Here is a 54,957-nt window from a genome sequence, read left to right as displayed (position 1 = left end):
ATGCGCGGCGCGACCTGTTCGAGGCCATGGTGCAGATCGCCGAAACCGGCCAAGGTCCGCGGGATCAGGTTCCGTCGATGGGCTGCTCGATCAAATGGAGAGCATGAATGAACGTCTGCTTTGCACCCTGTCCGGTGGTCTTCGACCTTGACGGCACGCTGATCGACAGCGCCCCGGACATCCATGCCAGCGTCAATGCGGTGCTGCGGCTACGCGGCGTGCGGCCGCTGACGCTGGACCAGGTGCGCGGCTTCATCGGCGGCGGCGTCGATCTGCTGTGGCGGCGCGTGATCGGCGCGACCGCGCTGCCGGTCGAGGCGCATCGCGACCTAGTGGCCTCGTTCATGACCCGCTATCACGAGGCGACCGGCCTGACCCGGCTTTACCCCAATGCGGTCGAGGCCTTGGGCATCCTCGCCGACCGCGGCTATCCGCTGGGCCTTTGCACCAACAAACCCATGGCGCCGACGCGCGCGGTACTGGAGCATTTCGGCATCGCCGGCCTGTTCGGCGTGGTGATCGGCGGCGATTCCCTGCCGCAGCGCAAGCCCGACCCGGCACCGCTGCGCGCCGCCTTCCTGGCCTTGGGCGCCGACCCCGAGACGCCGCGCGGCCTCTATGTCGGCGACAGCGAATTCGACGAGGAATGCGCCCGCAATGCCGGCATTCCCTTCCTGCTCTACACCCGCGGCTATCGCAAGCTGCCGGTCGACCGGATGCTGCATCGCGCCAGCTTCGACGATTTCGCCCGGCTGCCGCTGCTGGTCGAAGAAGCGGCGGCGGTGGGCTGAGCGCCGCGAAGCCGCGCTTGACAGCCGTACGAAACCGGAGGAATCGTCGCCACGCCGCCCGCCGGGCGCAGCGAAGCCCCAAGGAGATCCGCATGAACCTGCGCCAACTGACCCCCGATCTGGCCGTCGCGCCGCAGATCCTGCCCGAGGACCTGCCTGCCCTCGCCGAAGCCGGTTTTCGCGTGCTGATCAACAACCGTCCCGACGATGAGGTGGGCCCCGAGGCCGATGACGCCGCCATGCGCGCCGCCGCCGAGGCCGCCGGCATGACTTATGTCTTCAACCCCTTTACCCCGGGCCGGATCACGCCCGAGATGATCTCACTGCAGGCCGAGGCCCTGGCCGCAAGCGGACCGAAACTGGCTTATTGCCGCTCGGGCAACCGCTCGACCGTGCTCTGGGCCCTGGCGCAAGCGGGCAAGGAACCAGTGGCGGACCTGATCGGCACCGCGGCGAAGGCCGGCTACGACATTTCGGGTGTGCGACCCCTGATCGAATCGCTGGCGGCGCAGGCGGACTGAGGCGCAACTCGCGCGGAACCCCGGGCGGCCCGGCCGTGTTGACCCGCAGATCGCCCGGCCGCGTGACGGCGGCAGACCAAGCGGCAAACCAACCGGAGGAAATGCGGTGAACTCGATCATCTACCTAGTCGGCCTCGTCGTCGTCGTGCTCTTCATCCTGGGGATGCTGGGCCTGCGCTGACCTTGCGCGATTGCGCTGGCCTTTTGCGCCCCTCTGCGCTACCGGGGGCGCAAATTCTGATAAAGGCCCCCTATGGACATCCGCAATATCGCGATCATCGCCCACGTCGACCACGGCAAGACCACGCTGGTCGACCAGCTGCTGAAGCAATCGGGCAGCTTCCGCGAGAACCAGGCCGTGGCCGAGCGGGTGATGGACAGCAACGACATCGAGCGCGAGCGCGGCATCACCATCCTGGCCAAGGCCACCTCGGTCGAGTGGAAAGGCTCCCGCATCAACATCGTCGACACCCCCGGCCACGCCGATTTCGGCGGCGAGGTCGAGCGCATCCTGTCGATGGTGGACGGCGTCTGCCTGCTGGTCGATGCGGCCGAAGGTCCCATGCCGCAGACCAAGTTCGTGACCTCCAAGGCCCTGGCGCTTGGGCTGAAGCCCATCGTGGTGCTGAACAAGGTCGACAAGCCCGCCGCCGACCCGGACAACGCGCTGAACGAGGTGTTCGACCTGTTCGCCAACCTCGGCGCCAGTGACGAACAGCTCGATTTCCCGCATCTTTACGCGTCTGGCATCGGCGGCTGGGCCGACGAGACCCTGGATGGTCCGCGTCAGGACATGTCGGCGCTGTTCGACATGGTTCTGCGCCATGTCGAGCCGCCGAAACAGGTCGCCCGCCAAGACGAGCCGTTCCAGATGCTCGCTACCACGCTGGGCGCCGATCCGTTCATCGGCCGCATCCTGACCGGCCGCGTCGAGGCCGGCCGCGCCAAGGCCGGCGACACGATCAAGGCGCTGTCGCGCGACGGCGAACGCATCGAGCAGTTCCGCATCTCGAAGGTTCTAGCCTTTCGCGGCCTGACCCAAGCCCCGATCGACGAAGCCGTCGCCGGCGACATCGTCACCATCGCCGGCATGTCCAAGGCGACCGTGGCCGACACGCTTTGCGCGCTGGATGTGGAAACCGCCCTGCCCGCCCAGCCCATCGATCCGCCGACCATCAGCGTCACCTTCGGCATCAACGACAGCCCGCTGGCCGGCCGCGACGGCAACAAGGTGCAGTCCCGCGTCATCCGCGAGCGGTTGATGAAAGAGGCCGAGACCAATGTCGCCATCAAGGTCGAGGATACGCCCGGCGGCGACGCCTTCGTGGTCTCGGGCCGCGGCGAATTGCAGATGGGCGTGCTGATCGAGAACATGCGCCGCGAAGGCTTCGAGCTCTCGATCTCGCGCCCGCGCGTCATCTTCCAGGACATCGACGGCGTGCGTCACGAGCCGATCGAGGAAGCCATCATCGACGTCGATGACGAATATACCGGCGCGGTGATCGACAAGCTGACCGGCGCCCGCAAGGGCGACCTGGTCGAGATGAAACCCGCCGGCCACGGCAAGACCCGCATCGTCGCCCATGTCCCCTCGCGCGGGCTGATCGGCTATCAGGGCGAATTCATGACCGACACGCGCGGCAACGGCGTGCTGAACCGCATCTTCCACAGCTGGGCACCCTACAAGGGCCCGATCCAGGGCCGCCGCCAGGGCGTGCTGATCTCGATGGAGGACGGCGTCTCCGTGGCCTATGCGCTGTGGAACCTGGAAGAGCGCGGCAAGATGTTCATCGGCGCGCAGGAACAGGTCTATCAGGGCATGATCATCGGCGAGCATTCGCGCGACAACGACCTGGAAGTGAACCCGCTGAAGGGCAAGAAGCTGACCAACGTGCGCGCCTCGGGCACGGACGAGGCGGTGCGGCTGACGCCGCCGGTCCGCATGTCGCTGGAAGAAGCCATCGCCTATATCGACGACGACGAGCTGGTCGAGGTCACGCCGAAAAGCATCCGCCTGCGCAAGCGCCACCTCGATCCGCATGAACGCAAGCGACAGTCGCGCGCCGATGGCTGAACATGCGCGACGCGACGATTACAGACTTCCGCAATTGCGGAAGTCTGCTAAGTTAGCCTGAAGATCTGTCAGGAGCGGCTGATGGAAATCCAAGGGAATCTGTACCAGAACCTGATCTTCGCGGCCCAGGAGTATCTGGACCGGACCGGGCACCTGCCCCAGGACCTGAGCGAATTCGCCAGAGACATCGGCATGGCCGAGGATGAGATCCGCACCTTGTTCAGTTCGGTCGAGGAATTGCACGAGGGACTGATCTATCACGCCGTGACGCTGCTCAACGATGCCCTGCGCCAGGGCGCGATCGCGGCCAATGCCGCCGATCCCATCGCGCAGCTGCATGCCATCGCCGACAGCTATCTCGCCTGGGCCGAGGGCAACCCGCCGCTGTTCCGGCTGCTGGTCACCGGGCTGAACGGGCCGATCAAGCCCGACAGCGCCCTGCACCGCTATACCAGCTCGATGCGCGATCTCTACCATCGCAAACTGCTCGAGGCCAAGCGCCTCGGCATCCTGGACGAAAGCACCGACATCGAGGTCGCCGCCATGATGCTGCATTGCATCGTCAAGGGCGGCAACATGATCTTCCTGACCCGCTCGACCGATCCCTGGTTCGACGGCGAGACCCGCTCGACCGTCGATCTGGCGAAAAGCATCTTCTCGCAATTCATGGACAACATGGTCCGCGCCAACGCGCCGCGGGGCAGGAAACTGCCGGAAAACGTCTGACGCCGGCGGCGTCAGATCTGCCGCTCGGGAAAACGTCTGACGCCGGCGGCGTCAGATCTGCCGCTCGGGCAGGTTCACCACCAACCCGTCCAGTTCCGGCGTGACCTTGATCTGGCAGGTCAGGCGCGAACGCTCGGGATCGGGCTGCCAGGCGAAATCCAGCATGTCCTCCTCCATCGGGTCCTTGGGCGGCAGCCGGTCCACCCATTCCGTGGCCACATAGACATGGCAGGTGGAACAGGCGCAGGCGCCGCCGCAATCCGCCTCGATCCCGGGCACGCCATTGTCGCGCGCACCTTCCATCACGGTCATGCCAGGCTTTACGTCGATCTCATGGGCGGTGCCGTTGTGCTCGATATAGGTAATCTTCGCCATGGGTGCCTTCCTTCGCTTCACCCTCGCAGATAGGCCATCGCGCCGCGGCTGAAAAGCCCCGGACCCGCCGCGCTCCCGGCTTCTTTTGTGGAAAAATATCCCGGGGGTAAGGCGCGCAGGCGCCGAAGGGGGCAGCGCCCCCTCCCCGCCTCAGGCCTTGCGCAGCGCGATCACCGCGTTCAGCCCGCCGAAGGCGAAGGCGTTCGACAGCACCGCCTCGACCCGCGCCTCGCGCGCCTCGTTCGGAACCACGTCCAGCGCGCATTCCGGATCCGGCTCCTCATAGCCGATGGTCGGCGCGATCACCCCCTCGCGCAGCGCCATGATGCAGGCCAAAAGCTCGACCGCCCCGGTGCCCCCGATCAGGTGCCCATGCATCGACTTGGTGGATGAGATCATCAGCCGGTCGGCATGATGGCCGAAGGCATGGGCCACGGCGGCGCATTCGGTCTTGTCGTTCGCGGCCGTGCCGGTGCCATGGGCATTGATATAGCCGACCTCTTCCGGCCGCATATGCGCATCCAGCATGGCCCCCGTAATCGCCCGCTCGGCGCCGATAGCCGAGGGCATGACAATGTCCTGGGCATCGGCCGACATGGAAAACCCCACCACCTCGGCCAGGATGTCGGCGCCGCGCGCGACCGCGTGCTCCCAGTCCTCGAAGACGAAGACGCCGGCGCCCTCGCCCTGCACCATGCCGTTGCGGTTGGCCGAGAACGGCCGGCAGGCGTCCTTGGACATGACGCGCAGGCCCTCCCAGGCCTTGACGCCGCCAAAGCACAGCATCGCCTCGGACCCGCCGGTCAGCATCACCGTGGCCGCGCCCGAGCGCACCATGTTGAAGGCCATGCCCATGGCATGGTTGGAACTGGCGCAGGCCGTCGCCACGGTGAAACTGGGTCCCAGCAGCCCGTATTCCATGCTCAGATGCGAACAGGCCGCATTGTTCATCAGCCTGGGCACGACGAAGGGATGGACGCGGTTCTTGCCCTCTTCATAGACGGTGCGGTAATTCTCGTCCCAGGTGTTCATGCCGCCGGCGGCGGTGCCCAGAACGACGCCCGAGCGCAGGCCCAGCTCGCCCTCGAAGACCAGGCCGGACTGTTCCACCGCCTCGCGCGCGGCCAGCAGCGTGAACTGGGTGAACTTGTCGTAAAGGACGATCTGCTGGCGGTTGAAATAGGTCTCCGGCTCCCAGTCGCGGACCTGGCCGCCGATCTTGATCGCTAGGCGTTCGACGTCGCGGAACGCCAACGGGCCGATGCCGCAGCGCCCCTCGCGCATCGCCGCGAAGGTCGCGGGCACGTCGCGCCCCAGCGCGTTGATCGTGCCCATGCCGGTGATGGCGACGCGGCGCATGCCGTTGGCGTGGCGGCCCATGATGACCCGGCCCAGCATCGTGCGCGCGGCCTTGGTGGCGGATTTGACCTTGCCCTTGACCTTGCCGGGCTTGCGTTCGGATTTGGGCGGCTTCTCGCCCTTCAGCTTCTTGGCGTTCATGCCTTTTCAGCGACCAGCTTCTCGACGGCCGAGACAATGGCGCCCAGGCTGGAGATGTCGAAATCCGACTTCTCCGGCTCGTTGGCGTTGAAGGGCACCGAAATGTCGAAAGCCTCCTCGATGGCGAAGATCGACTCGACCAGGCCCAGGCTGTCGATGCCGATCTCTTGCGGCGTCATCTCGAGTTTCACTTCCGAAGGATCCAGCATCGCCTGTTCGGCGACGATCTGGATGATGCGGTCGCGGACTTCTGTCATCTCGGCCTCCGTTCTGCCCTTGCGCGGGCGGTCTCGCTGCGGGGAATGCTATGCCCCGCCGTCCTTGTCGAGCAGTTTCTTAACAGTTTCGCGAAGCTCGGCCACCTGCGCATAAAGCCGCGGCAGGCGGCGAATGTTCTTCTGCGCCTCGACATGGGTCTCCATCTTGACCGCCGGGCTGCCCAGCAGCACCCGGCCGGCGGGCGCGTTGGTGAAGATCTTGGTGGCACCGCCGGCAATCACGTCGTCGCCGACGAAGATGTTGTCCGAAACGCCGACCTGCCCGCCCAGCACCACCCGGTTGCCGATCCGGGCCGAACCGGCGACCCCGACCAGCCCGCAGAGCAGGCTGTCCTCGCCCACGACGCAATTGTGGCCGATCTGCACGAGGTTGTCGATCTTGGTGCCCCGGCCGATGCGGGTGGCGCGAATGGTGCCGCGGTCGATGGTCGAATTGGCGCCGACCTCGACATCGTCGCCGATCTCGACGCCGCCCAGCGAATGGATGCGGGTCCAGTGCTGCTGGCGGATCTCGGCGCGCTCGCCCAGAGTATGGCGGATTTCCTCGACGCCGGATTTCTCGGGCGTGACGAAGGAGAAGCCGTCGCCGCCGATCGAGACGCCGGGATTCAGGATCACCCGGTCGCCGATGGTCACGCCATGGGCGATGCGCACGCCGGGATGAAACAGCGCGTCCCGGCCGATCACCGTGTCGCGCCCGATCGAGACATGGGCGGCAATGCGCGCCCCCGCCCCGATCCGCACCCGCGCGCCGATCACCACGAAGGGACCGATGGCGGCGCCTTCGGCGATCTCGGCGCTGGGATCGACGACGGCGGTCGGATGGATGCCCGGAGCGATCTCGGGGCCGGGATCGAAGCTGCGCGTCAGCCCCGCCATGGCCAGGCGCGGCCGTGCGACCAGAATGGCGGCCTTCAGCCCCAGTGCCTCGGGGTCCGCGCCGTCCGCCAGCAGCGCCATGCCGCCCGGCGCCAGTTTCTCGGCATAGGCGGGCGTGGTCGCCAGCGCGATCTGCCCCGGACCCGCCTGCCCCGCCTCGGCCGCGCCGGTAACGGCAAGACTGCCGTCGCCCCACAGACGGGCATCCAGGGCCCGGGCCAGTTCGGCAATGGTCAAGGTCATGTCGCTTCCCCCATCGTTCGGGAAGGTATCTATTCACCCGGAGCGACAGAATCCAGCCCGGCCTTGACCAGCGCCGCATGGACCAGCGCATCGCGGCCATAGATGTCGGGGAAACGCCGGATCTGCCCGGTCTCGTCGGGGAAGGCGGTGAAATAGACCAGATGCACCGGCACCGGCGGGCGCAGGTTCAGATAGGTCTCGCGCCCCGAGGCCAGCGCCTTGGAAAACACCGCATCGGGGTTCGCGACCTGCGGCCGCAGCAGTTCATGCGCCAAGTCGATGGGCCGGCCGATGCGGATGCAGCCATGCGAATAGGCGCGGCTCGACTGGTTGAACAGGTGCTTGGTCGGGGTGTCGTGCAGATAGATGTTCCAGGGGTTCGGGAACATGAACTTGACCTGCCCCAGGGCATTGTCGTCGCTGGGTTTCTGCCGCATCCGGTAAGGGAAGGTCTTGGCCGAATACTTGCGGAAGTCGATGCGGTCGCGCGCGATCACGTTGCCGGCGCCGTCGACCACGTCCAGATGGCTGACCGCGTTGCGATTGGCCTGCAGCCGCGGCAGGTATTCCTTGACGGTGATCGAGCGCGGCACGTTCCAGCGCGGGTTCACCACCATGTATTTCATGGTCTCGCTGAACTCGGGGGTCTCGAATTCCTGGTTGGCCTTGCCGATGACGACGCGGGTCTCGAAGATTTCGCGGCCGCCGTCATAGATGCGGGCGTTGAACTCGGGCAGGTTGACCCAGACATGGCGGGCGTTCAGGTCGTGGCCGTTCATCCAGCGCATGCGCTCCAGCGCCACCAGGATGGCGTCGGCCTCGGGGCCGGTGCCGCGGTTAAGCCGCGCCACGGTGCGCGGGCCGGCGACGCCGTCGGCCGGCAGGCCCACCGCCTGCTGGAAACCCGCGACCGCTTCCGCCAGGGGTGCATCGAAAAGCAGCGGGCTGCCGGTCGGCGCCGCCGCAAAGCCGATGGTCGCCAGCCGCAGGCGCAACGCGGCCACGGCGGGATCGCTGGCGCCCTCGCGCCACAGCCCCTCGGTCACCAGCGGCATGTCCGCCGGAACCACGAACCGCGCCTGCCGGGCGAGCGCGTCGCGCAGCGCCTGATAGCGCGGATCGCGCGAAGGCAGGTCCGCCAGCACCGCCGCCGGATCGGCCGCGGCCGCGAAACGGCGCAGCAGATCGCCGGTGCGCGGGCGCTGCACCTCGCGCCGGATGCCGGATTCGACCTTGCGCGGATCCAGGACGCCGCCGGTGATGTCGTGGCTCCAATCGGCGAAGACGCGGGCGAATTGCAGTTCCTCGTCGATGGAATCGGCACCGGTGCCGTCCATCCCCCGCAGCGCCGCCTGCCGATAGCGTGCCGCCGGCAGCCCGTACGAGCCCGCCTGCCCCACCGCCTCGATCAGCGCCGCGCGCCGGGCCTCGCCCTCGGCGCCCAGAAAGATCGGCCGCAACCCGTTGGTGCCATAGAAATCCGCCAGCGCCGGATGCGCGGCCACCTTTCGCGCCAGTTGCATCTCGGGTTCGGAAAAGGACAGCCGCGGCGCCGGCAGGGCCGCGACCGGCACCGCCTCCAGCGCCTGAGCGGCCGCAGGCCAAGGCATGGCGGCCAAGAGGCCGGAAACAACCAAGGCGCGAATCAGTCTTGCGGCATACACTCTTTTATCTTCCTTGACCGGTGGCGGAAATCTTCGCATCCGTGGCATTTGGGGTCCAGCAGGGCACCGTTTTTTCTTGCATCACTGATGCGGCCCGATCACGCCCTCGCAAAAATCGTTTGCCGGGTTCCGAATCGGCTTCTGCATCGGCGGAAACTCGCCGAGAATGGCGGAACTTCGCCGTGCGCGGAATCAAATGCTTCCCTCCGCTCGCGCGGCGGTGACATATTCTTAAGCAGTTCCGGCTAAACCGGGACGGGTCGCCCCATCATGGGCGGCGACACAACGAAGCAGGACAGGCGATCTGACATGACGTTTGAGACCATTTCGCGTCGGGGCATCTTTGGTGTCTTCGCCGCGACGACAGTGGCAGCCGCGCCGGTTATGGCCAATGCCTTCGGACTGATGCGGGGTGCGGGCGACATCCGTCGCATCCGCATGTATTCAGGGCGCACGGGTGAAAGCATCGACACCGTCTATTGGGTCGATGGCAAGTATATCCGCGACGCGCTGAATGAAATCAACGTGTTCATGCGCGACTGGCGCACGGGCCAGGTGATCGGGATCGACCCGCGCACCATCGACATCGCCGCAGCCTCGCACCGGCTGCTGCAGACCAACGAACCCTACATGATGCTGTCGGGCTATCGCTCGCCCAAGACCAACGCCATGCTGCGTTCGCGGTCCTCGGGCGTGGCCCGGAACTCGCTGCACATGGTGGGCAAGGCGGCCGACCTGCGCCTGAAATCGCGCTCGGTCGGACAGATGTACAGCGCGGCGTCCGCTTGCCAGGCTGGCGGTGTCGGCAAATATTCGCGGTCGAATTTCGTCCACATGGACTGCGGCCCCGTCCGCCATTGGGGCGCCTGACTCGCGACAGATCACGATCTCATGATCACGCAAAGACCCGCCCCTTGGGGCGGGTTTTCGTTTGCGCTCAGCGCAGCCGCGGCGGCGCCTTGGGATCGCGCAGGACTGGCGCGGGCGGGGCCGGCGGCGGCGGAGGCTCCAGCACCAGCGCCCCAGCGGGCAGGTTCGGCGCATCGAAGCCGATGTCGACGCCGCCCGGAAGCGCGGGCAGGAAGGCCAGCAGCTCGGCCAGGGCCTTGGCGATGGCGGGCTGATGCGCCGGATCGACTCCGTCGAGCAGCAGCGCGTGACCGCGGCGGCCGTCGGCCCATTCGGCTAGGACCAGCGCCGATCGCCCGACCAACCCGGACATGTCGCCCAACCGCTGCGCCAGCGGCGCGGCCAGCAGCGCGACCGCGCCGTGTTCCGGCGCATGCAGGCACCGTGCCGCCTCGGACACCATGCCGGGCCGGGCCTCAAGTGCGCGGACCAGCCAGGCCAGCACCTCCGGATCCAGCATCAGTTGCGACGCATGGCCGGGATTGACCAGCAGCCCCTGCCCTTCCTTTGCCAGCGCCGCGGCCAGGACCCGGCCCGGCAGGGCGAGATGGGCGACGGGTCCGCCAACGAAGCCCGCCAGCCGGTCCTCGCGGTCGCAGGCCAGCGCGAAACGGCCCTCGGGCAGGTCGAAAAGGCGCAGGTCCGCCTTGTCGGCAACCGGTTCGGCCAGCAAGGCGACGAAAAGCTCGGTATCGGCCAGGCGGGACAGGATGCGCGCGCGCGCCGGCGCCTCCGCCTCGTGGAACGGCACCTGGCAAAGCTCATCCAAGGGCGTCATCGGTCTCTCCCAGCAAAGCGGACACGGCGCCGCGCAGGTCCGGCAGAAGCTCGGCCTCGAACCAGGGATTGCGCCGCAGCCAAGCGGTATTGCGCCAGGACGGATGAGGCAAGGGAAAGATCCGCGGCGCATGATCGCGCCAGCCCGCCACCGTGGCGGTGACGCCGCCTTTCGCTGCCGCGCCCAGGTGCCAGCGCTGCGCATGGCCGCCGACCAGCAGCGTCAGCCGCGGCCGCAGCAGCGCCATCACCCGTTCGCGCCAGGTCACGGCGCACAGCGGCGGCGGCGGCAGGTCCGAGCCCTTGGCGTCATAGCCCGGAAAGCAGAAGGCCATCGGCACGATGGCGATGCGGCTGCGGTCGTAGAAGACCTCTTCGGACAGTCCCATCCAATCGCGCAGCCGGTCGCCCGAGCGGTCGGCAAACGGCCGGCCGGCCTCGTGCACGCGCATGCCCGGCGCCTGGCCGACGATCAGGATGCGCGCCCCGGGTCGGAACCAGACCACCGGGCGCGGCGCGTGCCGAGTCGCGGTGGCCGCGAAACGCGGGGCGCACAGCCGGCAGGCGGCGATGTCGCGGACCAGTTGGGACGAGGAAGCCATGCCGCGCAGATATGCGCGCAATGCGCGATAAAAAAGGGGTTGGCTTTCACGATGTATCAAGCATTCATCGGCCATGGTGGACAGGGCGGGCCGCTGCGCATAAGGTCCGGCCAAATCCGCCGGGCACCGGCTCGGACGGGGGTGTCTCAATATGCCATCCGCAAGGCTGCGGATCAGGACGGGCTGATGATCGAATTCGACGATGTCTCCAAGTCGTTCTGGACCGGGACGCAGCGCAAGGTGATCCTCGACCGCGCCTCGTTCCGAATCGAACTGGGGCAGTCCATGGGCATCCTGGCCCCGAACGGCACCGGCAAGACCACGATCATCAACATGATGTGCGGGCTGGAGAAACCCGACGAGGGCACGATCCGCAGCGATTGCCGGATCTCGTTTCCGCTGGGCTTCATGGGCGGCATCACCGCGACGATGAGCGCGAATGAAAACGCCCGCTTCATCGCCCGCATCTACGGCCTCGACCCCGACTATGTCGAGGCGTTCTGCCGCTGGCTGACCGACATCGACGAATATTTCGACATGCCCGTCGGCACCTACAGCGCCGGCATGCGCTCGCGCTTCACCTTCTCGCTGATGCTGGCGCTGGAATTCGACGTCTACCTGATCGACGAGGGCATGCCGACGACGACCGACGCGGAATTCAACCGCAAGGCCGGTTCGGTGCTCTACGACCGGCTGAAATCGGCGACGGTGGTGGTGGTGTCGCACCAGGCGCAGACCATCGAGAAATTCTGCAGTTCGGCCGCCGTGCTGCGCGACGGCAAGCTTTATCAGTTTGAAACCCTCGAAGAGGCAAAGCAATATTATGACTACACCGCCTAAGGCCCGCGCCTATCGCATCCGCCGCGAGGAATCGGTCCTGGCGGTCAGCCGCTCGAACGCGGTCGAGACGGCGCGCAAGGTCCAGATCTCGGTCCAGAAGCGCGAGGCGGGCGCGCCGCCCGGCCTGGCGCCGCCGGACCAGCTTTTCGCCGCGGCCTCCGGCGACGACGGTTTCGGCGACATGCGCTTTCCCGGCGCGGCGGCCGCAAAGCCCGCGCCGCAAGAGCAGGCCTCGATGCAGGAACGCATCGCCGCCGTCCGGGCCGAGAACCTGACCGACCGCCAACTGCGCATGGCCCGGCGCATCGCCGCCATGCACGAGATCGACGCGGAATCGGACCATGAGGCCGTGGTTCTGCTGCGCGACCGCGGCATCGACCCGTTCCATCGCGCCGCCGTCGGCAAGATCCTGTCGGACGAGGGTGCGCGGGCCCAGGCTCAGGCCGCGCCCGCCAGCACCATGCCGGTGCCGACCCGCAAGGACACGCCCGCCCGCCACGGCCGCGGCACCGAGATCGTGCCGCTGCCCCCGGGCCAGACCAAGCTGCCCTCGCGCGAGGCATTGACCGAGGACCGCCGCGCGGCCGAGATCATCCGCATCCAGCAGGACATCGCGCGGCGCCGGCGCCGGAGGCTGCTGATGCTTGCGGCGCGGCTCGTCGCCTTCGTCGGCCTGCCGACGCTGATCGCTGGCTGGTATTACACCTTCGTGGCGACGCCGCTTTATGCCACCGTCTCGCAGTTCCAGATCCAGCAGGCCGAGAAATCCAGTTCGGGCAGCCTGGGCGGCCTGTTCAGCGGCACCCAGCTGGCGACGAACACCGACTCGGTCTCGGTGCAAAGCTACCTGACTTCGCGCGATGCCATGCTGCGTCTGAACAAGGACCTGGGCTTCAAGCAGGCCTTCCAGAGTCCGGCCATCGACGCCCTCTTGCGCCTGCCGCCCGAGGCCACGAACGAACAGGCCTACAAGCTTTACCAGAATTCGGTGAAGATCGGCTATGATCCGACCGAGGGCGTGGTCAACATGGAGGTGATCGCCCCCGATCCCAAACTGAGCCAGGATTTCTCGCTGGCACTGATCAAATATGCCGAGGGCCAGGTCGACCAGATGACCGCCCGCCTGCGCGAGGACCAGATGAAGGGCGCGGTCGAAAGCTATCAGGACGCCGAGACCAAGGTGCTCGAGGCGCAGCGCCGCGTGCAGGAGCTGCAGCAGAAGCTGGGCGTGCTGGATCCGGTGGCCGAGGGCTCGGTCATCATGGGCCGCATCGCCGAGCTTGAGCGGCAGCTGGCCGAGAAGAAGCTGGAACTGGGCCAGCTGCAGTCCAATGCCAGCCCGAACCAGAGCCGCGTCGCCGGTGTCCGCGGCGACATCAGCCGCCTGCAGGAAATGCTGGCCGATACCCGCGGCCAGTTGACCGAAGGCAACAATGCCCGCGGCTCGCTCGCCACCATCTCGGGCGAGATCCGCATCGCGGAATCCGATCTCGCCACCCGCCAGGAACTGCTTGCCACCGCTGCCGCGCAAATGGAAAACGCCCGGATCGAGGCGAACAAGCAGGTCCGCTATCTGTCCCTCTCGGTCGCGCCGGTGCCGCCGGACGAGGCGACGTATCCCAAGGCTTTCCAGAACACGATCGTGGCTTTCCTGATCTTCTCGGGCATCTATCTGATGCTCTCGCTGACGGCCTCGATCCTGCGCGAACAGGTGTCCTCATGAACCATGTCCAGATCGGCAACGTTACCTTCGGCAACGACCTGCCGCTGGTGCTGATCGCCGGCCCCTGCCAGCTGGAAACGCTGGACCATGCGATGATGATCGCCGAAACCATGGCCGAGGCCTGCAATCGGGCCGGCGCAGGCTATGTGTTCAAGGCCAGTTACGACAAGGCCAACCGCACCTCCCTGAAGGGACGCCGCGGCATCGGCATCGACGAAGGGCTGCGCATGCTCGACGAGGTCCGCCAGCGCATCGGCTGCCCGGTCCTGACCGATGTCCACGACATCGAACAGGCGCGGGCCGCCGGCGCGGTGGCGGACGTGATCCAGATCCCCGCCTTCCTGTCGCGACAGACCGATCTGCTGCTGGCGGCAGGCGAGACCGGCGCGGCCATCAATATCAAGAAGGGCCAGTTCCTGGCCCCTTGGGACATGCCCAACGTCGCCGACAAGGTCGCCTCGACCGGCAACCGGCGCATCATGCTGACCGAGCGCGGGGTCAGCTTCGGCTACAACACCTTGGTCGCCGACATGCGCAGCCTGCCGATCATGGCACGCACCGGCTGGCCGGTGATCATGGACGCGACCCATTCCGTGCAGCAGCCGGGCGGCCAGGGCGGCTCGTCCGGGGGGCAGCGCGAATTCGCACCGGTGATGGCGCGGGCCGCGGTCTCGCTGGGTGTGGCCGGGGTCTTCATCGAGACGCACCAGGATCCCGACAACGCGCCCTCGGACGGACCGAACATGATTCCGCTTGAGCGGATGCCGGCGCTGATCGCTTCGCTGATGCGCTTCGACGCGCTGGCGAAATCCGATCCGGTGATGGGCTGATCAACGGACAGCGATCGCCTGGGCTGCGGCATGGGCCGAGGCCCAGGCCCACTGGAAGTTGTAGCCGCCCAACCAGCCGGTCACGTCCACCACCTCGCCAATGAAATAAAGGCCGGGGACCGCCTTCGCCTGCATGCTGCGCGATTCCAGTCCGCGGGTATCGACCCCGCCGACCGTCACCTCTGCCGTGCGCCAGCCCTCCGTCCCGACAGGACGCAGAACCCAGCCCTGGACCCGCCGCGCCAGCCGATCCAGGGCCGCATTGCTCTGATCGGCCAGCCGCGCGCCGGCAAGATTCAGGTCGGTGCAGATCGCCTCGGCCAGTCGTCCCGGCAGCCAGCGTGCCAGCGCCGAAGCCACGCTGATGCGCCCGCCCTGCCCGCGCAAGTCCCGCAAACCGGCGGCCAGATCGGAGTCGGGTGCCAGGTCGATGCCGATCTCCTCTCCAGGCCGCCAGAAACTGGATATCTGCAGGATGGCCGGCCCCGACAATCCGCGGTGGGTAAAAAGCAGCCCGTCGCGGAATTGGGCTCTCTGTCGCCGGGCGCCATGTCCGACCTCGGCGGCAACCGACAGGCCCGCCAGCGGCCGGCACAGGTCCAGATCCTGCTGGGCAAAGGTCAACGGCACCAGTCCGGGCCGCGGTTCGACCAGATCCAGGCCGAAACGGGCAGCGATCTCGTATCCGATGCCGGTCGCGCCCATCTTGGGGATCGACTTGCCGCCCGTCGCCACCACCACCTGCCGCGCCGACAGGTCGCCGCGTGAGGTCCGTAGGCAGAACCCCTCGCCCACCGACTCCACCGAATCGACCCGGGTCTCAAGCCGCAGTTCGGTTCCGCGCATCCGATGCAGCAGCATATCGATGACCTGCCGAGCGCTGCCGTCGCAGAAGAGCTGCCCCAGCGTCTTCTCATGCCAAGCGATGCCCGCCCGGTCCACTAACGCGACGAAATCCCCGGGCCCGAACCCAGCGAGGGCCGAGGCACAGAATCGTGGATTACCCGACAGGAAGCGGTCCGGTGCGGCGGAGAGATTGGTAAAATTACACCGCCCGCCGCCCGAAATGCGGATCTTCTCGCCGGGAGCCTTGGCGTGGTCAAGGATAGCGATACGCTGCGATTTTCCATGCGGCAACGCGCTGAGGATCGAGCCTGCGCAGAAGAGACCGGCCGCACCGGCGCCAAGAATGGCCGTGTCGAATTGTTCCATGGCGGGCGCTTACCTGCCCGCGAATCCGTCCACAAGAAAATTCGGAATTGCCCCTTGCACCATCCTGTCGCCTTGGATAGATACCCCTCCACAGAGTTGGGGCGTGGCCAAGTGGTAAGGCAACGGTTTTTGGTACCGTGTACCGTAGGTTCGAATCCTACCGCCCCAGCCAAGATTTCCTGAACGTTGATAGAGCGTTAGGCTGCAGCCAGTGATCGGAGGTTATTCCAGCGCGATCATCAGCTTGGCATGCCGCAAGGTCGCTGACATCGGCCTTGGCCTGTGAGGGGTAAAGCCTCAAGTGCCCCAAGAGATGCCCCAGGAGTTGTCCTTCTTCGGTTCGGTAGAGCGAACCTCAGCCGAATAGCCTGCCACAGAGGCTGCTGATCGCCGTACGCGTACCGTTGACCAAACGCACGATGATGACGGACGCCCCGAGAGACATGCAAAACACCATTACCAATGGTTACGGGGTCAATGATCTCACCCGCAAGAAGCGCGCCTATGCCGCCGGCTGTGCCGCCTCCCACAACCCCTCCAAACAAGGCACCGAGGCTGTTAACGGCAATAGCTGGGATCCCGTTACCGGTGCCCATTGCGACGACCCCCACACCGCCAACGAGCCAACCCGCGAATCCGCCAGAGCCGCTCCACTTGCTGCGTCGCCTATTATCCACCCTCCGGACCCTTGTTTCACCAAGGCGGCATCCGCCATGAGGGAAAAGATCAGAAAGGTCAGCACGAGAACCAGATGACGGCGGGTGAAGAGCAGGCCCGTCATGAATAGGTGTTTGAACATAGATCTACCTTATGAGGCCGACAAAAGCCTGGGCCTCAGGTTGCAGGAGGAGGCTGATCTGGGGGAGTAACGCTGTTAATCATGCTTCGATTCAATCGCCGAAGCAGCAAGGCAACGATTGCAAATACGATCGCGCCAAACAGATCTCCGTCTAGTGCAGCCTTGGCGGTGAAGAGGGCAAGGAGTACAATCAAGGCAAGCAGGAGGTAGTACAGGAACAGCACAAAGACGGGAGCACCATCCAGCTTGGCCCTGAATATCGCGTCATCTACGGCTTCCTCATCATCTACGGCTTCCTCATTGGCAGGCAGGTCATTGATATCGGGGCATTCCTCCTCTGCTTCGTTGGTGTTTTCCTTGCTCTGGGGTCCCCGCACCCCCCAAGCCCGCATTTCTGCTTGCTTTTCTTCGAGTTCTCGTTCGCGCCTTCGCGCAGCGATCTTCTGTTGCAGATTCATAGCTCTGGTCTCTCTCAAGTGTCGCTATCGCCAAGTCCGCTCAACGCACCCAGTAAACCAACACCGGCAACCGCCGCTGCCGTCCCGACTGCAGCCCTACGACCTTGGCGTTTAGAGTGTCAATCGGCATTCAAACGGGCCCCCTGATCGGCGTCCAAAAGTGACCCCTTTGGCGCGCGGGTGAGCAGGCCCGTGGCGGCGTAGCTTTCCAGCTGGCGCAGCCGACGCGGGCCTGCGTTTTGGAGGGTGTTCAGGCTCGGGTTTTGATGCGCCAGCTGTCGTTGCCGGTCTCGACGATGTCGCAGTGGTGGGTGAGCCGGTCGAGCAGCGCGGTGGTCATCTTTGCGTCTCCGAAGACGGTCGGCCACTCCCCGAATGCGAGGTTGGTGGTGACGATGACGGAAGTCTGCTCATAGAGCTTGCTGATCAGATGGAACAGCAGCTGGCCGCCGGACTGCGCGAATGGCAGGTATCCGAGTTCATCGAGGATGACGAAGTCGAGCCGCATCAGATGTTCTGCAAGCCGGCCTGCCCGTCCGGCACGGGCCTCGGCCTCCAGCCTGTTCACCAGATCGACGACATTGAAGAACCTGCCCCGGGCACCATTGCGGATGACCGCGCGCGCTATGGCCACAGAGATATGGGTCTTGCCGGTCCCGGTGCCGCCAACCAGCACGACATTGCGCTGTTGGCTGAGGAACTCCCCGCTGGCCAGATCTCGCACCAGGGTCTCGTTGATTGGGGTGTCATCGAAGGTGAACTCCTCGATCTCCCGGGCATAGGGCAGCTTGGCGGTGGTGATCTGGTATTTGACCGACCGCGCTTTCTTCTCGTTGATCTCGGCGGCCAGAAGATCTCCAACGATCTGGCGGGGTTCGTGCTGGCGGCGCACAGCCACCGCCATGAGTTCGTCATAAGCGGCGCGCATCCCGTAGAGCTTCAACTCGCCCATTGCAGCCATGATGTCAGCACGATCCATCAGCAGGCCCTCCGCAGCAGATCATAACGGGCGCAGTCCGCCACAGGCTCATGGGTCAACTGCAAGGCCGGAGAGGTCAGCAGAAGCGGTGGTGGTTCCGGATCTCGCCTGCGGGATAGAATATTGAGGATTACATCGGCAGAATGGACGCCTTGCGAGAGAGCTTCGGCACATGCCTTTTGAACCACAGGCATCCCTTCCGTCAGCACAGCGCCGAGGACCTTCACCATCTGGCGGTCGCCATCTGAGGAGCCCTGCAGCTTGCGGCGGATCTGTTCAAGAGCTCCGGGAAGAACCCAGTCCTTGAACGGTGCGCCGTTACGCAGCGCCCCGGGTTTGCGAAGCAGAACAGGCACATAATGCCAGGGATTGTAAACCGTTCGGTCCCGGCCGAAGTGACGCGGGTGGTCTCCGACCAGTCGGCCCTCCTGCCGGATCTCGATCCGCTCAGCATAGGCCCTGATCTCGACCTGCCGCCCGACAGCCGTTGCCGCGACGGAGTATTTGTTGTTGTCGAAGCGCACGAGACAGGTCTTTGACACCGCCGCAGGCAGTGAATGGAATCCGTCGAAGCGCCCGGCATAGGGGACAAGGTGCGGGCGCTCTTCCTGGAAGACCTGCCAGACGGTTTTGTCCGTCAGCTCCGGATGCTTGCTGGTTCTGGCCGAGGCGATGCACTTGTCCAGCAGCCAGGCATTCAGTTCCTCGTAGCTCTTGACCCTGACGCGGGGCGCGAAAAACCGCTGACGGACAGTGCCGACCTGGCTCTCCACCTGGCCTTTCTCCCAACCCGCAGCAGGGGTGCAGGCAACGGGTTCGACCAGATAATGGCTGGCCATCTGCAGGAACCGACGATTGTAGAGGCGTTCCTTGCCGGTGAAGATGGTCTCCACCGCCGTCTTCATGTTGTCGTAGATCCCGCGGGTGCAGGTGCCCTTGAAGAAGGCGAAAGCCCTGTCGTGGGCATCGAACACCATCTCCTGCGTCTCGCGCGGATAGGCCCGCACAAAGAACATCCGGCTGTGGCACAGGCGAACATGGGCCACTTTGATGGTGGTGGTCGCCCCATCGATCACCACAACCTCGTGGCTCCAGTCGAACTGATAGGCTTCACCGGGCGCAAAGCTCAGGGGCACGAAGGCGGCAGAAGCGCCTGAACTCTGAGTGCGTGCCCAGTTCGAGGCGTAGCGGCGCACCGCGTCATACCCACCTTCATAACCGAGACCGCTCAGTTCTTCGTAGATCTGTATCAGAGACTGACGTTCCCGGCTGGACCGCGCGGCGTTGACCTCCAGCAGCCGGTTGAGTTCCCCCAGCCAGGCACCCAGCTTCGGGCGCGGCTGCACCGTCCGGGTATAGGTGAACTCGGTAATCCCGGTGCGGATCACCTTCCGCACCACCTTCTTCGACAGCTTCAGGTCACGGCAGATCGTCTTGATCCCCTTGCCCTCGGTGAAATGTAGCCGCCTGATTTTTGCGATTGTCTCCACGATCAGCATCCCGTGCTCGGCCTCCGATAATCATCGAAGGCACAATGGACCCAACCCCCGGTCGGTGGGGTCCATTTTGGACGCCGATCACCCCAGAAGCGGGGTCCTTATTGCAAGCCGTTCAACATCTCAGACCGTTCCAGTCCTCGGGGCGGCCAGGTTCATAACTCTTGGCGGCCGTCGCCCAGTAGACGGGTGGCTGCATGGGATGTGCGCCGGTGGTCGTGAACAGCCAGTGGAACCATACCCCCAGCGGCACTCCAGTCATTTCGAACAGCACGACGAAGCCAGGTGCTGCCGCCTTTTCGGACCCTATCGCTCGGACCAGCATCTCATTCGAGAGCGTGGCGTCCGTCATCGCTATCTCAGTCGCCCCAAGCACTAGTGCGGCCTCGAATGCCCGACGCGCATTCCACTGGAACTGTTGCAATCGGACAGCTTCGCTTGCGCGGGGGACGAAAGCCTCGAGATCCGCGCGCACCAGATTCTCAAGAAAGGCTCGCGCCGCTCCACGTTCGCGGCGGAGCAGGTCAGGCTGAGAGAGGGCAACGCTGGCAGTTAGAACATATCGAGCGAGGGCGTGTAACGCCATCGCTCCCAGATACGACTGCAGGAACTTGTGATCGTCGTCGGCGTGGTCGTCCATCCAGCGGCGCATGCGATCAAAACCATTGTGTCCGGTCACCCGGCAGTAATCGAGCAAACGCGTGAAAAGCCTGACCTTGTCAGGATGGGTGGCAAAAGCCTCGAAGAGCAGCCCGAAATGACGCTTTACGAGTGCAGCCCAGCTTTCTTGCTCAGTTTTTCGAGTTCAGCGATGCGGTCAAGAAATGGCTTGACCATAGCGGGATCCAGATCTGCGGGTGCCTTGCCACGGGTGAGCGCCTTGAGCCGGCGATGTTCGAGCAGAAGCTCCTCGTTTGGACGAAACAAGGCGGGCGTGAGGTTGGCTATCCGCGCGGCGGCGAAGGCCATGCGCGTATCGCCGCGAATTTCGTTGTCCGGGATATTGGCGAGCAATAGCCATTCGAGTTGCTCAAGCCGCTGACTACGGCCAGCGTCGGTCAGTAAGTCAAAATCGGTCGCTGCCAACATCGAAACCTGCGCTAAGGTCCGCGTCATAAGCTGGGTGGGCTTGCGACCATCAACAGACGCGGCAGCGATCGCGACGGATCGAAGCTCCGATAGTTTCTTAGGCTCGACTGTCTCGTCGGGGTGAAGCAGCCATTTTAATTCCGCCGGACTGTATTTCTCGCGCTCGATCTCTACACCGATGCCGTGTCGTGCGAGCAGATGGGCGTATTCGGTCATCCACTCTAGGAGCCGGTCGAAATCGTATGCGAGGAACTCATGGTCGTCGACGAAGCGAAAATGAGCAATGTTGCGGTGTTGCAGCAGCAGCTTCTCGACCTCACGATCGATTGGGAGCATGGCGACGTTCGCGAGGAAGCCACCGACGAACAAGCCTGTCGGGATGCCATCGAACGATCCGACGGGCGCAATAGGATCGACTTTGGCCTTGAGAGCTTGGTCGAGGCCTCCGTCGTCGACCTCAAACCGAAGCATTGCAGCGAGAAGTGCTGAGAGGCGGAGTTCGTCAGAAAACCCTTCTACCAGAGTATCGAAGCCTCGCTGGATCGCCGAAACCTGCACCGACGGGTAGAATTTACTCAGGTCCAGCGATGCAGCATAGAGCGTATTGTCACCTGACGCTGGACGATTCCAGAACGTTGGGTGGAAGTAGGCAAGTTCGTCGCCCTGCTCGAGGGCCAAGCGTTCGCCGGTATCAAGATCGTCTTCCTCAATGCTTTTACCGACCATCTTGCGAGCGGTGATTGAGATGTGGCGCCGGAAGAGCGGCCAGCTATGTTTGAAATGTCGGTAAAGATAACCTGCTGAGTGTCGATAGGGCCCAATATTTAGCTTGGAGTTTTGCCCTTCAGCGGTTTCCTCCTCATACCATGCAGCACGATACAGTCGATTTCCGTAGCTCCACGCCGGCATCTTCTGATCCAATTCCGGCCCCAGAACATTGACGAGAGCGATCCAAGCGACTTGATCGCGAACGGCGATATCAAAGTATTGTCTTAGCCGTGGCTTTCCCTCCTTGTCCGGCTTTTTCGGTTGGGGAACCAACCTGATTGGCCTGTTTCTCCAGTTCCCTGTCTCGAAGTCGTGTCGAATAGCGGTCAGTTCGGCTTCGAGATTCAGTTCGAAGGCCGCAATCTCAGCCTGATCAAAAAGTCCGTCTGCCATACGATAGCAGCGTCGCGCCTTGCGCCATGCCCAGAGCAAGTTTTCTGGCATGAGGAGAAGATTGAACCAGGTCATGCTATGCCTCGCCGCGATCGGAGATAATCGTTCAGATCATTGACCTCTGGTGGCAACTGCTTGGTAACTACCGTAATACCGCGCGCAGCAAGCCGGTCGCTAAGCCTCTTGGCCAGACTACGGGCACTGTTGCACAAATCCTGTCATGGATTCATCTGATAAAACCCGTACGGTAGCTGGTCTGCATGAGCCGACCCGCATCCCCGACATACAGAACCCGGAACTGGCCAGCCTACAATGAAGCGCTCAAGCGCCGGGGTTCGCTGACGATCTGGTTCGACCCCGAGATGAGCTGGGATGCCGCGCCGACAGGCAGGCGTGGCCGCCAGCAGACCTACAGCGATGCCGCCATTCAGACGTGTCTTTCGATGAAGGTGCTCTTCGGCATGGCGCTCAGGCAGACGACTGGTTTCGTCGAGAGCCTGCTGCAGTTGGTTGGTCTCGACTGGACGGTGCCTGACTTCAGCACCCTGTCCCGTCGCCAGAAGACCCTGGCTGTGAACATACCGTATCGCGGGTCCAAGGGGCCGCTGCACCTGCTGATCGACAGCACTGGCATCAAGGTCGAGGGCGAAGGCGAGTGGCACGCCCGCAAGCATGGCGGCCCGAAACGGCGCGTCTGGCGCAAGATCCATCTGGGGATTGATGAGGAAACGCTGGAGGTTCGGGCGGTGGAGATCACAGGGAGCCACATCGGCGATGCGCCGGTGTTACCCGACCTGCTCAAACAGATCCCGGCGCACGAGCAGATCGGCCGCGTCACAGCAGACGGCGCCTACGACACCCGCAAATGCCACGATGCCATCGCTGACCGCGGCGCCGACGCTGTCATTCCGCCCCGCAAGAACGCCAAACCCTGGAAGACAGTCGCCGCCGGCGCGGGCGCACGAAACGAGGCTCTGCGGGCATCGAAATACCTCGGTCGTGCCCTCTGGCGACGATGGAGTGGATACCACCCCCGAAGCCGCGTCGAGACGAAGATGCACTGTGTGAAACTGCTGGGTCAGCGCCTCATGGCACGGGACTTTGACCGACAGGTCGCCGAGCTTCAGGTCCGTATCGCTATTCTGAACCGTTACACCGCGCTTGGCACCCCCGTCACAGAGGCCGTGGGATAGATCTGTCCGGGGAAAGGGGAAATCCGGCCATCAACTCTTTGGTGCAACAGAGTCGGGTTGGCCTACCGTTTTCGGGTGGCGGGAAATGTGGTGGGAATGAAAATCGGCAAAATTTCTAGACTCCTGATTTTACTAGTAAAATTTGGTGATCTGGTGGGGCGGGAGGGGATCGAACCCCCGACCAACACGGTGTAAACGTGTCGCTCTACCGCTGAGCTACCGCCCCCGATAGGGAACACGGCTTGCAAGTTTGGGAGCAAGCCATGTTTTTCCCTTTATTTCCGAAGGGTGCCGGCCAAAGCGCCCGATGTGAACGAGACGCTCCACCAGCTGGGCCAACCATCCCCGCCCGGCTGATAGCCCGAGCCGCCCGCGCTTGGCAAGCCGCCTTACCGGCGCAGCCGCGCGATCAGCGACGAGGTGTCCCAGCGTCCGCCGCCCATGCTCTGCACCTCCTTGTAGAACTGGTCCACCAGCGCGGTCACCGGCAGCGTGGCGCCGGTCTCGTCCGCGGTGGCCAGGCAGATGCCCAGGTCCTTGCGCATCCAGTCAACCGCGAAGCCGAAGTCGAAGCGGTTCTCGGCCATGGTCTGGTAACGGTTCGCCATCTGCCAGCTGCCGGCCGCGCCCTGGCTGATCACCTCAACCACCGATGCGATCGAAAGCCCCGCCTTTTCGGCGAAATGCAGCGATTCCGACAGGCCCTGCACCAGCCCGGCGATGGCGATCTGGTTGCACATCTTGGTCAGTTGCCCCGCGCCGGACGGCCCCATCAGCTTGCAGATCTTGGCATAGGCGGCGATCATCGGCGCAGCGCGGTCGTAATCGGCCTGCGCACCGCCGCACATCACCGAAAGCTGGCCGCTCTCGGCCCCCGCCTGCCCGCCCGAGACCGGCGCGTCGACGAAGCCGATCTCCGCGCCCGCCGCCACCCCGGCCAGTTCGCGCGTGACCGCAGCGGAAACCGTGGTGTGATCGACGAAGACCGCGCCTGCCGCCATGCCGGCAAAGGCCCCGGCCTCGCCCAGGCAAACCTGCCGCAGGTCATCGTCATTGCCGACGCAGGCCATGACGAATTCGGCGCCCTGGGCGGCATCGCGCGCGGTGGCGGCGGTGCGGCCGGCATGGCGCGCGGCCCAGGCACTGGCCTTGGCGTGGCTGCGATTCCAAACCGTTACCTCGTGGCCCGCGGCCGCCAGATGACCCGCCATGGGAAAGCCCATCACCCCAAGTCCCAGAAATGCCACGCGCGCCATCACATTCTCTCCCTATACGCGAAAGGCGCGTTGATCCGGCCCGCGCCCTGCCCTATTCACCCCGATGAATTCCACCACCCGGCGCGAGGGTCAACCTCTGCGCCCAAGTTCGGGGCCGCGCCGCGCCATGGTAACGATTTTCCGCTGGCTTGTGCGCCTGACGGTCGGGCTGATCGGGCTGGCGCTGGCCCTGGTCCTGCTGGCCTGGTATTTTGCCATCCGCTCGCTGCCCGACTACGACGACCGATACGAGGTCGCCGGCATCTCGGCCCCGGTCGAGATCGTGCGCACCACCGAGGACGTGCCGCATATCTTCGGCAAGACCGACCGCGACGTGTTTTTCGCCCTGGGCCTCGCCCATGCCCAGGACCGGCTGTTCCAGATGACCGTGCTGCGCCGCGCCGCCCAGGGCCGGCTGGCAGAGATATATGGTCCCGGCGCGATCCGGGCCGACGACCTGGCGCGACGGCTGGGGCTTTACCGCAACGCCCGCGCCTCGCTCGAGGCGCAGGACCCGCAGGCACGCGCGGCGCTGCAAGCCTATGCCGAGGGCGTGAACGCCTGGATCGGGCAGGTGAACCTGGGCGCGCGGGGACGCGGCGCGCCCGAGTTCTTTCTCTACCCCGAGGACATCGCCTATTGGGAGCCGGCGGACTCGCTGGCGGTGCTGAAGCTGCTGGCGGCCTCATCGACCGTGCAGATGCGGCGCGAGGTGCTGCGGGCGCGGCTGTCGCTGGCCGACCCCGCGCGCGGCCAGGACCTGGTCGCGCGACCGGGCGAGCCGTCGATGCCGGGCTATGCCGCGCTGTTTCCCGGCGCCCGCTTCGCCGCGCCCGAACGCGGCGCCGGGCCGCAGGACTGGACGGCGACGCTGGCGGGCTATCTTGCGCCCTCGGCCGGGGCCACGGCCAACGGCTTCGCCGCGGCCAAGGCGCGCACCGCGGCGGGCGGCGCGCTGCTGGCCAACGACCCGCAATTCGCGCTGACCGCGCCGGGCCTCTGGTATCTGGCCCGGATCGAGCTGGCCTCGGGCGGGGTGATCGGCGGCACCATCCCGGGCATGCCCCTGGTTCTGTCGGGGCGCAACACCCGGCTGGCCTGGGGCGTCACGCCGGCGCAGATCGACGACCAGGACCTTTACGTTGAGGAAGTCCAGCCCGGCGACCCGAACCGCTATCGCGGCGCCGAGGGCTGGACCGCCTTCGCCACCCGGCGCGAGACCCTGCGCATCCGCGGCGCCGAGCCGCAGACCATCACCCTGCGCGAGACCGAGAACGGCCCGATCATCCCCGGCGCGCAGCTGGACCTTGCCACCGTGCTGCCCGCCGGCCATGTCGCGGCGCTGTCCTGGACCGGAGGCTTCGGCAACGACCGCAGCATGTCCGCGCTGCTGGCCCTGATGCAGGCGCCCGACCGAGGGGCGGCGGCGCAGGCCCTGGGCGACCTGATCGCGCCCGCCATGATCGTCACCCTGGCCGATGGCGCGGGCGTGGGCCAGTTGCTGGCCGGCGCCGTGCCGCGCCGATCGCCGAGCCACCAGACCGCCGGGCGGATGCCGGCGCCGGGCTGGATCGCGGCGAACCGCTGGCAGGGGCTGGACGCCGCGCCGGCCGCGGCGACCGACCTGGACCCGGAAAGCGGCATCACCGCCGCCACCGGCGCCGCGCTGCCCGGCGTGCCGGGACTGGGCCACGACGGGGACAGCGGCTATCGCCAGGCCCGGCTGCGCCACCTGATCGACTCGCGCGAGGTCCATTCCCGCGACAGCTTCATCGCCGCGCAGAACGACATCGTCAGCCCGGTGGCCCGCGCCCTGTTGCCGCTCGTCGGCGCAGACCTGTGGTTCACCGATGAGCCCGCCGCGCAGGGCACGCCCGAGAGGCTGCGCCAGGACGCGCTGGCGCTGCTGGCGAATTGGGACGGCGCGATGAGCGAACACCTGCCCGAGCCGCTGATCTATGCCGCCTGGATGCGAGCGCTGCAGGACCGGCTGGTGCGCGACGACCTCGGGCCGCTGGCCGACGACCTGACCGAGCTCTATCCCGGCTTCATCGACCGGGTGTTCCGCGACACCGGCGGGGCCTCGGCCTGGTGCGACATCCGCCAGTCCGCCCCGGTCGAGACCTGCACCCAGATCGCCCGGCAGGCGCTGGACGCGGCGCTGCTGGACCTGACGGCGCGCTTCGGCCCCGACCTGGCAAGCTGGCGCTGGGGCGACCTGCATCGCGCCCGCCATGTCCATCCGGCACTGGGGGACATGCGCGGCCTCTCCTATATCGTGAACCTGATCCAGCCGACCTCGGGCGGCGACGCGACCATCGCGCGGGCGGGGATGCTGGGCCATGGCCGCAATCCCTGGCTGAACGTCACCGGCGCGGCCTATCGCGGCGTCTACGACCTGGCCGACCCGGACAGTTCGGTCTTCATCATCTCGACCGGGCAGTCCGGCCATCCGCTGTCGCGCCATTACGACGACATGGCCGAGCTGTGGCGGCGCGGGGAATATGTCGGCATGTCGCTGGATCCGGACCTGGCGCGGGCTGCGGCGGCCGGCGTCACCCGGCTGGAACCGGCTGCGAACTAACCTCTTGCATCCAATGCGATCAAAGGCTTCCTTCGCCGTGAACCAGCCGCAGGAGACAGATTCGTGGCCCGCAAGATCATCATCGACACCGACCCGGGCCAGGACGACGCCGTCGCCATCCTGCTGGCGCTGGCCAGCCCCGAGCTCGAGGTGCTGGGCCTGACCGTGGTCGCCGGCAACGTGCCGCTGCCCCACACCGAGCGCAATGCCCGGATGCTGTGCGAACTGGCCGGCCGGCCCGACCTGCCGGTTTATGCCGGCGCCGACGCGCCCCTGTCGCGCAAGCTGGTCACGGCCGAGCATGTGCATGGCAAGACCGGGCTCGACGGCGTCACCCTGCCGCCGCCGACCATGTCGATCGCCCCCGGCCATGCCGTCGATTTCCTGATCGAGACCCTGCGCCGCGAACCCGCCGGCTCGGTCACGCTGGTGCCGATCGGACCGCTGACCAATATCGCCTTGGCCTTCCAGCGCGCCCCCGACATCATCACGCGCGTGCAGGAGATCGTGCTGATGGGCGGCGCCTATTTCGAGGTGGGCAACGTCACCCCCACCGCCGAGTTCAACATCTATGTCGATCCCGAGGCCGCGAAGCTGGTCTTCGCCGCCGGTGCGCCGATCACGGTGATGCCGCTCGACGTGACCCACAAGGCGCTGACCAGCCGCGCCTGGGTCGAAGAGATGCGCGCCATGGGCCGCGTGGGCCAGGCCATCGCGAGTTGGACCGATTTCTTCGAGCGCTACGACCGCGAGAAATACGGCAGTCACGGCGCGCCCCTGCACGACCCCTGCACCATCGCCTGGCTGCTGGAGCCCCGGCTCTTCACCGGCCGCTACATCAATGTCGAGATCGAGACCCAGGGCGAATACACCCTGGGCATGACCGTCGCCGACTGGTGGCGGGTCAGCGGTCGCCCGGCGAACGCCACCTTCATCCGCGAGGTGGATGCAGAAGGCTTCTTCGCGCTGCTGACCCGGCGCATCGGCACCCTGGACCGGCAGGTCGGCTGACCGGCGTCGGTCGGCCGGCTGCGGCGCGACGTCCTCGGTATCGCCCTGCTCCCGGCTGATATCCTGCGCGACAGCATGGGCGGGATCCCGGGCCAAGGCCGCATCCGCGAGGGGGGATGCCGAGGAACGCCTCGTGCCGCCGATCCGGCGCATCCGGCCACTGCACCGGCGGCTGGCCTGACCCGTGTCAGTCGGCCGGCTGCGGTGCGGCTTTCCCGGCGTCCCTCGGGTTCGGGGCGGCATCGGCGGCACCCGGCTCCGCATCCGGTGCATCCGGGGCAGGCGCCTCTTCCTCCAGCGGGCCGGCGCCGATCTCCTCGTCCATGCGCGCGATCAGCGCATCGGTCACGTCGATGGACTGCGAGGCCACGAAGATCGCGCGCTGATCCAGCACCACCACCGCGCCGCGTTCCCGCATCATCGCCGCCAGCAGCGGAAGGGCGGCGCGGAAAAAGGCCTGCTGTTCGGCGGCGTCGCGGTTGTGCAGCTCTTTCGCGGCGGCGTCGAAGGAACGGCGCACCTCGACCACGCGCTTGTCGAACTCATCGGCGCGCTTGCGGAACTCCTCGGCCGAGAGCGTCTGGCGCAGCAGGGTCAGTGAGCGCTCCTCGGCGGCGAATTCGCTGGTCAGCCGGTCGTTCTCGGCCTCCATCTCGCGCTGGCGCTGTTCCAGTTCGGCCTGCACCCGCTGGCCCCATTGCGAGCGCGCGTAAAGCGCCGCCTGGTCCAGCGTCATCACCGGCAGCACGCCCTCGCCCTGCGGCGTCGGCGTATCGACCACGATGGGCGCCGAGCCTTGCCGGCCGCCAGCCCCCTCCAGCGGCGAGGGCCCGACAGGCTGGGCCGGCGCGGCGGCCGGGGCGGCCAGCAGCGCCGCCAGACCCCAGGCTGCGATGCCCCGGCCCGCGCGCATCAGAACTTGGTCGAGATGGTCAGGTCGAAGGCCTGTTCCTCGTCATAGTCCTCTTTCTTGAGAGCCTTGGCGAAGTTGAAGCGCAGCGGGCCGATCGGCGTGGTCCAGAACAGCGAGGCCCCGATCGAGGCGCGGATATGCATGCCGTCGTCGACCGGCGTGTCGAAGGCGCCCATGTTGTTGTCCAGACCCCAGACCGAACCGGCATCGGCAAAGAGGCCGCCCTTGATGCCGTATTCCTCGGGCAGGCCCAGCGGGAACTGCAGCTCGGTGCGCAGGGCCCAGAAATAGTTGCCCCCCAGCGCGTCCTCGTTCGGCGCCGCCAGGTCGCGCGGACCCATGCCGTTCGGCTCGAAGCCGCGGATCTTGCCGTTGCCGGTGAAGCGGTTCATGAAGCGGCTGTTCTGGTCGCTGAGCATATGCACCGCGCCCGCCTCGAACTCGGCCAGCATGGTGACGCTTTCGCGCCAGGCGCGGCTTTCGACGCCGGCGTAGAGCGTGCTGGTGACCGATTTCACGTCGCCGCCGACGCCGGCGAAATCCTGGCTGAAGCGCAGGCGATAGCTGGTCAGCGGGTCCAGCCCGACGATGCGGCTGTCATAGCTGTAGGAGTAACCCAGCGCCGAGGTGAAGAAACCGCCCTGCTCGTTGTAGAGGATCGGCGACGAGCCGACCAGCCGGCCGCTTTCCGCATCGACATGCAGCTGCTCCACGTCATAGAGCGTGTCCTTGCTGAGCTTGTAGCGCATCTCTAGCCGGCCGTTTTCCGAGATCGGGAATTCCATCCCGGTCTGGAAGCCGACGGTGCGGGTGTTGTAGTCCGAGTTCAGCCGGTCGGTGGTGTTGTACCAGGTGCGGAAGCTGGCCTTCAGGTTGCGGCCCAGGAAATAGGGCTCGACGAAGGTGAAGCCCGAGCTTTTCGTGCCCGAGCCGGTGGCGAAGGACAGGTCGACCTGCTGGCCCCGGCCCAGGAAGTTGTTTTCCGACAGCGAGGCGTTGAAGCCGACGCCGGTCGAGACGCCGTAGCTGACGCCGAAGCTCAGGCTGCCGGTCGGCTGCTCTTCGACGTTCACGTCCACGATGACCTGCTCGGGCGAGGTGCCCTGCCGGCTTTCGGCCTGCACGTCCGAGAAATACCCCAGCGCCCGCAGCCGCTCGGCCGAGTTCCGGATCTCGCGTGGGTTGAAGGGGTCGCCCTCGACGGTGGTGAATTGGCGGCGGATCACCTCGTCCAGGGTGGTGGTGTTGCCCTCGATGTCGATGCGCTCGACAAAGACGCGCTGGCCGCGGGTCAGGGCGAATGTCAGGTCCAGGGTCTGGTTGCGCTCGTTGCGGGTGATGCGCGGCTCGATATTGACGAAGTCGAGCCCCTTGCGCAGCGCCAGCGCCTCCATGCGGCGGATGCTGGTGTCGATGATGGTCGGGTTGTAGACCGCGCCGCGCTTGACCCGGTTCTGCGCCGCGAAGTCGGCGGCATCGACGCCGGGGATCTCGCTGACGGTGTTGACGGTGCCGAAAGTATAGCGCGGCCCTTCCTGGATCTGGAAGGTGATGTAGAAGGCATCGCGTTCGCGGGCCAGTTCGGGCGCCACCGCCTGGACCTTGAAATCGGCATAGCCGCGCGAGCGATAGAAATCGGTCAGCAGCTTTTCATCGACCGGCAGGCGGTCGGGCGCGAAAGTGTCGCGCTTGATGAAGGTGCGCAGGATGCCGGCCTGCTTGGTCTGCAAGACGTTGCGCAGCCGCTTGTCGGAAAAGGCGCGGTTGCCGACGAAGCCGATGCGCTCGATTTCCGTGACCTTGCCCTCGGCCACCTCGAAGACCAGATCGACCTGGTTGTTGCCGCGGCGGATGATGCGCGGATCGACGCGGGCCGCCAGCCGCCCTTCCGAGGCATAGACCTGGCTGATCGCGGCGGCATCGGCCTCGGCCTGGCTGGGCGAATAGACGCGGCGGGCCTTGGACTTGACGATCTCGGCCAGGTTTTCGTCCTTGAGCCGCTTGTTGCCTTCGAAGGCGATGGCGTTGATGGTGGGATATTCCGCCACCTTGACCACCAGCGTCCCACCCGAGGGCACCAGTTCCACCGTCTCGAACAGGCCCGAGTTCTGCAGCCGCTGCATGGCGTCGTTCAGCGCGCCGGGCGACACGTCCTGGCCGCGCGGCAGGTCCAGATAGGACAGGATCGTCGCCGGTTCGATCCGCTGGTTGCCCTCGATGCGGACATTGCCGAAGACATAGGCCGAGGCCGCGGTCGCCGCCAAGCCGACGGGCGCGGCCACAGCCAGCGCCGAGATCAGCGCCAGCGCGCCCTTGCCGAGTTTCCCGTCCGTCATCGCCGCCCCTCGCGAATAATGCGTTGCCCGGCGGGTTGGCCCCGCCGGATTTGCCCCGATGGATACCGCGAAGCGGGCGGGACTGTCAAAAGGTCAGGGCCGTTCAGGGGCAGAAAAGATCGTTGGTGAGGCCGAAGACCATCAGCGACAGCACCGCGGCAAGCCCGAGCGCGGACAGGATGTCGACCACCCGCCGGGACGGGCGCCGCCCGGCGACCGCCTCGTAGAGGTAGAACATCAGGTGGCCGCCATCCAGCACCGGCACCGGCAGCAGGTTCAGAAAGCCGATGGCCGCGGACAGCACCGCGATCCACCAGATGAAATTGCCGCCGCCGGCCGAGGCCGCCTGCCCCGTCGTCTCGGCGATGGAAATCGCGCCGCCCAGGTTGCAGCTGCCGATCTGGCCGGTGACCATGGCCCAAAGCCCCGAGACCGACGAGGCGATGATGTCCCAGGTCCGCGCCGCGCCCAGGCCCAGCGACTCGAACAGCCCGGCCGGCCGGATCGCCGGGTCGAAATAGCTGCCGCCGCCGGTGATGCCGATCAGCCAGCGCCGCTCATAGCCGGTCTCGGTCGGCAGGTCCTGCTCGCGCGGGATCAGCGTGTAATCGGCCTCGCCCTGGCCCGGACGCCAGACCCGAAGCAGCACCGGCTTGCCGGCGGCGCCGGTGACATGGCCGCGCAATTCGTCGAAGCGCGCCACCGGCTGGCCGTCCACCGCCAGGATCACGTCGCCCGGCGCCAGACCCGCGGCGACCGCCGGGCTGCGCGGCGCCACGCCGCCGATCAGCGGCGGCATCGGATCGGGACCGGGCACGGTGATCTCGGCCCCGTCGCGCTGGACCGTCCAGTCGTGGCTGGGGCGCGCCGGCAGGGTCTCGGCCAGCTTGCCCAGGGCCCGCCAGTCGGCAACCGGCTGGCCGTCCACCGCCAGGATCCGGTCGCCGGTCTGCAGCCGCATCTCGACCCCGGGCGGCGTCGGGTGCAGCTTGCCCACCTGCGGCGCCTCGACCGGCAGGCCCTGCCACAGCGCCATGCCGGCAAAGACCAGGATCGACAGGACGAAGTTGAACACCGGCCCCGCCGCCACCGTCGCGAAACGCGCCCAAAGCGGCGCTCCGGTCAGGCTTTGCCGCGCGCGGGCCGGATCGACCGGGACCGAGCCGGCGCTGGCCGCATCGGCATCGCCCAGGAAGCGGACATAGCCGCCCAGTGGGATCGCCGCCACCTGCCAGACCGTGCCGTGCCGGTCGCGGCGCGAGACCAGGCGCGGGCCGAAGCCCAGCGAAAATGCCTCGGCCTTGATGCCCGACAGCCGGCCGACGATGTAGTGGCCGTATTCATGCACGGTGACGATGATCGACAGCGCCACGACAAAGGCGGCGGCGGTCCACAGGAAGCCGCCCATGGCGTCCAGAATCCCGGTCATGCCGCGCCCCGTCCCTGCGCCGCCGCGCGGCGGGCGAAACGGTCCCAGGCCAGCACGGCGTCGAGGTCGCCCGGGCTTTGCGCGAATCCCGGCTCGCGCGCGGCCAGATCCAGCGCCCGTTCAACCGCGGGGGCCATATCGGTGAAACGGATATGCCCGGCGATGAAATCGTCCAGCGCCTGTTCCTTGGCGGCATTCAGCACCGCGCCGGACGCACCGCCCGCCAGCATCGCCTCGCGCGCAAGACGCAGGGCGGGCCAACGCGCCTCATCCGGAGCCGAGAAGGTCAGGCTGCCGAGCGCAGCCAGGTCCAGCTTCGCCACCGGCAGTTCGGCCCGCGCCGGCCAGTTCAGCGCATAGCCGATGGCATGGCGCATGTCGGGCGCGCCAAGATGGGCGATGCTGCCGCCGTCGCGATGCGTGACCATGGCGTGGATGATCGACTGCGGATGCACCAGCACGCGGATGCGCTCCGGCTGCAGGCCAAAGAACTCATGCGCTTCGATGACTTCCAGCGCCTTGTTGAACATGCTGGCGCTGTCGATGGTGATGCGCTGGCCCATGGCCCAATTCGGATGCCGGCTGGCCTCGGCCACGGTCGCCAGCGCCAGCCGCTCCAGCGGCCAGTCGCGGAAGGCGCCGCCCGAGGCGGTGATGGTGACATGCTCGACGGAATCGAGATCTTCACCCTGAAGCGATTGAAAGATCGCGGAATGCTCGGAATCGACCGGCAGGATGCGGGCGCCGGTGTCCCGGGCGCGGGACATGACCAGCGGCCCGGCGGCGACCAGGGTTTCCTTGTTCGCGAGCGCCAGCGTGCCGCCCCGATTCAGCACCTCCAGCCCCGGCGGCAGGCCGGCGGCGCCGACGATGGCCGAAAGCGTCCAGTCGGCGGGGCGCGCAGCAGCCTCGGCCACGGCGGCGCTGCCGGCGGCGGCCTCGGTGCCGCTACCGGCCAGCAGGCTGCGCAGTTCCGTCAGCTTCTCGGGCCATGCCGTCACGGCGATTTCCGCCCGCAACGCGCGCGCCATGCCGGCCAGCCGGGCGACATTGGCGCCGCCGGTCAGCGCGACGGTCCGAAAGGCCGCCGGCCCGCCGGCCCGCATCAACAGGTCGAATGCGCTTTCGCCGACCGATCCGGTCGCGCCCAGTACCGATACGCTGCGCATGGTCTCAGCCTCCGATCACCGGCAAGAGGTTCGCCATCAGCAGGGCCAGCGCCAGCAGCAGCGCCCCCGCCATGGCGTCGAAACGGTCCATCACCCCGCCATGGCCCGGGATCAGATCCGAACTGTCCTTGGCCCCGACGCGGCGCTTGAGCCAGCTTTCGGCGATATCGCCGAATTGCCCCGCCAGCGCCAGCAGCGGCCCGACGAGCAGAACAGCCCAGCCGGCCTGTCCCGCCAGGACCAGCACCAGCGCCAGCACCAGCGCGCCGACCCAGCCGGCGACGGTGCCGCTCCAGGTCTTTTTCGGGCTGATCGAGGGCCAGAAACGCGGCCCGCCCAGCCTGCGGCCGACGAAATAGCCCAGGATGTCCGCAGCCACCACGGTGCCCACCACCCAAAGCAGCGTCGGCAGGCCCATGGCCTCGCGGATCACCACCAGCGCGTAGCCGGCGCCCAGGATCGCCAGCGTGAGCAGCAGATAGGCCGGGCGCTCGTGCTCATGCGTGCCGGGCCAGCCGGCGATCATCGGCACTAGCGCCAGCGCCATCGGCCAGTCGCCCGGCAGCACCAGCATGGCCAGCATGACCAGCCCGGCCAGGATGCCGATCAGCACCGGGTGGCGCGGGCTGTGGAACTCGGCATGGCGCCAGCCGGTCAGCCGGGCCAGTTCCCACATCATCAGCCCGATCACCGCCGAGACGCCAAGGCGCAGCCAAAGCCCCGAGGACAGCAGCAGCGCCAGCCCCAGCACCACCAGAACGGCGCCCGATATCACTCGCGGCCGCAGATCCGCCCATTTGTCGCGGCCGCGTTGCAGCGCACCCCGCAACCGGTCGCGCTTTGAGCCCTCGCCCGTCATGCGCCGCCGAAGCGCCGTTCGCGCAGCCCGAAACGGTCGAGGATCTCGGCCAGGTGCTCGGGCGTGAAATCCGGCCACAGCACCTTGGTGAATTCATATTCGGAATAGGCCGCCTGGAAGGGCAGGAAATTCGAGGTCCGCGTCTCGCCCGAGGTGCGGATCACCAGATCCGGGTCGGGATGGCCGGCGGTGTCCAGGCAGGCGGCCAGGTCGGCCTCGGCCGGCTCGGCGATCTCGCCCCGGGCCATGCGCGCGGCCAGCCGCGCCGCCGCCCGCACCAGCTCGTCGCGGCCGCCGTAATTGATCGCCACGGTCAGGTTCAGCCGGGTATTGCCGGCGGTGCGCGCCTCGATGCCGGCCATCAGCCGCTGCAGCTTGCGGTCCAGCCGCTCGCGCCCGCCGATGAAGCGCATGCGCACGCCCTCGGCGGCCAGCCCGTCGGCCTCGCGCTCGATATAGCGGGCGAAGATGCCCATCAGGCCCAGCACCTCTTCGGTCGAGCGCTTCCAGTTCTCGGTCGAGAAGGCATAGACCGTCAGCCAGTTCACCCCCATGTCGGGGCAGGCGCGCACGATCTGCTTGACGCGCTCGGCGCCGCGCCGGTGGCCGACGAGACGCGGCCAGCCCTTGTTCTTGGCCCAGCGGCCGTTTCCATCCATGATGATGGCGATGTGACGGGGGCGCTGGTCCCCACCGCCGGAATTGCTCAGGCTGGCTGCGGTTTCGGCCATCCGGGTCAGACCTGCATGATTTCGGCTTGCTTGCTTTCCAGGGCCTGGTCGACCGCGGCGATCATCTTGTCGGTCAGCTCCTGCACCGCGCTTTCCCAGAACTTCTGGTCGTCCTCGGACATGCCGGCGCCCTTGGCCTTCTTGATCTGATCCATGCCGTCGCGGCGCACGTTGCGGATGGCGACGCGGGCATGTTCGGCATATTGCGCGGCGACGCGGGTCAGGTCGCGGCGGCGCTCCTCGTTCAGTTCGGGGATCGGCAGCATGATGATGGTGCCGTTCAACTGAGGGTTGATCCCCAGGCCCGAATCGCGGATCGCCTTCTCGGCCTTGCCGACCAGCGCCTTGTCCCAGATGTTGATCGTCACCATCCGCGGCTCGGGCACGTTCACGGTGCCGATCTGGTTGATCGGCGTCGGCGAACCATAGGCATCGACCATGATCGGCTCGACCATGCTGGCCGAGGCCCGGCCGGTGCGCAGCGACGCGAATTCATGGCGCAGCGCCTCCATGGCGCCCTTCATGCGCCGCTCCAGGTCGTCGGTGTCGATCTCGATTTGCTCTGCCATTGGGACTGCCTGTGGATAGGGTTTTGCCGTTTGTAACCGCAACGGTTGAACTTGGCAAAGCCCCCGAGAACAAATCCGCACATATGCCGCCACGGTGCTTTGGCCGCGATCCGCGCGCCGGCGGCCTTTCGCCAGGCGCCCGCGCGGGCCGGCGGAACCGCGCCCCGGCCGAGCCCGGCGCCAAGACACCGGGTCAGGCGCCGCGGCGGGGCATGCCGAAGACCTCGCCTTGGGCCTGCGTCCTATCCGTGCACCCGCGTATAGGTCCCCGTTCCGGCCAGAATCCCCCGGAACCCGCCCGGCTCGTCCAGCGAGAACACGATGATCGGCAGGTCGTTGTCCCGCGCCAGCGCGATGGCCGAGGCGTCCATCACCCCCAGATGCTTCTGCAGCACCTCGTCATAGGTCACGTCGTCGTAGCGCTTGGCATCCGGGAACTTCTTCGGATCCTTGTCATAGACGCCGTCGACCTTGGTGCCCTTGAAGATCGCCTCGCAATTCATCTCGTTGGCGCGCAGGGTCGCGGCGGTGTCGGTGGTGAAATAGGGGTTGCCGGTGCCGGCGGCGAAGATGCAGACGCGCTTCTTCTCCAGGTGGCGGACGGCGCGGCGGCGGATATAGGGCTCGGCCACCTCGTCCATGCGGATGGCCGAGATCACGCGGGTGTGGATCCTTTCCGCCTCCAGCGCCGCCTGCATCGCCAGCGCGTTCATCACCGTGGCCAGCATGCCCATATAGTCGGCGGTCGCGCGCTCCATGCCCTGGGCGCTGCCCTGCAAGCCGCGGAAGATGTTGCCGCCGCCGATGACCATGCAGATTTCCACGCCCATGTCGTGGACGGATTTCACCTCGGCCGCGATGCGGGCGACGGTCGGCGGGTGCAGGCCGTAGCCCTGGTCCCCCATCAGCGCCTCCCCCGAAATCTTCAGCATGACGCGAGAGTATTTTCCGGGGTTCTGGGGGGCGCTGTCCGACATGGCTCTACCTTTTCGCGGCGGTTTCATTGCCGCGCAAAATGTCGCAAACAGGCCCCATGTTCAACAGCCCGCGTCCCCTGCCCGCATGAACCGCCTGATCGCCACGCTCGACCCCGGCCGCCATGTGCTGATCGCCGGTCCCACCGCCAGCGGCAAGTCCGCGCTGGCGCTGCAGATCGCCGAGGCGCAGGGCGGCACCGTGGTCAATGCCGATGCCTTGCAGGTCTGGTCCTGCTGGCGCGTGCTGACCGCCCGTCCCGACCCGGCCGAAACGACGCGGGCGCCGCATGCGCTCTATGGTCATGTCGCGCCGGGCCGGAGCTACTCGGTGGGCGAGTGGCTGGCCGAGGTGGCGGCGCTGCCCGGCCGGCTGATCGTCACCGGCGGCACCGGGCTTTACCTCAACGCCCTGACCCGCGGGCTGGCGGCGATTCCGCCAACCCCGCCCGAGATCCGCGCCCAGGCCGATCTCTTGAACCGCAGCCCCGAGGGGCTGGCCCGCATGATCGCCGAACTCGACCCGCGCAGCCGGTCGCGGATCGACCTGAAGAACCCGGTGCGGGTGCAGCGCGCCTGGGAGGTGCTGACCGCCACCGGCCGCGGCATCGCCGACTGGCAGGCCGAGACGCCGCCGCCGCTGATCGCCCCCGGCGCGGCGCATCGGCTGGTCCTGAACCCCGACCGCGACCGGCTGGCCGACCGCATCGCCCTGCGCTTTCAGGCGATGATGGACCAAGGCGCGCTGGACGAGGTGCGGAGGATGCTGCCGCAATGGGATCCGGGCGCGCTCTGGGCCAAGGCCATCGGCGCGCCCGAACTGGTCGCGCATCTGCGGGGCGCGCGCAGCCTGGAACAGGCCGTCCAGCAGGCCATCGTCGCCACCCGGCAATATGCCAAGGCGCAGCGCAGTTTCTTTCGCGGCCGCATGCGCGACTGGGACTGGATCGAAGCGGCACCCGGCGCAGTCACCTAAAAGTGACATATTAAACATTTCGCAACTACAAGCTGTATAGGCTCTTCTGGAACTCCGGTTGGAAGTTTACGTTATCCTTATGGATTTGCTGGAAACCGTGCCAGATGAACGAAGCAATTCGCGCCTTTCACAGGATCGATTCGGACCCGTCCACACAACGGCTGCGGGTGGCGGGCGTCAACGCGCCGGGAATCATGGAGCCGGCAGGCGCTGATCCCCGCCTGCCCCCCGAACCCGCGATGGAGGCTGCCGAGGCATCAACCTCGGTGCCGTCGCCCGCCCTGCCCCAAGGCAGCGTATCGCCGCCTTGCGCACTGCCGCGCGGCCGGCCGGGCGATGGGCTGCGGCTGATCCCGCTGGCCGGATTCCACTGGGGCGGACCGGTCCGCGGACGCATGGCACCGCCCAGCCCGCGGGTGCGCGGCGACCACGTGTTGATTCGCCCGGTCGCGGGCGCGATCAGCATCGAATTTCCACGCTTCAGCCATGCGCTCACCGCCGGACGTGTCGCCTTCATCCCCGCCGGCACCGCCTTTTCCCTGAAGCCGCCGCCCGAGGCCGAGGGCCAGGCGCTGCTGATCCCGCCGGGCTGGGTGCGGGGCCAGCCGATGCCCAGCGGCTTCCGCAGTGGCCTGCCGGCGGCCGAGGATGCCGGGCTGCTCGATCCCGCCATCCTGGCGCTGGCCGAGGGTGCGGCCCGCGACCCCGGCGGCGACGGCGCCACCCCTCACCAACTCGGGCTGATCGCGGTGGCGCTGTCACGACTGGACGACCGGCCGCAGCCGACCGAGATGCAGCGCGGGACCCTGGCCGAGGCGCGTCCGCTGACCCAGCGCTTCCTGGAACTGGCGCGGCACGAGATGGGCGCCAGCCGCACCATCGCGGAAATGGCGCGCGACCTTGGCTGTTCGCAAGCGCAACTGGACCGCGCCTGCCGGCAAAGCCGCGGACGCAGCGCGCTGGACCTGCTCTATGACCTGCGGCTGGAACTGGCGACCGAGGCGCTGCGCGAAACCGCCCGCCCCATCCCCGAGATCGCCGAGGAACTGGGCTATGCCGGCCTGGGCCATTTCATGCGCGCCTTCCTGGCCGCCACCGGCCGCACGCCCGAGACCTATCGCGATTTCATGAAGAACCAGCACCCGGCCGCACCGGGGGACTGATCCCCGAAGCCGCCCGGACTGCGCCGCCCCTGTCCGCCGCCGCGCCGGCGGATCAGGGGCGCTGCTCTTCTCCGTCCTCGTCCAGGGTCGCGGCCCCGTCGCGGCCGCGGAATCCCTGCGCCACGACGAATTTCTCGGAGGAATCCGAGCGGCTTGCCGGCGGCTTCACATTCGCCACCTTGCGGAAATTGCGCTTGAGCATCGCCTGCATCTCGGTTTCCGCGCCCCCCGCCAGCACCTTGGCGACGAAGGTGCCGCCCGGTTCCAGCACGTCGAAGGCGAATTGCGCCGCCGCCTCGACCAGCGCCACGATGCGCAGGTGGTCGGTCCCCTTGTGCCCGGAGGACGCCGCCGCCATGTCCGACATCACCACATCCGCGTTGCCGCCCAGCCAGGCCTTGACCTGTTCGTCGGCACCCTCGGCCAGAAAGTCCAGCTGGTGGATCTCGGCCCCGGCGATGGGATCGACTTCCTGCAGGTCCACGCCCAGCACCGTCCCGACCTTCTTGCCGGATTTCTCGCCCAGGGCGTTCACCCGGGCCACCGCCACCTGGCACCAGCCGCCGGGCGCGCAGCCCAGGTCGACCACCCGCGCCCCGGGGACCAGGAAACGATATTTGTCGTCCAGTTCCAGGATCTTGAAGGCGGCGCGGCCGCGATAGCCCTCGCGCCGGGCGCGGGCGACATAGGGGTCGTTCAGCTGCCGCTCCAGCCACAGCGTGCTCGACAGCTTGCGCCCCTTGGCTGTCTTGACCCGCACCCGCAGGTCGCGCTGGCCGCGCCCCGAGCTTTTCTTCGCACCGCCCGGCTTCTTGTCGTCGCTCATCTCACGCCACCCCGTTCATTCCATCCGGGGCCAGCACCCCGTCCTTGACCATCTGCGCATAAAGCAGCCCCTCGCGCAGGCCGCGATCCGCCACCGACAGCCGCGTCGTCGGCCAGACCCGCATCAGCGTCTGCAGGATCGCCGCGCCCGACATGATCAGCGCATGCCGCTCGCGCCCGATGCGCGGATCGGCGCGGCGGCCCTCGGGTCCCAGCGCCAGATAGTCGCGGATCACCCGGTCGATCTGGGCCGAGGTCATGGTCAGACCGTCCACTTTGGTCCGGTCGTAACGGCGCAGCCCCAGGTGGCTTGCCGCCACCGTAGTCACGGTGCCCGAAGTGCCGATGATCTGGAAATTCTCGTCGGGGGCGCTGGTCAGCGAATAGGGCGCGAAATCCGACAGCATCTCCTCGAAATGCCAGGACATCAGCGCGAAACGGCCCTGGTCGTCCTCGACATCCTCGAACTGGTCGCGCAGCGTGGCCACGCCCAGCGGCACCGAGATCCAGTCCACCACCCGCGCGCCGCCGGGCTGCGGATCTCGAAAGCCGTCCGCCAGCCGCATGATGGCCCGCGAGCGTTCCTTGGGATCCACCTCCTCGAGGTCGATCCAGACGAGTTCGGTCGAGCCGCCGCCGATGTCGACGACCAGCAATTGCTCGGTGCGCTGGCTGACCAGCGGCGCGCAAGAGATCACGGCCAGCCGCGCCTCTTCCTCGGCGTCGATGATCTCGACCGGCAGCCCGGTCTCGCGCCGGATCATGCGCAGGAAGTCGCGGCTGTTGCGCGCCCGCCGGCAGGCCTCGGTCGCGACCAGCCGCATATGCACGACATTATGCGCCTCGAGCTTGCGCCGGCACACCTGCAAGGCATGCACCGTCCGCGCCATGGAAGGACGCGACAGCCTGCCTGATGCCTCGAGACCATGGCCCAGCTGGACCGGCTTCGAGAAACTGTCCACCACCTGGAACTGGCTGCCCGCAGGGCGGGCAATCAGCATCCGGCAGCTGTTGGTGCCAAGATCCAAGGCCGCGTAGAGCGACCCGTCCTCGGCCGGGCGGGTGACGAAGGGCTCGACCGTTTTTCTCGGGAACGCGTCCGCACCCGCGGGACGCCTGGGCGCCATGGTCACGCCCTCCGATTACTAAGTTGAAACGAACGTAACCCGCGCCCCGCTGGCGTTCAAGGGGGCTGCCCCTCGACAGGGGCGGCGGGCGGGGCTATGCCCTTGGCCATGATCGTGATCGCCGCCTTCCTTCTTGGCGCAGCGATCGGCTGGGCACGCGCGGCAAAGGCCGGCGGCGGCACCGCCGACAAGCTGCAATATGCCGCCGCCCACGCCCTGGCGCTGACCGTGCTGGCGCTGTTCCTGTCCATAGTGCTGACCAGGATGGGCTGATGTTCCGGCCCTTTCTCGACAGCCTGCGCCGGCACGGGGTCCCGGTCAGCCTGCGGGAATACCTGGACCTGCTGGCGGGGCTCGATGCGGGCCTGTCGGACTGGCGTCCCGAGGGATTCTATCACCTGGCCCGCGCCACGTTGGTCAAGAACGAAAGCCACATCGACCGATTCGACCGTGCCTTTGCCGAAGCCTTCGCCGGCCTGGACGAGATTCCCATCGAAACGCTGGTCGATCAGGTCTCGATTCCCCGCGAATGGCTGGAGAAGCTGGCCGAGAAGCTACTGACGCCCGAGGAACGCGCCGCCATCCAGGGTCGGGGCAGCTTCGATGAGCTGATGAAGCGGCTGCGCGAGCGCCTGGCCGAGCAGCAGGGTCGGCACCAGGGCGGCAGCAAGTGGATCGGCACCGCCGGCACCTCGCCCTTCGGCGCCTATGGCTACAACCCCGAGGGCGTGCGGATCGGGCAAGCCGAAAGCCGCCATCGCCGCGCGGTCAAGGTCTGGGACAAGCGCGAGTTCCGCGACTTCGACGATTCGGTGGAACTGGGCACCCGCAACATCAAGGTGGCGCTGAAGCGGCTGCGGCAATGGGCCCGCCACGGCGCGCTGGAAGAGCTGGACCTGCCCGGAACTATCCGCGCCAGCGCCGAGCACGGCTATATCGACGTGCAGACACGGCCCGAGCGCCACAATGCCGTGAAGGTGCTGCTGTTTCTCGACGCCGGCGGCAGCATGGACGACCATTCGCGGCTGGTGGACGAGCTGTTCTCGGCCGCCCGCGCCGAGTTCAAGCACCTGGAGCATTTCTATTTCCACAACTGCGTCTATGAGGCGCTGTGGAAGGACAACCGCCGCCGCTGGACCGAAACCACCCCGACCTGGGAGGCGATCAACCGCTTCGGCCGCGACTACAAGACGATCTTCGTCGGCGATGCCTCGATGTCGCCCTACGAGATCGCCGTGCCCGGCGGCGCCAACGAGCACTGGAACCCCGAATCGGGCGAGACCTGGCTCAAGCGCCTGCGCGAGACCTGGCCCGACCATGTCTGGCTGAACCCGGTGCCGCGCACGCATTGGGGCCATACCCGTTCCATCGCCATGGTCCGCGAGATCTTCGAGGATCGCATGCAGCCCCTGACGCTCGAAGGACTGACCCAGGCCATGCGCCTGCTCGGCTAGGCGCGTCACCATGCCGGCGCTTGGCGGACCGTCCGCGCGACGACACCTTGGCTTGGCGAACCGCCAAAGCGAGCCCATATTGGGGCCATGCTGCGCTATACCCCGATCCTGCTCATCATCCTTTACATGGCCGCGATGTGGTTCTTTTCCATGTGGCGGCTCAAGGCCGAGCTCAACACCCGCTCGACCCCGCTGACCCATCCGCGTCTGACGCCGATGCTCGCGCGGCTGGGCCGCGCCATGGACCTGCCGCCGATCCGCGCCCATGTCTATGAAGTGGCGCCGGTGAACGGCATGGCGGTGCCGGACGGGCGCATCTTTCTGACCCGCGGTTTCCTCGACAAGCTGGACGAAGGCCGCGTGACCGAGGCCGAGCTTGCCTCGGTGATCGCGCATGAGCTGGGGCATGTCTCGCTGGGTCATTCCCGACGCCGGATGATCGACTTCGCCGGCCAGAATGCCATCCGCATGGCGCTGGCGGGCGTGCTGGGCCGCTTCCTGCCCGGCATCGGCGGCTGGATCGCCAATCTGGTCGCCGCAGCCGTCGCCGCCCGGCTGTCGCGCCAGGACGAGTTCGAGGCCGACGCCTTCGCCAGCGCCCTGATGGTCAAGGCGGGACTGGGCACCGACCCGCAGAAAAGCCTGTTCCGCAAGCTCGACGGGCTGGCCGGCGGCCGCGGCACGGCACCGGCCTGGCTGCTCTCGCACCCCCCGACCGCCGCCCGCATCGCCGCCATCGAGAAGCTGGAGCGCCGCTGGGGCGTGGCTTGACTTGACGGCTCGCGACTTGCCCGCTCGCCCGGATGGGTTATGCTGCACCGGCAAAACAACCGCCGTGACATGACCCGCCCCTTTCGCCGCCGCATCCTCTACATCCCCGGCTATGACCCGATCCCGCCGCGCCGCTACCGCGAGCTTTACAAGCGCGAGGGGGCCGAGCAGGCACGGATCTCGGGCTATCGGCTGGGTTTCGGCCCGCGCCGCGACCGCAAGGGCTTCGGCTGGGGCGTCAGCGGCGATTTCGACGGCGCGCGGGCCGAGGCCGAGTTCGAGGTGCTGGTCTGGGCCGACATCGTGCAGGGCTCGATGGGGCAAAGCATCGCCGCGACCTATGGCCAGCTTTGCCGCACCGCCTGGGCCTATATCGGCTCGGGGGCGCTGTTCCGGCTGATGCGCCTGCGCCGCGGCCCGGTAATCGCGGCGCTCTACCCGGTGGTGGTGCTGCTGGCGCAACTGGCCGTGGTGCTGCTGGCCGGCGCGGGTCTGGGCTGGCTCGTCGGCCGGCTGACCGGCGTGATGGGGCTGGCGCTGCCGGTCACGCTGGCGGTGGTCTGGGCCGGGCTGCACCTGTGGCGGCGGCTGGACGGCAAGATCTTCGCCTATTACCTGATGCACGACTACGCCTTTACGGCCCAGGGCGGCGGCGCCTATCCCCCAGCGCTCGAAGCGCGGCTGACGCAATTTGCCGACCGCATCGCCGAGGTGCTGGCAGGTGATTGGGACGAGGTGTTGGTCATCGGCCACAGCTCCGGCGCCTATCTGGGGGTCTCGGTGCTGGCGGACCTGATCCGCTCGGGCCGGGTGCCGACGGGCGCGCGGCTCTCCTACCTGTCGCTGGGCCATGTCGTGCCGATGGCGTCGTTCCTGCCGCGCGCGAACCGGCTGCGGGCCGACCTGCGCTATCTGTCAGCGCGGCCCGAACTGGACTGGATCGACGTGACCGCACCGGGCGACGCCTGCTGCTTCGGGCTCTGCGACCCGGTCGCGGTCTCGGGGGTCGAGCCGCCGGGCCGCCGGCAGCCGCTGGTGCTCTCGGCCGCCTTCACCCAGACGCTCTCGCCGCAAAAGCGCCGCAGCCTGCGCGGGCGCTGGTTCCGGCTGCATTTCCAGTATCTCTGCGCCTTCGACCGCCCCCGCGACTACGACTATTTCGCCATCACCGCCGGGCCGCTGCCGCTTGGCGCGCGCTTCACCGGACGCGACCATTCGCCGGGCCGCATCGCCCGGCCGGTCAACGGGTTCACCGCGACATGATCCCGCCGAAACCCGCCTCGCGTCCGGGCAAGCCCTCGCTCTGGCGCTTCCTGCGCGATTTCCGCCAGGACATTCTCTCGGCGCAGTCCGACCGGCTTTATCGCGCCTGGATGGCCGAGTTCCGCGCCCCCTTCATCCGCAGCTTCACCTGCAACGACCCCAAGCTGATCGACCTGATCCTGAAGCAGCGGCCGATGGATTTCCCGAAATCGCCGCGCATGGCGGCGGGGCTGCAACCGCTCTTGGGCAATTCCAGCTTCATCTCGAACGGGGCGACCTGGCAGCACCAGCGCCGCATCATCGACCAGGCCTTCGAGGGCGGCAGGCTGCGCGAATCCTTCGCCGCCATGTGGGACGCCGCGCAATCCGGCGCGGCGCGGCTGGCGCCGCTGGCCGACGGCGCGGATGTGGACATCGAGCCGCAGACCAGCCACATCGCCGCCGACGTGATCTTCCGCACCCTGTTCTCGATCCCGATCGAGGACCGCATCGCCGCCGGCGTGTTCCAGTCCTTCCGCGACCATCAGGACGCGCAGCCGATGGTGAATCTCGGGGGCCTGCTGCCGCTGCCGCGCTGGGCACGGCTGCACAGCCGGCGCACCCGCGCCAGCGCCCGCCGCATCCGCGACCTGATCCGGCAGCTGGTGTCAGATCGCGCCGCGCTGATCGCCCAAGGCGTCGCGCCCGCCGACCTGGCGACCCGGATCATGACCACGACAGATCCTCAGACCGGCGCGGTCTTTTCCGCCGCCGAGATGGTCGACGAGGTCGCGACCTTCTTCCTGGCCGGCCATGAAACCGGCGCCTCGGCGCTGGCCTGGGCGCTCTATCTGCTGGCCGAGCATCCCGACTGGCAAGACCGGCTGGCCGAGGAAGCACACCGGACCCTCGCCCCCGATTTCGCCGCCATCAAGGCCCTGCCGCTGTCCCGCGCCGTCTTCCGCGAGGCGCTGCGGCTTTATCCTCCGGTCGCGATGACGGTGCGGCAATGCGCCCATGCCGAGACCCTGCGCGACCGCAAGGCCCCCAAGGGCGCTCAACTGGTGCTGTCGCCCTGGCACCTGCACCGCCATGAACGGCTCTGGGACAATCCCGACGGTTTCGACCCCGGCCGCTGGGAGACCGAGAACGGCAAGACCTGCATGCGCGACGCCTATATCCCCTTCTCGGCCGGCGCCCGCGCCTGCCCCGGCGCCGGCTTCGCGATGATCGAGGGACCGCTGATCCTCTCGGTCCTGCTCCGCGCCTACCGGCTGGAACCCGGAACCGAAAGGCCCGTCCCGATCATGCGCCTGACTCTACGGGGCAAGAATGGCATCCACCTGCGCCTGCGGAACCGTTGAATGAGTATTTGAGGAACGAAGAAGCCCAAGGCACCGCGCTGGGCTTCTCTGTTCCATAAATACTCGAACCGGCGCTCAAAGCCGATAGATGCCCGAGAATTTCTCTTCCAGGTAGTCGAGCAGCGGCGCCTCGCTGATCTCGGCGCCGGTGGCGCGCTCGATCAAGTCTCGCGGCGGATAAAGGCCGCCATGGCGCTGCATGTTCTCGCGCAGCCATTCCACCGCCGGGTCGGCCTCGCCCCACGCCAGCGCCTTGTCCAGATCCGGCACGGCGGCGCGCATGGCCGCGTTCAGGCAGCCGGCATAGACGTTCCCCAGCGCATAGGTCGGGAAATAGCCGAAAAGCCCGACCGCCCAATGCACGTCCTGCAGGACACCATTGGCGGGTCGGTCCACGGCCACGCCGAAATCGTTGAGGAAGCGCGCGTTCCAGGCCTCGACCAGGTCGCGGGTATCCAGCCGGCCGGCGATCAGGTCGCGCTCCAGGTCGAATCGCAGCATGATGTGCAGGTTGTATTGCACCTCGTCGGATTCGGTGCGGATGAAGCCAGGCGTCACCCGATTGACCGTCGCATAGAAGGCGTCCGCATCGGGCAGCGACAAGCCGCCGAAGGCATCCGACATGCGTTGATAGAGCCAGCCGGTGAAGGCGCGGCCGCGGCCGATCTGGTTCTCGTAGATCCGGCTCTGGCTTTCGTGGGCGCCCATCGAGACGCCGCGCCCCAGCGGCGTGAAGGCATAGTCGGGATCGATGCCCAGCTCATAGCTGGAATGGCCGACCTCGTGGATGGTGGAATAAAGGCAGTTGAACGGGTCGGTCTCGACCACCCGCGTGGTGATGCGGCTGTCCTGCCAGCGCCCCGAGCTGAAGGGATGCACGGCGATGTCCATGCGGCCTCGGGTCCAGTCGTAGCCGAATGCGGTGGCGCAGGTCCGCGCCAGGCGCAGCTGGGTTTCCTGCGGGAAATGCCCGCTCAGCGGCTCGGGCTGATAGTCGGCGCCCAGCACGTCCTCGCGCAGCGCGACCAGGCGCGGGCGCATGGCGTCGAACAGCCTCGCGATCTGGGCCTGGGTGGCGCCGGGTTCGTAATCGTCCAAAAGCGCGTCGTAGAGGTCGCCGCCATCGGCCAGCGCCGCCGCCTCCTCGCGCTTCAGCATCAGGATGTCGCCCAGCACCGGCAGGAACTCCTCGGGCGCGTCCTTGGCCCGGGCCTCGGCCCAGACGCCCTGCGCCAGCGAGGTCTGCCGCGCCAGTTCCGTCGCCAGCCGCGCCGGAATGCGCGAGGCGCGGCGGAAATCGCGGGCGATCAGTTCGATGATGCGGGCGTCCTCACCGTCCTCGGGCACCGCCTGGTCCAGCCATTCGCCGATGCGCGGATCGGTGCGCCGCTCGTGCAGCACCGATTCCATCGCCGCCATCTCTTCGCTGCGCTGCTCGGTCGCGCCGCGCGGCATCACGGTTTCCTGGTCCCAGCCCAGCCGTTCGGCGACCGAGGACAGCGCCTCGGTCTGGCGCTGGAAGGCGAGAAGATCGTCGAAGGCGCTCATCGGATGGTTCCCCTGACCGAGGTTTCATAAGGATAGCGCGCATTGTGGCGCGCGCGCAGGATCAGGGTGAACAGTGCCACGGCCATGACCTGATGCGCCAGCGCCAAGGGCAGCGGCGCGGCATGGATCACGTTCATGATGCCCAGAAGCACCTGCACCGCCACCGCCGCGATCATCGCGAGATAGGCGCCGCGCGTCTGCGGATGCGGCGAGCGCCGGGCGCGCAGGAACACCACCAGGGCAAAGATCGCCAGCAGATAGCCCACCATGCGATGGATGAACTGCACCAAGGCCGGGGTCTCGAAGAAGTTGCGCCAGCCGAGCGTGGCATCCCAGATCTCGGCCGGGATCCACTCGCCGCCCATGGTGGGCCAGCCGGTATACATCCGGCCCGCGTCGATGCCCGCGACCAGCGCGCCCAGCAGGATCTGCACGAAGGCCAGGTGCATCAGCCCGGTGGTCATGGAAAACAGCTTCGCCTCGCCCGCCCGGCGCGCACGCAGCAGCGCCGCCTCGGAGCGAGAAAGCTGCATGACATACCAGGCGATGAAGCCCAGAATCGCGAAGGCCAGCCCCAGGTGCAGCGCGAGGCGATAGGAGGCCACCCGCACCATCTCGCCCGACAGGCCCGAATGCACCATCCACCAGCCGATGGCGCCCTGCGCCCCGCCGAGCACACCAAGCAGCAGCAGCCGCGGCACCCAGCCGGTCGGGATGCGGCGGGCGGCCAGGAAGCCCAGGAAGCCCACGGCCCACACAAGCCCGATCAGCCGGCCCAGCAGCCGGTGCGACCATTCCCACCAGTAGATCTGCTTGAAGCCCGCCAGGTCCATGTCCGCGTTCACCTGCTGGAACTGCGGGATCAGCTTGTATTTGTCGAACTCGGCCTGCCAGGCGGCGGCGTCCATCGGCGGGATCGCCCCGGTCACCGGCTTCCACTCGGTGATCGACAGCCCCGAGCCAGTCAGCCGCGTGGCCCCCCCCAGCGCGATCATCGCCGCAACCAGCACGAAGATGACGATCAGCCACAGCCGGATCGCGCCGCGCGCGCCGCGATGGCCGGCATCGATCATGCCGCCCGCGGGCGGCGTGGCCTTGGGGCTCGTTTCGGTGACTTCCTGAAAGACGGGGCGTCTTGCCATGTCAGCTTCCTTGTTCGAACAGGCGCGACCTTGGCCCGGGCGCGCCCGGAAATCAATCTGCGCGCCGGACCAGCTGGCGCAGCATGCCGTGGAAGATCCGCGCATCGGCCCGGGTCAGCGGCAGCCGCGACCACAGGTTGCGCAGCGTCAGCTTCATCGCCGGCGCCTTCTCGGACGGGAAGAAGAAGCCCGCGGCCTCGAGCCGTTCCTCGTAATGGTCGGCCAGCTTCTCGATCTCGATGCGGGTGGCCGGCGCCTCGCCATCGGGGCGGCGGCCATGCGGGGCGGGCTCGGGCGGCAGGCTCTCGCGCGCCCATTCATAGCCGTTGAGCAGCACCGCCTGCGCCAGGTTCAGCGAGGGGAAATCCGGGTTCACCGGTACGGTGATGATGGCATTGGCCCGCGCCACGTCGTCGTTTTCCAGGCCCGCACGTTCGGGGCCGAACAGGATCGCGGTGCGGCCGCCCTGGGCATGGCGCTGCCGGGCATCGGCCATGGCGGTGGCGGGCGTCAGCACCGGCTTCGTCAACTCGCGGCCGCGCGCGGTGGTGGCATAGGCGTAATCGACGTCCGCCATGGCCTCGGCCAGGGTCGCAAACACCCGCGCCCGGTCCAGCACCCGGCCGGCGGCCCCCGAGGCCATGGCCACGGCCCGCGGATTGGGCCAGCCGTCGCGCGGCGCCACCAGACGCATGTCGGTCAGACCGAAATTCAGCATGGCGCGCGCCGCCGCGCCGATGTTTTCGCCCATCTGCGGGCGCACGAGAATGATCGCGGGTTCCATGCGCGGGGCCATATCCTTCCCGGGAAGCACTGGCAAGGCGCGCGGCGCTGCGCTATCTGCTGGGGCGAACCTCAGGATGACAGCGCCATGACAGACCAACCGAATTCGTCGCAGCTCTATCTGATCACCCCTGTCGGCGCGGCGGCCTCGACACTGGGGCCGATGCTTGCCGATGTCATGGACCGCTTCCCCATAGCCTGCCTGCGCATCCCGGGCGCCGGCTCCGAGGAGGAGCTGGGCCGCATCGCCGACCTCGCACGCGAGATCGCCCACGCCCGGGACGTGGCGGTGGTGATCGACGACCATGTCGCCCTGGCGCAGCGCCACGGACTGGACGGCGTGCATCTGACGGATGGCGCCCGCTCGGTGCGCTATGCGAGGAAGGAGCTGGGTCAGGACGCCATTGTCGGTGCCTTCTGTGGCACCTCGCGCCATGACGGCATGAACGCGGCCGAGGCAGGGGCGGATTATGTCAGCTTTGGCCCCTGCGGCCCCTCGGCGCTTGGCCATGCCGCGCCGGCCGAGCTGGACCTGTTCCAATGGTGGTCCGAGGTGATCGAGGTGCCGGTCGTGGCCGAAGGCGCCTTGACCCCCGCCCTGATCGGCCAGCTGGCGCCGCTCAGCGATTTCATCGCGCTGGGGGCCGAGATCTGGTCCGAACCCGATCCGGTCGAGGCTCTGGCGCATCTCTGGCGCTGATCGCGCCGGTGGCTTGGTCGGCGTGGGTATTTGAAAAACGGAAAGCCAGCCCGTCGCACTGATCCCATGTTCGGAGAGCCTAACTTGTGCTTTCCGTTTTCCAAATACCCCGGCCGCAGAGCAAACGACACCGCGTCAGCCCTCTTGCGAAGCGCATTGCCGCGGCCTAAAGCCTTGCCATGACCCAGCATCAGCGCCTTCTCATCATCGATTTCGGCTCCCAGGTCACGCAGCTGATTGCGCGGCGCCTGCGCGAGCTGAACGTCTATTGCGAAATCCACCCGTTCAACGCGGTCGACGACGCCTTCCTGGAAGACTTCGCCCCGCAGGCGGTGATCCTTTCGGGCGGGCCCGCCTCGGTCACCGAGGCGAATTCGCCGCGTGCGCCGCAGGGCCTGTTCGACATGGGCGTGCCCGTCTTCGGCATCTGCTACGGCCAGCAGGTAATGATGGAGCAACTGGGCGGCCGCGTCGAATCCGGCCACCACGCCGAATACGGCCGCGCCTTCATCGCCCCCGCCGAGGGCCACAAGGGCGACGGCATCTTCGCCGGCCTGTTCGATGCCGGGCGCGAGGAAGTCTGGATGAGCCATGGCGACCGGGTCACGCAACTCGCGCCCGGTTTCCAGGTCATCGGCACCTCGCCCAATGCCCCCTATGCGATGATCTCTGATGAATCGCGCGGCTTCTACGCCGTGCAGTTCCACCCCGAGGTGCATCACACCCCGCACGGCCGCCGCATGCTGGAAAACTTCGTCCGCATGGCCGGTTTCACCGGCGACTGGACCATGGCCAGCTATCGCCAGGAGGCGATCCGCAAGATCCGCGAGCAGGTGGGCGACAAGCGCGTCATCTGCGGCCTTTCGGGCGGCGTCGACAGCTCGGTCGCGGCGGTGCTGATCCACGAGGCGATCGGCGAGCAGCTGACCTGCGTCTTCGTCGACCACGGCCTGCTGCGGCTGAACGAGGCCGAGGAAGTCGTGACCATGTTCCGCGACACCTACAACATCCCGCTGATCCATGCCGACGAGGCGGACCTGTTCATCGGCGCGCTCGAGGGCGTCTCGGACCCCGAGGTCAAGCGCAAGACCATCGGCCGGCTCTTCATCGACGTGTTCCAGAAATACGCCAATGAGATCGAAGGCGCCGAATTCCTGGCCCAGGGCACGCTTTATCCTGACGTGATCGAATCGGTCAGCTTCTCGGGCGGACCCTCGGTCACCATTAAGAGCCACCACAATGTCGGCGGCCTGCCCGAGAAGATGGGCCTGAAGCTGGTCGAGCCGCTGCGCGAGCTCTTCAAGGACGAGGTTCGCGCGCTTGGCCGCGAGTTGGGCCTGCCGGAAAAATTCATCGGCCGTCACCCCTTCCCCGGTCCCGGCCTCGCCATCCGCTGCCCGGGCGAGATCACCCGCGACAAGCTCGACATCCTGCGCAAGGCCGATGCGGTCTTCATAGACCAGATCCGCAAGCACGGGCTCTACGACGAGATCTGGCAGGCTTTCGTGGCCATCCTGCCGGTGCGCACTGTCGGCGTGATGGGCGACGGCCGCACCTACGACTATGCCTGTGCGCTGAGGGCGGTGACCTCTGTCGATGGCATGACGGCGGATTACTATCCGTTCACGCATGAGTTCCTGGGCGAGACCGCGACGCGGATCATCAACGAGGTCAAGGGCATCAACCGCTGCACCTATGACATCACCTCGAAACCGCCAGGCACCATTGAGTGGGAGTGAATCAGGGTGGTTTCAGACCATCTCGCTCCGTGTCGAAAGTCGCACGTCCCCGTTGAATAGTAAGGATTATTTTTCTTAGCCCGTATCGCTGCATGTCACCCCAACCCAGCCACTTTGTTGGTAGCGATGTTGGTATGGCGCAGGATGGTCAAGAAACGGGCTTTCGCTACCAACACCCCCTTTGTTGGTATCCGCTCGCCCCCAGACCGGATGCGAATTTATGGGCAATTTCACTGATAAAGAACTGAAAAATCTGAAGCCAAGGGCCAAGCTGTACAAGATGACGGACCGCGACGGGATGCATGCGGCCGTCACCCCAACTGGGGTCATCTCGTTTCACCGGGTGAACGGGCGGCAGGAGGTCTTGACCATCGGCCGATATAGCGCCGAGGCGGCGCGCAAACTGACAGGCGGCCGGCGCCTGAGCCTTAGCGCCGACACTCTGGCAGCAAAATTTCGCCGGATGCAACGGTGCCGGAGGTTGACAGAATCGGCGGTCGCCGACGGTCGCTGACAGCTAGTCAAGACATTTCCCGCCAGGCCTTCCCTACCGGCGCGCCTGCTCGATCTGTCCGACACCAAGAAGGTGACCGTCATGGATCAGACTTTCCAAGCCACGATGACCCGCGCGGCCGAGCTGCTGGCCGAGAGGGCGGCGGGCTTGTAGGCTGGTCCGAAGCATTCCGCCTCCGGATGTTCGGCGTTTCAACGGAGAGCTTACCGACGCCCCAGCGCGAAGTCCGGTCTTTCCTGCGGCAATTCGGCCGGATGGGAAATTGACAAAACCCTGCTTATATCGCCCGATAGGCTATCGCGCCCGCTTTCGCGGCAAAGGCGCGGCACGGCGCCTGACAACGCATTTGGCGAGGCGGTGCCGTGATCATTTTACATTCAGGGGAACCCGGCATGACTTGCGCCTGCGGACACAACCACAACCACTCACCCCCTCCGGCCCCGGCAGGCCGGACCATCCCATTGGAGCGGCCGCTCGTCTCGCTGACCGGACGGCTGATCTGCGCCGATACCGCGCAGATGCTGCTGGCACTGGAACTGTTGTCGGACCATGTCGAACTGAGCCGGGCCGAGCCGGGCAACCTGCGGTTCGATCTCGCTCAGGCCGAGGACCCGCTGGTCTGGGAACTTGCCGAACTCTATGCCGACGAGGCCGCCTTCCAAGCGCATCGCGCCCGGCTGCGCGAAAGCCGCTGGGGACGCGAAAGCCACGGCATCGCCCGCGATTTCACCCGCACGGAGCCCCTGCCCCGGCTGCGGCCGGAGGCCGCCCATGACCAAGCCGCCATCGCCGCGCTGCTGACCCGCAGCTTCGGCGGCGAGGACGAGGCCGATCTGGTCGCGGCCCTGCGCGCGGCCGGCGACCTGGCGCTGTCGCTGGTCGCCGAAGCCGAGGGCACGATCATCGGCCATGTCGCCCTGTCGCCGCTGGACGCCGCGAGGCCCGCCTTCGCTCTGGCGCCGCTGGCAGTGCATCCGGCCCTGCATGGGCGCGGCATCGGCGAGGCGCTGGTGCAGGCCGCGCTGGAGGCCTGCCGGGACCACAGCATCGTCGTGCTGGGCGACCCGAATTATTACGCCCGCTTCGGCTTTGCTCCGGCGGAACTGGATTCGCCCTATGCCGGGCCGCATCTGATGGCATTAGGGCCGCAGCTTCCCGCGGGCAGCCGCATCGCCCACGCCCCTGCCTTCGGCGCGCTCTAGCCGGCTGCCGAAAAGGGGACCGAACGGGTGCTGGTGCGAAACCCCTTCCGGCTTCGGGAAAGGCCGGCCCGAAACAAGGCCGATGTCCCGAGGCGCTGCCGGGTCCGCCCGCCTGCACAGGGCCGGCTGGCCGCAGCGGCCTTGCGGCAGCCGGTCAGGTCTCGGCCACCGGTCCGGGAGGAACCGCCGGAGCCTGAGGCAGCCGCAGCCGCACCCGCTTGATCCGGCGCGGATCGGCGTCGATGATCTCGAATTCGGCGCCGCTTTCATGCGGGATCACCTCGCCGCGAACCGGCACCCGGCCGGTCAGCATGAAGATCAGCCCGCCCAGCGTGTCGATTTCGTCCTCTTCCTCGTCGGCAAGGCGCAGGCCGGTCTCGGCCTCGACGTCCTCCAGGGGGGCGCGGGCCTGGATCAGCCATTGCCCGGGCTTTTCCTGGATGGCCAGCCCGCCCTCGATCTCGTCATGCTCGTCCTCGATCTCGCCGATGACCTGCTCGATCAGATCCTCGATGGTGACGAGCCCGTCCACGCCGCCATATTCGTCGATCACCATGGCCATGTGGATGCGCTTCTGCTGCATCTGCTGCAACAGCACGCCGATGGGCATCGAGGGCGGCACATACAGCAGCGGCCGCAGCATCGGGCGCAGCGCGAACTTGACCGGCACCTGCGCGCCGAAACCGTATTTCAGCGCCAGGTCCTTGAGGTGGATAATGCCCAAGGGGCTGTCCAGCGTGCCGCGAAACACCGGGATGCGGGAAAAGCCGTGCTCGCGGAACATCTCGACCAGTTCCGGCAAGGTCGCGGTCACCGGCGCGGCCACGATCTCGGCCTTGGGCACGGCCACGTCGTCGACCCGCATCCGCCGCAGGTTCACCAGCCCCGGGCCCGGCGCGGCACCGGGCGTGGCGGCGGGGATCCTTTCGGCGCGCTCGGCCGCATCGCCCTCGTCGCCGCCGGAAAAGGCGCCCAGGATTCGGCCCAGGAAGCCGCGCGATTGCGGCAGGTCACGCCCGTCCCCGCCGACGCCATCCGACCATGAGGCGGGATCGGCGGAAACGGGCGTGTCGGGACTTCGGTCGTTGGTCATGTCTCGGGTTCCAGATAAGGGTCGGGGATGCCCAGCTTGCCCAGGATCGAGCGCTCGGCATCCTCCATGGTTTCGGCATCCTCGTCCACGATATGGTCATAGCCGGCCAGATGCAGGATGGCATGGACCAGAAGATGCGTGGCGTGGTCGGCGAAGGGCTTTTTCTGCGCCTCGGCCTCGCGCCGGCAGGTGTCGTAGGAAATGGCGATGTCACCCAGCTCCTCGATCTCGGGGATCTCGGGATGCTCGCCCGGCGCGCGCGGGCCGAATTCGACGGCGGGCCAGCTCAGCACGTTGGTCGGCTTGGGCTTGCCGCGGAACTCGGCGTTGAGCACGGCGATGCGGGCGTCGTCGCAGCCCATGA

Annotated in this window: 53 protein-coding genes and 2 tRNA genes (2 of these 55 running past the window's edge); 25 read left to right on the top strand and 30 right to left on the bottom strand. The window is 67.1% G+C overall.

Going from position 1 to position 54,957, the window contains the following annotated elements; genetic code table 11:
- The 5 genes from JCM7685_RS08265 to JCM7685_RS08245 form a co-directional block, all read left to right on the top strand.
- Positions 1 to 107 carry the 3' portion of a thioredoxin family protein gene (locus JCM7685_RS08265; RefSeq protein ID WP_074968856.1) on the top strand. 445 nt of this gene lie to the left of the window's left edge, so 107 of the gene's 552 nt are visible here — the last part of the coding sequence; its start codon lies off the left edge, out of view; its stop codon occupies positions 105 to 107.
- Positions 108 to 791, top strand: coding sequence for a phosphoglycolate phosphatase (gene gph, locus JCM7685_RS08260; RefSeq protein ID WP_074968858.1), 684 nt, complete (start codon positions 108 to 110; stop codon positions 789 to 791). It begins immediately after the preceding gene.
- A 92-nt stretch (positions 792 to 883) separates the two neighbouring features.
- On the top strand, positions 884 to 1,312 hold the full coding sequence (locus JCM7685_RS08255) for a TIGR01244 family sulfur transferase (RefSeq protein WP_074968860.1): 429 nt from the start codon (positions 884 to 886) through the stop codon (positions 1,310 to 1,312).
- Between the two features lie 253 nt (positions 1,313 to 1,565).
- Positions 1,566 to 3,386, top strand: a complete 1,821-nt coding sequence (gene typA / locus JCM7685_RS08250; RefSeq protein ID WP_074968861.1) for a translational GTPase TypA — start codon at positions 1,566 to 1,568, stop codon at positions 3,384 to 3,386.
- Positions 3,387 to 3,467: 81 nt separating this feature from the next.
- Positions 3,468 to 4,112 carry a TetR/AcrR family transcriptional regulator gene (locus JCM7685_RS08245; RefSeq protein ID WP_074968863.1) on the top strand — a complete coding sequence of 215 codons (645 nt, stop codon included), beginning with the start codon at positions 3,468 to 3,470 and terminating at the stop codon, positions 4,110 to 4,112.
- A gap of 51 nt (positions 4,113 to 4,163) precedes the next feature.
- Here the strand turns inward: JCM7685_RS08245 and JCM7685_RS08240 are convergent, their stop codons facing one another.
- The 5 genes from JCM7685_RS08240 to JCM7685_RS08220 form a co-directional block, all read right to left on the bottom strand.
- Positions 4,164 to 4,487: a 2Fe-2S iron-sulfur cluster-binding protein gene (locus tag JCM7685_RS08240; RefSeq protein WP_074968865.1), complete on the bottom strand. Its 324-nt coding sequence runs from the start codon at positions 4,485 to 4,487 to the stop codon at positions 4,164 to 4,166.
- Positions 4,488 to 4,637: 150 nt separating this feature from the next.
- Complete coding sequence (locus JCM7685_RS08235) at positions 4,638 to 5,846, bottom strand: beta-ketoacyl-[acyl-carrier-protein] synthase family protein (protein ID WP_074968892.1); 1,209 nt, start codon at positions 5,844 to 5,846, stop codon at positions 4,638 to 4,640.
- A gap of 137 nt (positions 5,847 to 5,983) precedes the next feature.
- Positions 5,984 to 6,244: an acyl carrier protein gene (locus tag JCM7685_RS08230; RefSeq protein ID WP_074968867.1), complete on the bottom strand. Its 261-nt coding sequence runs from the start codon at positions 6,242 to 6,244 to the stop codon at positions 5,984 to 5,986.
- Positions 6,245 to 6,292: 48 nt separating this feature from the next.
- Positions 6,293 to 7,387 carry a UDP-3-O-(3-hydroxymyristoyl)glucosamine N-acyltransferase gene (gene lpxD / locus JCM7685_RS08225; RefSeq protein ID WP_074968869.1) on the bottom strand — a complete coding sequence of 365 codons (1,095 nt, stop codon included), beginning with the start codon at positions 7,385 to 7,387 and terminating at the stop codon, positions 6,293 to 6,295.
- 29 nt (positions 7,388 to 7,416) lie between these two features.
- Complete coding sequence (locus JCM7685_RS08220) at positions 7,417 to 9,051, bottom strand: L,D-transpeptidase family protein (protein WP_231964602.1); 1,635 nt, start codon at positions 9,049 to 9,051, stop codon at positions 7,417 to 7,419.
- Between the two features lie 309 nt (positions 9,052 to 9,360).
- Here JCM7685_RS08220 and JCM7685_RS08215 point away from each other — a divergent pair, with 309 nt between their 5' ends.
- Positions 9,361 to 9,921 carry a YcbK family protein gene (locus JCM7685_RS08215; protein WP_074968871.1) on the top strand — a complete coding sequence of 187 codons (561 nt, stop codon included), beginning with the start codon at positions 9,361 to 9,363 and terminating at the stop codon, positions 9,919 to 9,921.
- Between the two features lie 67 nt (positions 9,922 to 9,988).
- Here the strand turns inward: JCM7685_RS08215 and JCM7685_RS08210 are convergent, their stop codons facing one another.
- Both JCM7685_RS08210 and JCM7685_RS08205 read right to left on the bottom strand, forming a co-directional pair.
- Positions 9,989 to 10,738, bottom strand: coding sequence for an SseB family protein (locus JCM7685_RS08210; RefSeq protein WP_074968873.1), 750 nt, complete (start codon positions 10,736 to 10,738; stop codon positions 9,989 to 9,991).
- Complete coding sequence (locus tag JCM7685_RS08205; RefSeq protein WP_074968896.1) at positions 10,722 to 11,339, bottom strand: uracil-DNA glycosylase family protein; 618 nt, start codon at positions 11,337 to 11,339, stop codon at positions 10,722 to 10,724. The genes JCM7685_RS08210 and JCM7685_RS08205 overlap by 17 nt, the downstream gene beginning before the upstream one ends.
- A gap of 186 nt (positions 11,340 to 11,525) precedes the next feature.
- Between JCM7685_RS08205 and JCM7685_RS08200 the strand changes: the two genes are divergently transcribed.
- Genes JCM7685_RS08200 through kdsA form a run of 3 tightly spaced genes read left to right on the top strand, consistent with a single transcriptional unit; the run spans position 11,526 to position 14,732 of the window.
- Positions 11,526 to 12,179 (top strand): ABC transporter ATP-binding protein, encoded by a 654-nt coding sequence (locus JCM7685_RS08200; protein ID WP_074968875.1) that lies wholly within the window; start codon positions 11,526 to 11,528, stop codon positions 12,177 to 12,179.
- Positions 12,163 to 13,902, top strand: coding sequence for a capsule biosynthesis protein (locus JCM7685_RS08195; protein ID WP_074968877.1), 1,740 nt, complete (start codon positions 12,163 to 12,165; stop codon positions 13,900 to 13,902). Before JCM7685_RS08200 ends, JCM7685_RS08195 begins: the two co-directional genes overlap by 17 nt.
- Positions 13,899 to 14,732: a 3-deoxy-8-phosphooctulonate synthase gene (kdsA, locus tag JCM7685_RS08190; protein ID WP_074968879.1), complete on the top strand. Its 834-nt coding sequence runs from the start codon at positions 13,899 to 13,901 to the stop codon at positions 14,730 to 14,732. The genes JCM7685_RS08195 and kdsA overlap by 4 nt, the downstream gene beginning before the upstream one ends.
- Here the strand turns inward: kdsA and JCM7685_RS08185 are convergent, their stop codons facing one another.
- Positions 14,733 to 15,944 (bottom strand): BaiN/RdsA family NAD(P)/FAD-dependent oxidoreductase, encoded by a 1,212-nt coding sequence (locus JCM7685_RS08185; protein WP_074968881.1) that lies wholly within the window; start codon positions 15,942 to 15,944, stop codon positions 14,733 to 14,735.
- Positions 15,945 to 16,041: 97 nt separating this feature from the next.
- Between JCM7685_RS08185 and JCM7685_RS08180 the strand changes: the two genes are divergently transcribed.
- Together JCM7685_RS08180 and JCM7685_RS19570 are read left to right on the top strand one after the other, a co-directional pair.
- Positions 16,042 to 16,116, top strand: a tRNA-Gln gene (locus JCM7685_RS08180).
- Between the two features lie 271 nt (positions 16,117 to 16,387).
- Complete coding sequence (locus JCM7685_RS19570) at positions 16,388 to 16,699, top strand: hypothetical protein (protein ID WP_139218100.1); 312 nt, start codon at positions 16,388 to 16,390, stop codon at positions 16,697 to 16,699.
- A gap of 79 nt (positions 16,700 to 16,778) precedes the next feature.
- Here the strand turns inward: JCM7685_RS19570 and JCM7685_RS08170 are convergent, their stop codons facing one another.
- From JCM7685_RS08170 to JCM7685_RS08145, 5 genes are all read right to left on the bottom strand, one after another.
- Positions 16,779 to 17,201, bottom strand: a complete 423-nt coding sequence (locus tag JCM7685_RS08170; protein WP_100526057.1) for a hypothetical protein — start codon at positions 17,199 to 17,201, stop codon at positions 16,779 to 16,781.
- Positions 17,202 to 17,451: 250 nt separating this feature from the next.
- The gene (gene istB, locus JCM7685_RS08160) at positions 17,452 to 18,180 is read right to left on the bottom strand and encodes an IS21-like element helper ATPase IstB (RefSeq protein ID WP_028030902.1); all 729 of its coding nucleotides are present in this window, start codon (positions 18,178 to 18,180) and stop codon (positions 17,452 to 17,454) included.
- Positions 18,180 to 19,679 (bottom strand): IS21 family transposase, encoded by a 1,500-nt coding sequence (gene istA, locus JCM7685_RS08155; protein WP_090271472.1) that lies wholly within the window; start codon positions 19,677 to 19,679, stop codon positions 18,180 to 18,182. Before istA ends, istB begins: the two co-directional genes overlap by 1 nt.
- A gap of 112 nt (positions 19,680 to 19,791) precedes the next feature.
- Positions 19,792 to 20,355, bottom strand: a complete 564-nt coding sequence (locus JCM7685_RS08150) for a vWA domain-containing protein (protein WP_139218172.1) — start codon at positions 20,353 to 20,355, stop codon at positions 19,792 to 19,794.
- Positions 20,356 to 20,441: 86 nt separating this feature from the next.
- Complete coding sequence (locus tag JCM7685_RS08145) at positions 20,442 to 22,001, bottom strand: RNA-directed DNA polymerase (RefSeq protein WP_139218171.1); 1,560 nt, start codon at positions 21,999 to 22,001, stop codon at positions 20,442 to 20,444.
- Between the two features lie 185 nt (positions 22,002 to 22,186).
- On the opposite strand from JCM7685_RS08145, the gene JCM7685_RS08140 reads away from it, so the two are divergent.
- Positions 22,187 to 23,119, top strand: coding sequence for an IS5 family transposase (locus JCM7685_RS08140; protein ID WP_100526019.1), 933 nt, complete (start codon positions 22,187 to 22,189; stop codon positions 23,117 to 23,119).
- A 151-nt stretch (positions 23,120 to 23,270) separates the two neighbouring features.
- On the opposite strand, the gene JCM7685_RS08135 is transcribed toward JCM7685_RS08140, so the two are convergent.
- Both JCM7685_RS08135 and JCM7685_RS08130 read right to left on the bottom strand, forming a co-directional pair.
- A tRNA-Val gene (locus JCM7685_RS08135) sits at positions 23,271 to 23,345 on the bottom strand.
- A gap of 163 nt (positions 23,346 to 23,508) precedes the next feature.
- Positions 23,509 to 24,375 (bottom strand): NAD(P)-dependent oxidoreductase, encoded by an 867-nt coding sequence (locus JCM7685_RS08130; protein WP_074966282.1) that lies wholly within the window; start codon positions 24,373 to 24,375, stop codon positions 23,509 to 23,511.
- Between the two features lie 127 nt (positions 24,376 to 24,502).
- Between JCM7685_RS08130 and JCM7685_RS08125 the strand changes: the two genes are divergently transcribed.
- Entirely contained in the window at positions 24,503 to 26,959 is a 2,457-nt protein-coding gene (locus tag JCM7685_RS08125) for a penicillin acylase family protein (protein ID WP_074966281.1), read from the top strand.
- A gap of 63 nt (positions 26,960 to 27,022) precedes the next feature.
- Positions 27,023 to 27,970 (top strand): nucleoside hydrolase, encoded by a 948-nt coding sequence (locus JCM7685_RS08120; RefSeq protein ID WP_074966280.1) that lies wholly within the window; start codon positions 27,023 to 27,025, stop codon positions 27,968 to 27,970.
- Between the two features lie 187 nt (positions 27,971 to 28,157).
- On the opposite strand, the gene JCM7685_RS08115 is transcribed toward JCM7685_RS08120, so the two are convergent.
- The 8 genes from JCM7685_RS08115 to pyrH form a co-directional block, all read right to left on the bottom strand.
- On the bottom strand, positions 28,158 to 28,883 hold the full coding sequence (locus JCM7685_RS08115) for an OmpH family outer membrane protein (RefSeq protein WP_074966279.1): 726 nt from the start codon (positions 28,881 to 28,883) through the stop codon (positions 28,158 to 28,160).
- Entirely contained in the window at positions 28,883 to 31,219 is a 2,337-nt protein-coding gene (bamA, locus tag JCM7685_RS08110; RefSeq protein ID WP_083412560.1) for an outer membrane protein assembly factor BamA, read from the bottom strand. Before bamA ends, JCM7685_RS08115 begins: the two co-directional genes overlap by 1 nt.
- Positions 31,220 to 31,322: 103 nt before the next feature.
- Complete coding sequence (gene rseP / locus JCM7685_RS08105) at positions 31,323 to 32,648, bottom strand: RIP metalloprotease RseP (RefSeq protein WP_074966278.1); 1,326 nt, start codon at positions 32,646 to 32,648, stop codon at positions 31,323 to 31,325.
- Positions 32,645 to 33,817, bottom strand: a complete 1,173-nt coding sequence (gene dxr / locus JCM7685_RS08100) for a 1-deoxy-D-xylulose-5-phosphate reductoisomerase (protein WP_074966277.1) — start codon at positions 33,815 to 33,817, stop codon at positions 32,645 to 32,647. Before dxr ends, rseP begins: the two co-directional genes overlap by 4 nt.
- Before the next feature lie 4 nt (positions 33,818 to 33,821).
- Positions 33,822 to 34,676 (bottom strand): phosphatidate cytidylyltransferase, encoded by an 855-nt coding sequence (locus JCM7685_RS08095; RefSeq protein ID WP_074966276.1) that lies wholly within the window; start codon positions 34,674 to 34,676, stop codon positions 33,822 to 33,824.
- A complete protein-coding gene (uppS, locus tag JCM7685_RS08090; RefSeq protein WP_074966275.1) occupies positions 34,673 to 35,407 on the bottom strand; it encodes a polyprenyl diphosphate synthase in 735 nt (244 codons plus the stop codon). The genes JCM7685_RS08095 and uppS overlap by 4 nt, the downstream gene beginning before the upstream one ends.
- 5 nt (positions 35,408 to 35,412) lie before the next feature.
- Complete coding sequence (frr, locus tag JCM7685_RS08085) at positions 35,413 to 35,976, bottom strand: ribosome recycling factor (protein WP_074966274.1); 564 nt, start codon at positions 35,974 to 35,976, stop codon at positions 35,413 to 35,415.
- A 242-nt stretch (positions 35,977 to 36,218) separates the two neighbouring features.
- Entirely contained in the window at positions 36,219 to 36,953 is a 735-nt protein-coding gene (gene pyrH / locus JCM7685_RS08080; protein ID WP_074966273.1) for a UMP kinase, read from the bottom strand.
- Between the two features lie 85 nt (positions 36,954 to 37,038).
- On the opposite strand from pyrH, the gene miaA reads away from it, so the two are divergent.
- Positions 37,039 to 37,926 carry a tRNA (adenosine(37)-N6)-dimethylallyltransferase MiaA gene (gene miaA, locus JCM7685_RS08075; protein ID WP_074966272.1) on the top strand — a complete coding sequence of 296 codons (888 nt, stop codon included), beginning with the start codon at positions 37,039 to 37,041 and terminating at the stop codon, positions 37,924 to 37,926.
- Positions 37,927 to 38,030: 104 nt separating this feature from the next.
- Positions 38,031 to 39,089, top strand: coding sequence for a helix-turn-helix transcriptional regulator (locus JCM7685_RS08070; RefSeq protein WP_074966271.1), 1,059 nt, complete (start codon positions 38,031 to 38,033; stop codon positions 39,087 to 39,089).
- A gap of 52 nt (positions 39,090 to 39,141) precedes the next feature.
- Here JCM7685_RS08070 and JCM7685_RS08065 read toward each other — a convergent pair whose 3' ends face one another.
- Positions 39,142 to 39,915: an RlmE family RNA methyltransferase gene (locus JCM7685_RS08065; RefSeq protein WP_074966270.1), complete on the bottom strand. Its 774-nt coding sequence runs from the start codon at positions 39,913 to 39,915 to the stop codon at positions 39,142 to 39,144.
- A 1-nt stretch (position 39,916) separates the two neighbouring features.
- Positions 39,917 to 41,041: a Ppx/GppA phosphatase family protein gene (locus tag JCM7685_RS08060; RefSeq protein ID WP_074966269.1), complete on the bottom strand. Its 1,125-nt coding sequence runs from the start codon at positions 41,039 to 41,041 to the stop codon at positions 39,917 to 39,919.
- Between the two features lie 102 nt (positions 41,042 to 41,143).
- Between JCM7685_RS08060 and JCM7685_RS19860 the strand changes: the two genes are divergently transcribed.
- The 5 genes from JCM7685_RS19860 (at position 41,144) to JCM7685_RS08040 (ending at position 45,872) form a co-directional block, all read left to right on the top strand.
- The gene (locus tag JCM7685_RS19860; protein ID WP_170848887.1) at positions 41,144 to 41,314 is read left to right on the top strand and encodes a hypothetical protein; all 171 of its coding nucleotides are present in this window, start codon (positions 41,144 to 41,146) and stop codon (positions 41,312 to 41,314) included.
- Positions 41,314 to 42,495: a vWA domain-containing protein gene (locus JCM7685_RS08055; protein WP_074966268.1), complete on the top strand. Its 1,182-nt coding sequence runs from the start codon at positions 41,314 to 41,316 to the stop codon at positions 42,493 to 42,495. The genes JCM7685_RS19860 and JCM7685_RS08055 overlap by 1 nt, the downstream gene beginning before the upstream one ends.
- 87 nt (positions 42,496 to 42,582) lie before the next feature.
- On the top strand, positions 42,583 to 43,266 hold the full coding sequence (locus JCM7685_RS08050; protein ID WP_074966267.1) for a M48 family metallopeptidase: 684 nt from the start codon (positions 42,583 to 42,585) through the stop codon (positions 43,264 to 43,266).
- Between the two features lie 39 nt (positions 43,267 to 43,305).
- Positions 43,306 to 44,529 carry a hypothetical protein gene (locus JCM7685_RS08045; RefSeq protein ID WP_231964601.1) on the top strand — a complete coding sequence of 408 codons (1,224 nt, stop codon included), beginning with the start codon at positions 43,306 to 43,308 and terminating at the stop codon, positions 44,527 to 44,529.
- Positions 44,526 to 45,872: a cytochrome P450 gene (locus JCM7685_RS08040; protein WP_074966266.1), complete on the top strand. Its 1,347-nt coding sequence runs from the start codon at positions 44,526 to 44,528 to the stop codon at positions 45,870 to 45,872. Before JCM7685_RS08045 ends, JCM7685_RS08040 begins: the two co-directional genes overlap by 4 nt.
- Positions 45,873 to 45,947: 75 nt before the next feature.
- On the opposite strand, the gene JCM7685_RS08035 is transcribed toward JCM7685_RS08040, so the two are convergent.
- The 3 genes from JCM7685_RS08035 to JCM7685_RS08025 are packed head-to-tail and all read right to left on the bottom strand — an operon-like array spanning position 45,948 to position 49,358.
- Positions 45,948 to 47,420 carry a carboxypeptidase M32 gene (locus JCM7685_RS08035; protein ID WP_074966265.1) on the bottom strand — a complete coding sequence of 491 codons (1,473 nt, stop codon included), beginning with the start codon at positions 47,418 to 47,420 and terminating at the stop codon, positions 45,948 to 45,950.
- Entirely contained in the window at positions 47,417 to 48,562 is a 1,146-nt protein-coding gene (gene ctaA / locus JCM7685_RS08030) for a heme A synthase (RefSeq protein ID WP_074966264.1), read from the bottom strand. The genes JCM7685_RS08035 and ctaA overlap by 4 nt, the downstream gene beginning before the upstream one ends.
- A 52-nt stretch (positions 48,563 to 48,614) precedes the next feature.
- On the bottom strand, positions 48,615 to 49,358 hold the full coding sequence (locus JCM7685_RS08025) for an RNA methyltransferase (RefSeq protein WP_074966263.1): 744 nt from the start codon (positions 49,356 to 49,358) through the stop codon (positions 48,615 to 48,617).
- Between the two features lie 75 nt (positions 49,359 to 49,433).
- Here JCM7685_RS08025 and JCM7685_RS08020 point away from each other — a divergent pair, with 75 nt between their 5' ends.
- The 4 genes from JCM7685_RS08020 (at position 49,434) to JCM7685_RS08005 (ending at position 53,500) form a co-directional block, all read left to right on the top strand.
- Positions 49,434 to 50,045, top strand: coding sequence for a thiamine phosphate synthase (locus JCM7685_RS08020; RefSeq protein ID WP_074966262.1), 612 nt, complete (start codon positions 49,434 to 49,436; stop codon positions 50,043 to 50,045).
- Positions 50,046 to 50,224: 179 nt separating this feature from the next.
- Positions 50,225 to 51,784: a glutamine-hydrolyzing GMP synthase gene (gene guaA, locus JCM7685_RS08015; RefSeq protein WP_074966261.1), complete on the top strand. Its 1,560-nt coding sequence runs from the start codon at positions 50,225 to 50,227 to the stop codon at positions 51,782 to 51,784.
- Between the two features lie 220 nt (positions 51,785 to 52,004).
- A complete protein-coding gene (locus tag JCM7685_RS20010) occupies positions 52,005 to 52,298 on the top strand; it encodes an Arm DNA-binding domain-containing protein (protein WP_197701040.1) in 294 nt (97 codons plus the stop codon).
- Positions 52,299 to 52,759: 461 nt separating this feature from the next.
- Complete coding sequence (locus JCM7685_RS08005) at positions 52,760 to 53,500, top strand: GNAT family N-acetyltransferase (protein ID WP_231964600.1); 741 nt, start codon at positions 52,760 to 52,762, stop codon at positions 53,498 to 53,500.
- 154 nt (positions 53,501 to 53,654) lie between these two features.
- On the opposite strand, the gene JCM7685_RS08000 is transcribed toward JCM7685_RS08005, so the two are convergent.
- Positions 53,655 to 54,593 carry a CBS domain-containing protein gene (locus tag JCM7685_RS08000; RefSeq protein WP_083412558.1) on the bottom strand — a complete coding sequence of 313 codons (939 nt, stop codon included), beginning with the start codon at positions 54,591 to 54,593 and terminating at the stop codon, positions 53,655 to 53,657.
- On the bottom strand, positions 54,590 to 54,957 hold the 3' portion of the coding sequence (gene ybeY, locus JCM7685_RS07995) for an rRNA maturation RNase YbeY (protein WP_074966259.1). Its footprint extends 157 nt past the window's final position; the window shows 368 of its 525 coding nt (coding positions 158-525); its start codon lies beyond the right edge, outside the window; its stop codon occupies positions 54,590 to 54,592. The genes JCM7685_RS08000 and ybeY overlap by 4 nt, the downstream gene beginning before the upstream one ends.

It is taken from the genome of Paracoccus aminovorans (assembly GCF_900005615.1).
Taxonomy (GTDB): Bacteria; Pseudomonadota; Alphaproteobacteria; order Rhodobacterales; family Rhodobacteraceae; genus Paracoccus; species Paracoccus aminovorans.
This window is presented reverse-complemented; position numbering and strand designations above follow the sequence as displayed.

What these genes read in the sequence shown, in the direction of transcription:
- gph (WP_074968858.1), top strand. Translation starts at nt 108, where the DNA reads ATGAACGTCTGCTTTGCACCCTGTCCGGTGGTCTTCGACCTTGACGGC.
- JCM7685_RS08255 (WP_074968860.1), top strand. Translation starts at nt 884, where the DNA reads ATGAACCTGCGCCAACTGACCCCCGATCTGGCCGTCGCGCCGCAGATC.
- typA (WP_074968861.1), top strand. Translation starts at nt 1,566, where the DNA reads ATGGACATCCGCAATATCGCGATCATCGCCCACGTCGACCACGGCAAG.
- JCM7685_RS08245 (WP_074968863.1), top strand. Translation starts at nt 3,468, where the DNA reads ATGGAAATCCAAGGGAATCTGTACCAGAACCTGATCTTCGCGGCCCAG.
- JCM7685_RS08240 (WP_074968865.1), bottom strand. Translation starts at nt 4,487, where the DNA reads ATGGCGAAGATTACCTATATCGAGCACAACGGCACCGCCCATGAGATC.
- JCM7685_RS08235 (WP_074968892.1), bottom strand. Translation starts at nt 5,846, where the DNA reads ATGCGCCGCGTCGCCATCACCGGCATGGGCACGATCAACGCGCTGGGG.
- JCM7685_RS08230 (WP_074968867.1), bottom strand. Translation starts at nt 6,244, where the DNA reads ATGACAGAAGTCCGCGACCGCATCATCCAGATCGTCGCCGAACAGGCG.
- lpxD (WP_074968869.1), bottom strand. Translation starts at nt 7,387, where the DNA reads ATGACCTTGACCATTGCCGAACTGGCCCGGGCCCTGGATGCCCGTCTG.
- JCM7685_RS08215 (WP_074968871.1), top strand. Translation starts at nt 9,361, where the DNA reads ATGACGTTTGAGACCATTTCGCGTCGGGGCATCTTTGGTGTCTTCGCC.
- JCM7685_RS08210 (WP_074968873.1), bottom strand. Translation starts at nt 10,738, where the DNA reads ATGACGCCCTTGGATGAGCTTTGCCAGGTGCCGTTCCACGAGGCGGAG.
- JCM7685_RS08205 (WP_074968896.1), bottom strand. Translation starts at nt 11,339, where the DNA reads ATGGCTTCCTCGTCCCAACTGGTCCGCGACATCGCCGCCTGCCGGCTG.
- JCM7685_RS08200 (WP_074968875.1), top strand. Translation starts at nt 11,526, where the DNA reads ATGATCGAATTCGACGATGTCTCCAAGTCGTTCTGGACCGGGACGCAG.
- JCM7685_RS08195 (WP_074968877.1), top strand. Translation starts at nt 12,163, where the DNA reads ATGACTACACCGCCTAAGGCCCGCGCCTATCGCATCCGCCGCGAGGAA.
- kdsA (WP_074968879.1), top strand. Translation starts at nt 13,899, where the DNA reads ATGAACCATGTCCAGATCGGCAACGTTACCTTCGGCAACGACCTGCCG.
- JCM7685_RS08185 (WP_074968881.1), bottom strand. Translation starts at nt 15,944, where the DNA reads ATGGAACAATTCGACACGGCCATTCTTGGCGCCGGTGCGGCCGGTCTC.
- JCM7685_RS19570 (WP_139218100.1), top strand. Translation starts at nt 16,388, where the DNA reads ATGCAAAACACCATTACCAATGGTTACGGGGTCAATGATCTCACCCGC.
- JCM7685_RS08170 (WP_100526057.1), bottom strand. Translation starts at nt 17,201, where the DNA reads ATGAATCTGCAACAGAAGATCGCTGCGCGAAGGCGCGAACGAGAACTC.
- istB (WP_028030902.1), bottom strand. Translation starts at nt 18,180, where the DNA reads ATGGATCGTGCTGACATCATGGCTGCAATGGGCGAGTTGAAGCTCTAC.
- istA (WP_090271472.1), bottom strand. Translation starts at nt 19,679, where the DNA reads ATGCTGATCGTGGAGACAATCGCAAAAATCAGGCGGCTACATTTCACC.
- JCM7685_RS08145 (WP_139218171.1), bottom strand. Translation starts at nt 22,001, where the DNA reads ATGACCTGGTTCAATCTTCTCCTCATGCCAGAAAACTTGCTCTGGGCA.
- JCM7685_RS08140 (WP_100526019.1), top strand. Translation starts at nt 22,187, where the DNA reads ATGAGCCGACCCGCATCCCCGACATACAGAACCCGGAACTGGCCAGCC.
- JCM7685_RS08130 (WP_074966282.1), bottom strand. Translation starts at nt 24,375, where the DNA reads ATGGCGCGCGTGGCATTTCTGGGACTTGGGGTGATGGGCTTTCCCATG.
- JCM7685_RS08125 (WP_074966281.1), top strand. Translation starts at nt 24,503, where the DNA reads ATGGTAACGATTTTCCGCTGGCTTGTGCGCCTGACGGTCGGGCTGATC.
- JCM7685_RS08115 (WP_074966279.1), bottom strand. Translation starts at nt 28,883, where the DNA reads ATGCGCGCGGGCCGGGGCATCGCAGCCTGGGGTCTGGCGGCGCTGCTG.
- bamA (WP_083412560.1), bottom strand. Translation starts at nt 31,219, where the DNA reads ATGACGGACGGGAAACTCGGCAAGGGCGCGCTGGCGCTGATCTCGGCG.
- rseP (WP_074966278.1), bottom strand. Translation starts at nt 32,648, where the DNA reads ATGACCGGGATTCTGGACGCCATGGGCGGCTTCCTGTGGACCGCCGCC.
- dxr (WP_074966277.1), bottom strand. Translation starts at nt 33,817, where the DNA reads ATGCGCAGCGTATCGGTACTGGGCGCGACCGGATCGGTCGGCGAAAGC.
- JCM7685_RS08095 (WP_074966276.1), bottom strand. Translation starts at nt 34,676, where the DNA reads ATGACGGGCGAGGGCTCAAAGCGCGACCGGTTGCGGGGTGCGCTGCAA.
- uppS (WP_074966275.1), bottom strand. Translation starts at nt 35,407, where the DNA reads ATGGCCGAAACCGCAGCCAGCCTGAGCAATTCCGGCGGTGGGGACCAG.
- frr (WP_074966274.1), bottom strand. Translation starts at nt 35,976, where the DNA reads ATGGCAGAGCAAATCGAGATCGACACCGACGACCTGGAGCGGCGCATG.
- pyrH (WP_074966273.1), bottom strand. Translation starts at nt 36,953, where the DNA reads ATGTCGGACAGCGCCCCCCAGAACCCCGGAAAATACTCTCGCGTCATG.
- miaA (WP_074966272.1), top strand. Translation starts at nt 37,039, where the DNA reads ATGAACCGCCTGATCGCCACGCTCGACCCCGGCCGCCATGTGCTGATC.
- JCM7685_RS08070 (WP_074966271.1), top strand. Translation starts at nt 38,031, where the DNA reads ATGAACGAAGCAATTCGCGCCTTTCACAGGATCGATTCGGACCCGTCC.
- JCM7685_RS08065 (WP_074966270.1), bottom strand. Translation starts at nt 39,915, where the DNA reads ATGAGCGACGACAAGAAGCCGGGCGGTGCGAAGAAAAGCTCGGGGCGC.
- JCM7685_RS08060 (WP_074966269.1), bottom strand. Translation starts at nt 41,041, where the DNA reads ATGGCGCCCAGGCGTCCCGCGGGTGCGGACGCGTTCCCGAGAAAAACG.
- JCM7685_RS08055 (WP_074966268.1), top strand. Translation starts at nt 41,314, where the DNA reads ATGTTCCGGCCCTTTCTCGACAGCCTGCGCCGGCACGGGGTCCCGGTC.
- JCM7685_RS08050 (WP_074966267.1), top strand. Translation starts at nt 42,583, where the DNA reads ATGCTGCGCTATACCCCGATCCTGCTCATCATCCTTTACATGGCCGCG.
- JCM7685_RS08045 (WP_231964601.1), top strand. Translation starts at nt 43,306, where the DNA reads ATGCTGCACCGGCAAAACAACCGCCGTGACATGACCCGCCCCTTTCGC.
- JCM7685_RS08040 (WP_074966266.1), top strand. Translation starts at nt 44,526, where the DNA reads ATGATCCCGCCGAAACCCGCCTCGCGTCCGGGCAAGCCCTCGCTCTGG.
- JCM7685_RS08035 (WP_074966265.1), bottom strand. Translation starts at nt 47,420, where the DNA reads ATGAGCGCCTTCGACGATCTTCTCGCCTTCCAGCGCCAGACCGAGGCG.
- ctaA (WP_074966264.1), bottom strand. Translation starts at nt 48,562, where the DNA reads ATGGCAAGACGCCCCGTCTTTCAGGAAGTCACCGAAACGAGCCCCAAG.
- JCM7685_RS08025 (WP_074966263.1), bottom strand. Translation starts at nt 49,358, where the DNA reads ATGGCCCCGCGCATGGAACCCGCGATCATTCTCGTGCGCCCGCAGATG.
- JCM7685_RS08020 (WP_074966262.1), top strand. Translation starts at nt 49,434, where the DNA reads ATGACAGACCAACCGAATTCGTCGCAGCTCTATCTGATCACCCCTGTC.
- guaA (WP_074966261.1), top strand. Translation starts at nt 50,225, where the DNA reads ATGACCCAGCATCAGCGCCTTCTCATCATCGATTTCGGCTCCCAGGTC.
- JCM7685_RS20010 (WP_197701040.1), top strand. Translation starts at nt 52,005, where the DNA reads ATGGGCAATTTCACTGATAAAGAACTGAAAAATCTGAAGCCAAGGGCC.
- JCM7685_RS08000 (WP_083412558.1), bottom strand. Translation starts at nt 54,593, where the DNA reads ATGACCAACGACCGAAGTCCCGACACGCCCGTTTCCGCCGATCCCGCC.